42 protein-coding genes and 2 pseudogenes (2 of these 44 running past the window's edge) are annotated in these 57,671 nt (G+C 29.3%); 29 read left to right on the forward strand and 15 right to left on the reverse strand.

Going from position 1 to position 57,671, the window contains the following annotated elements:
* The 7 genes in view from pnp to bhDAH_RS04150 are tightly spaced (at most 18 nt apart) and all read left to right on the forward strand, a layout consistent with a single transcriptional unit that may run on beyond the window.
* Positions 1-233, forward strand: the 3' end of a protein-coding gene (gene pnp, locus bhDAH_RS04120) for a polyribonucleotide nucleotidyltransferase (RefSeq protein ID WP_043924534.1). It extends 1,921 nt beyond the left edge of the window; 233 of the gene's 2,154 nt are visible here — the last part of the coding sequence; the start codon falls outside the window, past its left edge; the stop codon is at positions 231-233.
* An 8-nt stretch (positions 234-241) separates the two neighbouring features.
* Positions 242-1,741: a hypothetical protein gene (locus bhDAH_RS04125; protein ID WP_012422553.1), complete on the forward strand. Its 1,500-nt coding sequence runs from the start codon at positions 242-244 to the stop codon at positions 1,739-1,741.
* The gene (locus bhDAH_RS04130; protein ID WP_012422554.1) at positions 1,716-3,005 is read left to right on the forward strand and encodes an LptF/LptG family permease; all 1,290 of its coding nucleotides are present in this window, start codon (positions 1,716-1,718) and stop codon (positions 3,003-3,005) included. Before bhDAH_RS04125 ends, bhDAH_RS04130 begins: the two co-directional genes overlap by 26 nt.
* Positions 3,002-4,069, forward strand: coding sequence for an LptF/LptG family permease (locus bhDAH_RS04135; protein ID WP_012422555.1), 1,068 nt, complete (start codon positions 3,002-3,004; stop codon positions 4,067-4,069). Before bhDAH_RS04130 ends, bhDAH_RS04135 begins: the two co-directional genes overlap by 4 nt.
* Positions 4,070-4,087: 18 nt before the next feature.
* Positions 4,088-5,215, forward strand: a complete 1,128-nt coding sequence (gene tgt / locus bhDAH_RS04140; protein ID WP_012422556.1) for a tRNA guanosine(34) transglycosylase Tgt — start codon at positions 4,088-4,090, stop codon at positions 5,213-5,215.
* Entirely contained in the window at positions 5,208-6,731 is a 1,524-nt protein-coding gene (gene murJ, locus bhDAH_RS04145; protein ID WP_043924535.1) for a murein biosynthesis integral membrane protein MurJ, read from the forward strand. Before tgt ends, murJ begins: the two co-directional genes overlap by 8 nt.
* Positions 6,728-8,152 carry a HEAT repeat domain-containing protein gene (locus tag bhDAH_RS04150; protein ID WP_012422558.1) on the forward strand — a complete coding sequence of 475 codons (1,425 nt, stop codon included), beginning with the start codon at positions 6,728-6,730 and terminating at the stop codon, positions 8,150-8,152. Before murJ ends, bhDAH_RS04150 begins: the two co-directional genes overlap by 4 nt.
* Here the strand turns inward: bhDAH_RS04150 and coaBC are convergent.
* A complete protein-coding gene (gene coaBC, locus bhDAH_RS04155) occupies positions 8,146-9,321 on the reverse strand; it encodes a bifunctional phosphopantothenoylcysteine decarboxylase/phosphopantothenate--cysteine ligase CoaBC (protein WP_043924502.1) in 1,176 nt (391 codons plus the stop codon). The genes bhDAH_RS04150 and coaBC overlap by 7 nt on opposite strands.
* A gap of 118 nt (positions 9,322-9,439) precedes the next feature.
* Between coaBC and bhDAH_RS04160 the strand changes: the two genes are divergently transcribed.
* From bhDAH_RS04160 to miaA, 9 genes are read left to right on the forward strand one after another with little or no spacing between them, the layout of a single operon-like run.
* Positions 9,440-9,574 carry a hypothetical protein gene (locus bhDAH_RS04160; protein WP_233417554.1) on the forward strand — a complete coding sequence of 45 codons (135 nt, stop codon included), beginning with the start codon at positions 9,440-9,442 and terminating at the stop codon, positions 9,572-9,574.
* Positions 9,567-10,988 (forward strand): sodium:solute symporter family transporter, encoded by a 1,422-nt coding sequence (locus bhDAH_RS04165; RefSeq protein WP_012422560.1) that lies wholly within the window; start codon positions 9,567-9,569, stop codon positions 10,986-10,988. The genes bhDAH_RS04160 and bhDAH_RS04165 overlap by 8 nt, the downstream gene beginning before the upstream one ends.
* Before the next feature lie 4 nt (positions 10,989-10,992).
* A complete protein-coding gene (locus bhDAH_RS04170; protein WP_012422561.1) occupies positions 10,993-11,955 on the forward strand; it encodes a pseudouridine synthase family protein in 963 nt (320 codons plus the stop codon).
* Positions 11,933-12,877 carry a hypothetical protein gene (locus bhDAH_RS04175; protein ID WP_043924503.1) on the forward strand — a complete coding sequence of 315 codons (945 nt, stop codon included), beginning with the start codon at positions 11,933-11,935 and terminating at the stop codon, positions 12,875-12,877. The genes bhDAH_RS04170 and bhDAH_RS04175 overlap by 23 nt, the downstream gene beginning before the upstream one ends.
* Positions 12,867-14,273 (forward strand): UDP-N-acetylmuramate--L-alanine ligase, encoded by a 1,407-nt coding sequence (gene murC / locus bhDAH_RS04180; RefSeq protein ID WP_043924537.1) that lies wholly within the window; start codon positions 12,867-12,869, stop codon positions 14,271-14,273. Before bhDAH_RS04175 ends, murC begins: the two co-directional genes overlap by 11 nt.
* Before the next feature lie 11 nt (positions 14,274-14,284).
* On the forward strand, positions 14,285-15,154 hold the full coding sequence (locus bhDAH_RS04185; protein WP_012422564.1) for a YicC/YloC family endoribonuclease: 870 nt from the start codon (positions 14,285-14,287) through the stop codon (positions 15,152-15,154).
* Entirely contained in the window at positions 15,151-15,690 is a 540-nt protein-coding gene (gene cmk, locus bhDAH_RS04190) for a (d)CMP kinase (protein WP_012422565.1), read from the forward strand. The genes bhDAH_RS04185 and cmk overlap by 4 nt, the downstream gene beginning before the upstream one ends.
* 24 nt (positions 15,691-15,714) lie before the next feature.
* Positions 15,715-15,912, forward strand: a complete 198-nt coding sequence (locus bhDAH_RS04195) for a DNA-directed RNA polymerase subunit omega (protein ID WP_012422566.1) — start codon at positions 15,715-15,717, stop codon at positions 15,910-15,912.
* Complete coding sequence (gene miaA, locus bhDAH_RS04200) at positions 15,899-16,801, forward strand: tRNA (adenosine(37)-N6)-dimethylallyltransferase MiaA (RefSeq protein WP_012422567.1); 903 nt, start codon at positions 15,899-15,901, stop codon at positions 16,799-16,801. Before bhDAH_RS04195 ends, miaA begins: the two co-directional genes overlap by 14 nt.
* A gap of 170 nt (positions 16,802-16,971) precedes the next feature.
* Here miaA and bhDAH_RS04205 read toward each other — a convergent pair whose 3' ends face one another.
* Positions 16,972-17,331 (reverse strand): hypothetical protein, encoded by a 360-nt coding sequence (locus bhDAH_RS04205; RefSeq protein ID WP_012422568.1) that lies wholly within the window; start codon positions 17,329-17,331, stop codon positions 16,972-16,974.
* Positions 17,332-17,409: 78 nt separating this feature from the next.
* Here bhDAH_RS04205 and bhDAH_RS04210 point away from each other — a divergent pair, with 78 nt between their 5' ends.
* Positions 17,410-17,958 (forward strand): TDE1717 family outer membrane beta-barrel protein, encoded by a 549-nt coding sequence (locus tag bhDAH_RS04210; RefSeq protein WP_012422569.1) that lies wholly within the window; start codon positions 17,410-17,412, stop codon positions 17,956-17,958.
* Here the strand turns inward: bhDAH_RS04210 and bhDAH_RS04215 are convergent.
* The 5 genes from bhDAH_RS04215 to topA form a co-directional block, all read right to left on the reverse strand.
* A complete protein-coding gene (locus bhDAH_RS04215) occupies positions 17,951-18,739 on the reverse strand; it encodes a phosphodiester glycosidase family protein (protein WP_012422570.1) in 789 nt (262 codons plus the stop codon). The two genes, bhDAH_RS04210 and bhDAH_RS04215, sit on opposite strands and share 8 nt — an antisense overlap.
* Entirely contained in the window at positions 18,732-19,244 is a 513-nt protein-coding gene (locus tag bhDAH_RS04220; protein ID WP_012422571.1) for a hypothetical protein, read from the reverse strand. Before bhDAH_RS04220 ends, bhDAH_RS04215 begins: the two co-directional genes overlap by 8 nt.
* Before the next feature lie 83 nt (positions 19,245-19,327).
* Complete coding sequence (locus tag bhDAH_RS04225; protein WP_012422572.1) at positions 19,328-20,779, reverse strand: PTS transporter subunit EIIC; 1,452 nt, start codon at positions 20,777-20,779, stop codon at positions 19,328-19,330.
* A 118-nt stretch (positions 20,780-20,897) separates the two neighbouring features.
* The gene (locus tag bhDAH_RS04230) at positions 20,898-23,384 is read right to left on the reverse strand and encodes a helicase-related protein (RefSeq protein ID WP_012422573.1); all 2,487 of its coding nucleotides are present in this window, start codon (positions 23,382-23,384) and stop codon (positions 20,898-20,900) included.
* A gap of 3 nt (positions 23,385-23,387) precedes the next feature.
* On the reverse strand, positions 23,388-25,925 hold the full coding sequence (gene topA / locus bhDAH_RS04235; RefSeq protein WP_012422574.1) for a type I DNA topoisomerase: 2,538 nt from the start codon (positions 25,923-25,925) through the stop codon (positions 23,388-23,390).
* A 74-nt stretch (positions 25,926-25,999) separates the two neighbouring features.
* Here topA and sbcD point away from each other — a divergent pair, with 74 nt between their 5' ends.
* From sbcD to bhDAH_RS04255, 4 genes are read left to right on the forward strand one after another with little or no spacing between them, the layout of a single operon-like run.
* Positions 26,000-27,232: an exonuclease subunit SbcD gene (sbcD, locus tag bhDAH_RS04240; RefSeq protein ID WP_012422575.1), complete on the forward strand. Its 1,233-nt coding sequence runs from the start codon at positions 26,000-26,002 to the stop codon at positions 27,230-27,232.
* On the forward strand, positions 27,219-30,068 hold the full coding sequence (locus tag bhDAH_RS04245) for an AAA family ATPase (RefSeq protein WP_043924538.1): 2,850 nt from the start codon (positions 27,219-27,221) through the stop codon (positions 30,066-30,068). Before sbcD ends, bhDAH_RS04245 begins: the two co-directional genes overlap by 14 nt.
* Before the next feature lie 47 nt (positions 30,069-30,115).
* Positions 30,116-31,054 (forward strand): ROK family protein, encoded by a 939-nt coding sequence (locus bhDAH_RS04250; protein ID WP_043924505.1) that lies wholly within the window; start codon positions 30,116-30,118, stop codon positions 31,052-31,054.
* Positions 31,055-31,681, forward strand: coding sequence for a copper homeostasis protein CutC (locus tag bhDAH_RS04255; protein ID WP_012422578.1), 627 nt, complete (start codon positions 31,055-31,057; stop codon positions 31,679-31,681).
* Between the two features lie 13 nt (positions 31,682-31,694).
* Here bhDAH_RS04255 and bhDAH_RS04260 read toward each other — a convergent pair whose 3' ends face one another.
* The 4 genes from bhDAH_RS04260 to bhDAH_RS04275 all read right to left on the reverse strand — a co-directional run bounded on the left by bhDAH_RS04260 (position 31,695) and on the right by bhDAH_RS04275 (position 39,619).
* Positions 31,695-32,552 carry a hypothetical protein gene (locus bhDAH_RS04260; protein ID WP_012422579.1) on the reverse strand — a complete coding sequence of 286 codons (858 nt, stop codon included), beginning with the start codon at positions 32,550-32,552 and terminating at the stop codon, positions 31,695-31,697.
* Positions 32,540-35,674, reverse strand: a complete 3,135-nt coding sequence (ileS, locus tag bhDAH_RS04265; protein ID WP_012422580.1) for an isoleucine--tRNA ligase — start codon at positions 35,672-35,674, stop codon at positions 32,540-32,542. The genes bhDAH_RS04260 and ileS overlap by 13 nt, the downstream gene beginning before the upstream one ends.
* A complete protein-coding gene (locus bhDAH_RS04270) occupies positions 35,659-37,830 on the reverse strand; it encodes an AAA family ATPase (RefSeq protein ID WP_012422581.1) in 2,172 nt (723 codons plus the stop codon). Before bhDAH_RS04270 ends, ileS begins: the two co-directional genes overlap by 16 nt.
* A 79-nt stretch (positions 37,831-37,909) precedes the next feature.
* Positions 37,910-39,619 (reverse strand): phospho-sugar mutase, encoded by a 1,710-nt coding sequence (locus tag bhDAH_RS04275; protein WP_043924506.1) that lies wholly within the window; start codon positions 39,617-39,619, stop codon positions 37,910-37,912.
* Between the two features lie 138 nt (positions 39,620-39,757).
* Here bhDAH_RS04275 and uvrB point away from each other — a divergent pair, with 138 nt between their 5' ends.
* From uvrB to bhDAH_RS04290, 3 genes are read left to right on the forward strand one after another with little or no spacing between them, the layout of a single operon-like run.
* Positions 39,758-41,722, forward strand: coding sequence for an excinuclease ABC subunit UvrB (gene uvrB / locus bhDAH_RS04280; RefSeq protein WP_012422583.1), 1,965 nt, complete (start codon positions 39,758-39,760; stop codon positions 41,720-41,722).
* Positions 41,723-41,748: 26 nt separating this feature from the next.
* Complete coding sequence (gene uvrA, locus bhDAH_RS04285; RefSeq protein ID WP_012422584.1) at positions 41,749-44,589, forward strand: excinuclease ABC subunit UvrA; 2,841 nt, start codon at positions 41,749-41,751, stop codon at positions 44,587-44,589.
* Positions 44,544-47,984, forward strand: coding sequence for an LPS-assembly protein LptD (locus bhDAH_RS04290; RefSeq protein ID WP_012422585.1), 3,441 nt, complete (start codon positions 44,544-44,546; stop codon positions 47,982-47,984). Before uvrA ends, bhDAH_RS04290 begins: the two co-directional genes overlap by 46 nt.
* 320 nt (positions 47,985-48,304) lie before the next feature.
* Here bhDAH_RS04290 and bhDAH_RS04295 read toward each other — a convergent pair whose 3' ends face one another.
* Both bhDAH_RS04295 and bhDAH_RS04300 read right to left on the reverse strand, forming a co-directional pair.
* Entirely contained in the window at positions 48,305-48,895 is a 591-nt protein-coding gene (locus tag bhDAH_RS04295; protein WP_012422586.1) for a ribonuclease H family protein, read from the reverse strand.
* 6 nt (positions 48,896-48,901) lie between these two features.
* Positions 48,902-50,467, reverse strand: coding sequence for a hypothetical protein (locus bhDAH_RS04300; RefSeq protein WP_012422587.1), 1,566 nt, complete (start codon positions 50,465-50,467; stop codon positions 48,902-48,904).
* A 187-nt stretch (positions 50,468-50,654) separates the two neighbouring features.
* Between bhDAH_RS04300 and arcA the strand changes: the two genes are divergently transcribed.
* The 5 genes and pseudogenes from arcA to bhDAH_RS04325 all read left to right on the forward strand — a co-directional run bounded on the left by arcA (position 50,655) and on the right by bhDAH_RS04325 (position 57,073).
* Positions 50,655-51,884, forward strand: coding sequence for an arginine deiminase (gene arcA / locus bhDAH_RS04305; RefSeq protein WP_043924507.1), 1,230 nt, complete (start codon positions 50,655-50,657; stop codon positions 51,882-51,884).
* Positions 51,885-51,903: 19 nt separating this feature from the next.
* Entirely contained in the window at positions 51,904-52,899 is a 996-nt protein-coding gene (argF, locus tag bhDAH_RS04310; protein WP_012422589.1) for an ornithine carbamoyltransferase, read from the forward strand.
* A gap of 52 nt (positions 52,900-52,951) precedes the next feature.
* Positions 52,952-54,367, forward strand: a complete 1,416-nt coding sequence (locus bhDAH_RS04315; RefSeq protein WP_043924508.1) for a YfcC family protein — start codon at positions 52,952-52,954, stop codon at positions 54,365-54,367.
* Between the two features lie 14 nt (positions 54,368-54,381).
* Positions 54,382-55,314 (forward strand): carbamate kinase, encoded by a 933-nt coding sequence (arcC, locus tag bhDAH_RS04320; protein ID WP_012422591.1) that lies wholly within the window; start codon positions 54,382-54,384, stop codon positions 55,312-55,314.
* A 253-nt stretch (positions 55,315-55,567) separates the two neighbouring features.
* Positions 55,568-57,073, forward strand: a pseudogene (locus bhDAH_RS04325) (peptide ABC transporter substrate-binding protein).
* A gap of 87 nt (positions 57,074-57,160) precedes the next feature.
* Here the strand turns inward: bhDAH_RS04325 and bhDAH_RS04330 are convergent.
* Together bhDAH_RS04330 and bhDAH_RS04335 are read right to left on the reverse strand one after the other, a co-directional pair.
* Positions 57,161-57,273 (reverse strand): annotated as a pseudogene (locus tag bhDAH_RS04330) (diadenylate cyclase CdaA); the annotation flags it as partial.
* Positions 57,274-57,306: 33 nt separating this feature from the next.
* A protein-coding gene (locus bhDAH_RS04335) for a phosphoglucomutase (protein WP_012421787.1) crosses the window boundary here: on the reverse strand, positions 57,307-57,671 show its final stretch. Its footprint extends 1,423 nt past the window's final position; the window shows 365 of its 1,788 coding nt (coding positions 1,424-1,788); its start codon lies off the right edge, out of view — the gene reads right to left on this strand; it ends in the stop codon at positions 57,307-57,309.

Below are 57,671 nucleotides of genomic sequence, written 5' to 3' on the forward strand. Positions count from 1 at the left end.
TTACTCCTATTAAGGAAGGCTTTTTAAGCAACCGAGCAAGATCGAGGGATGATAGATATGGTGATATGAGGCATTCTAGATATGGCAGTGGCCGGCATTCTAGATATGGTAGGGATAATAGGAATACATTTGGTATGAATCCTCCAAGATTAGAGGAGGGCCAAATTGTGAAGGTCAAAATATCTGATATCGATAAGTTTGGCAAGATTGAGCTTGAATTAGTTAGAGATTAATAAGTGTTATGAAATTTGTAAATTATATAAATAATATTTTTAAAAATAAGCTTGTTTTTATGAGCTTATTTTTCTTTTTCTCATGTCTGACTAGTAGAGATACTAATTTATCTATTGTTGTCGATGATGTTCAAAATTCAAATGTTGATGAATTAGATGTTAATGAGAGAAGTCGTTTATTAGGACTTAAAGATGATGAATCTTTTTTCTTAAGTGATGCCTTTTTAAAAGAGGATAATTTTTATTTTAAGAGTGCTAGGGAAAGTTATGCCCAAAAAAATTTTGGCATGACCACTTACTATTTAAATAAAATAGTAAGTGATGAGAAAAGTTATGGTAAAGAATTACTAGCTAAAGCCAATTTGTTTTTTGGTTATGTAAATTATAATATGGGTGTTTATGATCTCTCTGAATATAATTTTGATAATTTTTTAAAATATTATAAATATTCTCATGCTAGTCTTAGGGCTGCTGAACTTAAATATTTTGTTAAGGATAGAATAGGTGCAATCTCTGCATTAAGGGATATTGATAAAACTTCTCTTAATGCAGACTATGATCGAGGAATTTATAATTTTTTGAATGATAAATTTGGAATAAATTATTTAAATTTAGAAGCTTTAGGATTTTTAGATAATAGTATTTTTGATATGTTTATTTCAGGGAGTAATATTTTTATTTCAAATATATTTGGTGGTCTCTTAAGATATGATGTTAAGAGCAATGAATATAAAGTTTATATTAAAGACAAGAAAAGTATTGTTTTAAATGGACTTAAAGGATTTGCAGAGCATAAAGGAGTTATATACGTTGGTGGCTCTAATGCTCTTTATTATATTGATGATTTGGAAGGTTCTATCAAGCAAGTTAAAATACCTTTAAAGGTTAACTTAAATAGTATACAAGTTTTGCTGGGCGCTAAAGATGGAATTTTTGTTGGTACTCTAGATTCTGGACTATGGTTTTATTCTGATGTAGGTGAGTGGACTTATATTAAAGTTGGTTCTAATAGGATCTCATCACTGTATTTAGATGAACAAAAAAATTTATTATTGATAGGAACAATGGATAAATCTATTTATAGCATTGATCTAGCTGATTTTAACAACGTTAAACATTTGAATTTTTTTAGCAAGGTAGAGAGTGAGAGCAATATTAATTTTATAAAGAAGCATGATGGTGGTTATTACGTTGGAACTTATGGAGGTGGTCTTTTTAAGTTAAATTTAGATAATCATACATATGTAAAATGTGACGTTAACAATGATCCTAGCATTGGGTATTTTCTTGATATGGAGATTAGGGATAATAAGTTATTATTTGCAACTTTTGAGCATGGTTTATTAATTTACGATACAGTAAACGCTAGTTGGGATTATCTAGGTCCTGGTGATGGGCTTATTAGTTTAAATTTAGTTAAAATTTTAAATTTTGATGATTATGTTATACTTGGAACTTTAAATAATGGTTTGGTTTTTGTAAATGAGAGTATTAAGAAACAATTATGAATCTTACATAATTACTGAATTTTGTAAGTATTTCTTAATTACTTTTTTATTTTTTTTCTTTGTTTTTTTCATAAACCAAATACTTTTTTTTATGAGAATACTTCTTCAAAACTATGTTCCTTTTTTCAAGGCTTTTATTTTTGTTATATATTCGCTTCCTATGGTAATTGCCCTTTCTCCTCCCTTTGCAGCTTTACTCTCAGTAATACTTACCATTTATAGGTTTAAACTTAATAATGAAATATTGGCTTTTAGATCAATTGGAATATCTATTTTTGATTTGTTAGTTCCATTTTTTAAATTAGGTGTGGTTATTGCATTAATTGCGTTTATTTTAAATGATTTTTTGCTGCCACTTGGTTCTATTGGTAGGTTAAAAATTTTTAATGAAATCAAAGAAGAAATACCTCATTTGATATTAAAACCCTATTCAAGCAAACAGTATGGAGATTTAATATTTGTATCAGGAGAGAAATCTGATACAGGATATAGAAATGTTACTTTTTTTGATAATACTAGACTTAAAGGCTATGACAGAATATTTATGGCAAGGGAACTTAATATTCAGAAAGAAAATTATCAGGTATATTTTATTTTGAACGATGTTTTATCAATTGCTTTAACAGAAGATGAGAGTGGATTTTATGACTATTTTTATGCTGATCGAATGAAATATTCAATTGATCAAGTCACATTTAGTGATAGTTGGCTGTTAAGTAATGTAACACCATCTCAGATGAGTATGAGAGATGTTATTAAACTTATTGTTAAGCAAGATAAGCTAGTTAAAGAGTTAGATATGAGAAATGATTTAGAAGAAGATCTTTTGCATTTAAATTTTTCAAATACTTATTTAAATTATTTGTATGCTACAAATAGCATTGTAGATGAGAATTATTTTCTTGAAAACTTAAATTATATGTATAATTTAAGTTTAAATTATAGTCCTTATGAGGATCTACTTGCTAAGAGAAGTTATGCTCTTTTTTATTTGGAATTTTATCAAAAAATAAGTTTACCATTGTCTGTTTTATTTTTCATCTTTTTAGCTTTCGGTATGGGTATGTACTCAAATAAAAAATATTCTATTATTCTTGAACTTGTGATTTCAATTCTTATTTGTGTTTTCTATTGGGTAATGTTTATTGGTGGAAAAGTTTATACTGTTCAGTATGCCCCAAATCCTTTTCTTGTTACTGTTTTGCCAAATGTGGCTTTAATTTTTGCAGGTTTAATACTTTTTTTGAGACTTTTAAAAAAATGAAAGTAGATAAGCTTTTTGTAAATAATATATCATTAACTTTTTTGTTTATGAATTTTCTCTTTGTGATTTTAATTGTGCTTTTTGATTTATTTACAAATCTTTTTACTTATCTTGATCATAATCTTAGTATTAGTGATATCATTTATATTTATTATCTTTATTTGCCGAAATGTTTTTCAGATGGTTTAGCTTTGTCTTTTCTTTTTGCCGTTTCTAATCTTATTGGCAATCTTTCTATGAGAAATGAAATAATAGGACTCTTTAGTTGTGGTATTTCTATTTCTAGAATATTAAGATCGATAATTATGCTTAGTGTTTTTATTTCAGTATTACTCTTTTTTTTTGACAATTATTTGGTTATAGATACTGTTACTAAAAGGGATGCTTTTCTTAAAAATAGTATTGGCAGTAAAGGTGCAAATGATAGGAATATAATCATTAAAGATTTTGCAAGAGAAATTTATAATATTAGGCATTATGATATCGAGAATGATATTATTGCTAACTTGATGATTATTTTAAAAGATCAAAATGATAATTTTAAAAAAAGGTATGATATAAGTAAGGCTGAATGGACCAATTCCAGGTGGCGGCTTTATGGTGTAAGAGAATTTTCTAAGGTAGAACGAGATGTGATAGAGAAATTTCATGAGGTTCTTGATGGTGGGGGGATTGTTAATTTAGAGCCTGAATATATTAAAATCATTATGCTTTCTTCAAAAACGTTGAATTTTTCAAAGCTTATTAGCTGGATTGGTGCCCTTAGAAGAGAAAATTTGGATTCTTCTGAAGCTTTATTTGATTTTTTCAGCAGAATATTTTTTTCATTTAGATTAATACTTCTTAGTTTTACTGTGGGTTTTGTAAGTTTTGCTTTGAAAAAAAATATTTTTATATGGAGTTTGTTAAATAGTATTGCATTTGCAGTTGTGTATGTTATTTCAATTATGGTTTTTAGTTTTTTAGCAGATCTTGGATATTTGCCCATATTTGTTGCAAGTTCATTGCCAACTATTTTATTTATTATTATTAATTTTGTCGTTTATAATCTTGTATGTAAGTAGTAGGTTTTTGGGAATTTTATGTTTAATATTATTAAAAATGATAAGAATTCTAATGCACGAATTGGTGTGCTTGAACTGCCTCATGGGAAGGTAACAACTCCATGTTTCATGCCAGTTGGTACCTTGGGCGTAATGAAAGCTTTAAAGCATGATGTGCTTGAGAAATTGGGATGTAATTTGATGCTTGCAAATACTTATCATCTTTATTTAAGACCTGGCATTGATGTAATAAAAGAATATGGAAGTTTGCATAATTTTACAACTTGGAATAAAAATTTTTTAACAGATTCTGGGGGATTTCAAGTATTCTCTTTGTCTAATTTTAGAAAGATTGAAACTGAGGGAGTAGATTTTAAGTCTCATATTGATGGCTCTAGGCACTATTTTACACCTGAGAGTGTATTTAAGATGCAAGAAATTTTTGAAAGTGATATTATTATGGCACTTGATATTTGTAGTTCTTATGGTATTGATTACAGTGAGGCGAGTTTATATGCAAATATTACAACCTCTTGGGCTCGTCGTACATTGCGTGCTTATGAGAATAGAAAAGAAGGATATGATGGTTTTTTATTCTTAATAACGCAAGGTAATTTTTTTAAAGATTTGAGGAAAAGAAGTACTGAAGCAATTTTAGAATTAAATAGTCCTGGTATTGCAATTGGTGGAATTTCTGTTGGAGAACCAAGAGATAAATATTTAGAAATTCTTGAATATAATTCTTCATTAATACCTAAAGATAAGCCAAAGTACGTAATGGGAATTGGTACGCCGCACTATATATTGGATGCAATATATTATGGTATTGATATCTTTGATTGTGTTAATCCTACAAGAATTGCTAGACATGGTTCACTTTTAACTGATAATGGAATATTGCGCATTAAGAGGGCCGGGTTTAATGTTGATACTTCTCCTATTGAGCAAGATTGTTCTTGCACTTTATGTACAAGGTATTCAAGAGGATATTTAAGACATTTAATCAAATCAGGAGAAACCCTTGGAGTTATGTTAGCTAGTGAGCATAACATTCATTATATGTTTAGACTTATTCAAAAGGCTCGAAATGCAATTATGAATGATGATTTTACACAATTTAGAAAGCTTTATTTAAGCAAGTATGATGAAGGCAATTTTAATGAATAGAGATATTATTTCAACAATTATTGTTATGGTTTCGATCTTTTTTTCACGTATTATGGGTTTTATTAAGATAAAGGTATTTTCTTACTATTTTGGCGCAAATCTTGAAGCAGATATTTTTAATTATGTTTTTAATATTCCGAATAATTTAAGAAAGATTCTTTCAGAAGGTGCAATGACTTCAGCTTTTATGCCTGAATTTGCGCATGAGATGAAGAAATCTAATACACATGCTCTTAATTTTTTAAGACGAGTTATTACTTTTAATGTTATAAGTATTAGTCTTGTTATTTGCATTATGATTCTTTTTTCTAAGCAAATTATGTATTTTGTATCTTCTTATAGAGGTAATAATTTGGAGTTGGCTAGTTATATATTTAACTACTTAATACTCTACGTGTTACTTATAAGCTTAGCATCGATATTTGCATCGGTGCTAAATTCTTATAAGGTTTTTTTTATTCCATCTTTTTCTCCTGTTATGCTCTCTTCTAGTATTATATTAAGCATATATTTATTCTATAGACAATATGGAATATATAGTGCTGTTATTGGAGTAATTGTTGGTGGAATTTTGCAGTTTTTAATTCAGATGATAAATTGTATTTATATTGGTCTTACATATAGACCAATGTTTAACTTCAATGATCCTTCATTTTTAAGATTTTTAAAGAGATGGGCAAATATGATTTTATCAGCTTTAGCGGCAATTGCTACTCAGCAAATTTCATTTGCTTTAGCATCAACCCTGGATATTGGCAGTGTTTCTGTTTTAAGTAATGCAATTGTTTATTATCAGCTTCCTGTTGGAATATTTTATGTTTCAATTGCAACAGTTATTTTTCCTAAGATGGCTGAATATGCTTCTTTGGGCAATAAGAAAGGATTAGATTTGATTTTGAATCAGGGAATTGATATTTTGATTTTTCTTTTAGTTCCAATGTCATTTTTAATGTATATTTGGGCTGATCCTATTCTAAATTTATTGCTTACAGGCGGTAAATTTTCTGTTTATGATACTCAAAAAACCGTTAGCGTACTGCAATATTTTTTGATTGGATTATTATTTTCTTCAATTTTTGGACTGTTTCAAAAATATTATTTTTCAATACGTAATTCAAAAATTCCGCTTTACTTTAATCTTCTTTTTGCTGCCGTTGATATCGTGATTTCAGTTTTGGGTATTAAGTTTTATAAAATTGTAAACGTTTTGCCTATTGCACAATCAATTTCTTTTGCTTTATGTGTGGTTATCTTTTATTTTGTTGGATTTAAGTGTGGAATTAAGCTTGAACTTCTTAGATCCTCAATAGCTCTTATTAAGGCATTTATTTCCCTTATTCCTTTATATTTATTTTATACTTTCTTTAATAATTTTAAATGGGATGTAGGATTTAGTTTAAATAATTTTTACTTGTTAAGTGTTGCAGGTATAATTAATATTATTATTTTAATATTATGTTATTATTTGCTTGGTGTTAGTAAGATTTTTAAGTTTATTAGTAGGGAGATTGCATGAGAGAGTTTATTCTTTTATTTTGTATTGTGCTTGATCTTTTTGCTATTAAGGAGTTAACATTATCAACTAAATCTTTAGTTACGACCCAGGAGTCTGAGACTAGTACTGATAAGGATATGAAGGAAAATAATGTTGAGAGGGATGTTACTAGTGAGTCTGAGTTTAAAAGTGTTAACTTAGATGTGAAGCAGGTAAATGATGTTATTTCTTATGGACTTGATACTCAAGTTATTGAAATTATTGGCAGTCTTAAAAAATCAGGTGATGGTGAATACAATGCTTTGCTTGAAAAGAGATTGCAGAAAACTTTTAATATTGATCTTAAACGAGCAATTCTTGAGTTGTTTTTATCACTTAAATATGCAGGTGGTGTTGATGCTGCTAATTATATTCTAGATAGTTATGAGAGTAATAGATATCCTAACAATTTGATTAATTTAGCAATTTCATATCTTAAGGAATTTGGTGAAAAGGATGCTTTAAAAAAAACTCTTATTGGTATTCTTGAAAATAAGGAAGGGAATATCGTAGCTACTGCTGCTTATTATCTTGGTGAGCTTTCTTCTCCTGAATATTCAAAAGATATGATGGATGTTTATGATAAATATTCTGCTAATGATGGAGCTAAGTCGGCGATACTTATTGCTCTTGGCAAATCTAATGCTGTTGATTATGTAGATAGATTTTATGAAATTTCTGTTGATAGTTATGAAAATCCATCAATTAAGGCTTCAGCTATTAGAGCATTATCATATCTTATGCCTGAGAAAATAACAGAGAATGCCAATTTATATCTTCAGAATAATAATAACAATTATAATATTAAGATTGCCATTGTAAGGGCACTCTCAAAGGATATATCTCTAAAATCAAAAGAGATTTTGCATGATTTTTTAAGAGATTCTGATGCTAGCATTAGGATTGGTGCTATTGAGGCTATTAAAGAGCATAATGATATTGCTTCAAAAGAGGTATTAATTTATAAGTTAAAAAGCGATCCTTCCTTAAAGGTCAGGGAATCATCTGGTAAGGCTTTAGTAGATATGGGGTCTGGATATGAAGAGATACAAAACATAATGCTTGATTCTAGTATTGAAAATAACTTTAAACTTACTATATTTAGTTATCTTTTAGATAAAGATGTAAATTCTGCACGTTTGATTGCTTTAAATCTCTTAGAAAAGGAAAATATTAATAAACCTTCAAAGTTGCTTACAAATATTTCTATGCTTCTTTCAGTTAGGAAGGGTAATTTTGATGATTTTTATTCTAGGATTATTGAGAGTAAAAATGTTGATTTAATGAATCTTGCAATTAGGGGAGCTGTTTATAATAAATCCCCATCACTCTCGGGCAAACTTAAAGAGATCAAAAGAACAACTAGTTCAGGGTATTTAAGGAAACTTTTGACAAATTATTGATATAAAATTTTCAAAATCTCTGTTGCCGTTTCTTTTTTTGACATTTCAGGGAGTTCTTTAACGCTGTCTTTATTTATTATGTAAATTTTGTTTAAGCTTGAGCCCAAATATTTTAAGTCATTTGCAATAATATAGTCTAAATTTTTTGTCTTTAGTTTTTCTTTGGCTTTTTCTATTAAGATTTCATCTTTTTGAGCACAAAATCCAATAACAACTTGGTTTTTAGTTTTATTTTTACCTATATGTTTTATTATGTCTGGATTTTTGATGAACTTAATATGAAGCTCTTCCATTGTATTTTTTTTAATTTTAGTTTTATAAGTCTTGTCGGGTCTAAAGTCTGCAACAGCAGCAGCACCAATTATTATATCGAATTCTTGGTATATGCTTATTGCTTCTTTGTACATTTCTGCTGCTGTTTTTATTTTAATAATGTTTATTCCATAGGGTTTTTTTTCATTGCTGGGGCCTGTAATTATTGTAACATCAGCTCCAAGGTTTTGTGCCTCAATCCCTAAATTGAAACCCATTTGTCCTGTTGATTTATTTGATAAGTAACGAATTGGATCTAATGCTTCTTCAGTTCTAGAAGCGGTTATTAGTATCTTTTTGTTTTTTAAGGGTAATTTTGGTGCTAATGCGTTTAATATTATTTTTAAAATATCATTTTCATTCTTAAGTCGTCCAATGGCATTTAAAGAACATGCCAGAAATCCTTCATCAGGTTCAATAAATTTATAATTATATTTTTTTAATTTTTCAATGTTTTCTTTTAAAATGGGGTTTTGATACATTATGTTATTCATTGCTATTGCGAAATAAGTTGGAGCTGTACTTGCAGATATGATTGTACTTAGAGCATCATCAGCAATCCCTGATGCAATCTTGGAAATGATATTGTATGTTGCTGGAATAATTAATATTAAATTTGCCCATCTTGCTAGGTTTATGTGTTCTACTTCCTCATGTGTTGTGTTCCACAGACTTTTAATCACTCTGTTTTTAGAGACAGTCTCTAGTGTTAGAGGAGTAATGAATTTAGTGGCATTTTCTGTCATTATAACTTTGACGTTATATCCCATCTTTATTAGACTTGAGACAATACAGGCTGACTTGTAGGCCGCAATTCCTCCGCATATTCCGATCAATATATTTTTGTGTTTTTTCATGTTAATTTTATACAATATTATTATATAATTGTATTTAATTTTTTTAAAAGGGTTTTAATTGATAAATAAAGTATTTTTTGCAAGTATAATATATTTATTTCTATTTATTTGGTGGCTTTTGTCAGCTTGTTTATCTTACTTTTCTATTACTATTTTTAATATTCCTCTTTGGTTTTTTTTATCATGTATCTTTTTCTCTATTTTCAGTTTGTTATTAGTATGTATTTTTGTGATTTTTTTTAAAAATGACTAGAGGATTTTTTGTATTTTTTATCTTTTTGATTTTATATTGCGCTTTTGGTTTTTTTGCTAGAAAAAAAAGGGCGAGATCGTTATTTTTACATAATTATTTTCTTGCAAATCAGGGTCTAAATTTTGTCGTAATGGCATTAGTAGTTGCTTCTAGCTATATTAGTGCTAGTAGTTTTATTTCAGGGCCTTCAGCTGTTTATAGATATGGATTATCTTTCATATTCTTAGCAGTTATTCAAATTCCTACAAGTTTAATTTCATTTGTCATTGTTGGTGAGAAATTAAATTTGGAAGCAAAAAAAATTAATGCAATTAATATTATTGATTATATTGGATATAGATATCTCAGTCGCTCTTTAGTTCTAGTTAGTAGTTTTATAATCATTTTTTTTTCTTTGTTTTTAATCTCAGCTCAGCTTATGGGAGGTGCTAAACTTTTAGAAGTTTTTTTTCAAATCGGTTATACTGATGCTCTTATTTTTTTCTCTCTATTTGTTTTTTTATATGTTTGTTTGGGTGGGTTTAAGATGATAGCATATATGGATTTCATTCAAGGCATTTTGATGATCGTAGCGTCTGTACTATTATTTTCAAGACTAGTTGATTTGGGAGGTGGAATTAGTAATCTCTTTAATATGGCTCGGTTGAATCTTAAAGATGATTTATTTTTGCCATCAAACTTAGATTTGAAAATTGGATATATAATTTCTTTTTGGATATTAATAGGAATTGGAGTATTGGGGCTGCCACAATTTGTTAATAATTTTATAGCATTTAAAGATGTGAAATCTATGAGATTTTCTCTTCCCATTGTTACTTTTGTAATAGGGTTTTTAGTTGTTATTATGCATTTAATAGGTTTTTTTTCCCTTGTTATTTTTTCCAAATTTGAACCAAATGATAAATTTATTTTAAATGTAGCATTAGAGGTATTAAATCCTAAAATATTTATATTATTTTTTGTAGGACTCTTATCAGCGATAATGTCTACAATAGATTCAGGTCTTCTATTGCTGTCTTCTATTTGGGTAAAAGCAATAATGTCTTTAAATAAGAGTCTTGTTGGTAAGATTGGAATTAATAGAATTACTATTATTTCTAATGTTTGTTTTATGTCAATAATCGTTTTTTTATCTTTAAATCCACCTGATTTTTTGTTTTTTTTAAATATTTTTGCAATTGGGGCCTTGGAAGTTTCATTCTTTTCTATTATTGTTTTTGGGCTTTATTTTAATTTTGTAAGTAAAATATCAGCTTTTATTTCTCAGTTTTTGGGACTTTTAAGTTATTTGATCATAATTTTTTATGGTGAAGTAAGTAGTTATTATTTTCATCCTATTGTTCCTTCACTTTTTATATCTATATCTTCATTTTTGATAGTTAATCTTTTTTGTCAAAGATGTAGTAAAATTTAGTTGTATGTTGTCTTTAAATGATAAGAGTGTTGGTAAATATAGAGTTATCGATGTTCTAAAGAATGACAATGGTAAAAGACTTGATGCAGTGTTAATAAAGTTTTTAAAATTTCCTAAATCTAAAATAATGAGACATATTAGAAATGGAGATATTCTTTTAAATAATTTAAAGGTTACTTTTTCTCATAGAGTTTTTAAGGATGATCAAATTTATTTATATAAACCTTTACTTCAAGGTTTAAGTTTAAGCAAGATGACAGTCAAAGATGAGGATGCTATATTAAGAGATGTAAAGAGAAGGATAGTATATGAGGATGAGGATTTGCTTGTAATTAACAAGAGAAGAGGAGCTTTGGTTCATGGAGACAAGTATTCACTTGGTGCTTTAATTAATTCTTATCTTTTAGATGAAAATCTTGAGTCTCTTAGTTTTAAACCTTCATCTGTGCATAGATTAGATAGGAATACCTCAGGGCTCATTATTTTTGCAAAAAATATAGATTCTGCAAGAATTTTAAGTAGGGCATTTAGTAGTGGTATTGTTACTAAAAAGTATTTGGCTTTGCTTGATGGTGAGATTAAAAAACCTTTGACTTATAGGAACTTTTTATATCGTGATAGGATTGCAAGAAAAACCTTCGTTGTTAATGATGAGGGCAGATGTAATGCCATAACTGATGTTAAACCAATTTTAGTCTCTAAATCTTCAACGCTTGCTGAGGTGTCAATTAGGACGGGGTTTACACATCAAATAAGAGCACAATGTGCTTTTAATAAACATGCCTTGATTAACGATAAGAAATATGATTCTAAATTTAAAAAAAACAATTACTTTTTACATTCTTTTTTGATAAAATTTAACCAGTCTTTATTTTTAAGAAATGAATTTTTTGTTGAACCTAGTTCAGATTTTTTAAAACAGATAAGTAATATTTTTGGTGTATATGATTTTAAAGGATTTATTTAATAAGTTCACATTTAAGAATGCCTTAGGTGCAGTAAAAGATATTTCAATTGCTATGAAACATAAGTTTGTAAAGATTAAGGTTTATTCTTTAGTAGGTGTTGCTGGTACTGGAAAAAGTTTTAGATCTCATTTAATAGCAGATAAATATTCTATTCCTTTGATCATTGATGATGGTGTTTTAATAAAAAATATGAAGATTATTGCTGGGAGTTCTGCTAAGTTTGAGAATAATGTGTTTGATGCAATAAGGCGTTCTATTTTTGAAGATGATGCGCATAGAAATGAAATTGTTGAAGCTCTTCGCAAAGAAAATTTTAATAAAATATTGATATTGGGAACAAGTATTCGCATGATAGATAAAATAACAGCTCGACTTTTATTGCCTAGTTCTTCCAAAATTATTTATATAACAGATATTTCTACTAAAAAGGAAATAGAGAAAGCAAGAATTTCAAGAGAGATGGGCGAACATGTTGTTCCAGCAGCTGCCTTTGAGATAACATCTATTAAGCCAAGTTTATTATTAGATTCGATTCGAGTTTTTTTTAAAAGCAAAGGGTTTTTATCAAAAAAACGGAACTATATTCGTTCTATTGTAAAGCCTCATTTTCATGAAGAGGGGGGAATTTTATCTGTTTCTAAAAATGCTGTAAGACAAATTATTGAACATTGTGTTTCTGAATATAATAGAGATTATATTGTCTATGATTTGAAAATTAAAAAGAGTCAGGGCAGTTATTATTTTAAGCTCTTTTTAGATATTCCACTTAAGAATGATTTACTTAATGGTGCGGAAATGCTTAGGAATTATATTATTGAAAACGTACTAAAATATACGGTAATTAATATATCTGGTATTGATGTTATCATACATAGATTTTATGATCAAAAATGTAATTTGGAAAAAAAAGATGAATGTTGACTTGGATAATATAAGTAATGTCTTTTTGGTAGGCATTAAGGGCTCTGGACTTTGTTCACTTGCGTGTTTTTTAAATGATAAGGGGTATTTTGTAGAAGGGGTCGATGTTCCTTTAAAATTTCATACGGAAGATATATTAAAGAGTAATAATATAACTTATTATGAGAATATTGATGAATTTTCACTCAAAGTTCATAATAAATCTTATGATGTTTTAATATATTCACCAGCTTATGATAAGGATAATTTATCTGTTTTGCTAGAAGCATGTGAACTTGGAATTCCTATTTTATCTTATCCTGAGGTTCTTGGTAAGATTTCTAAAAAATATTATAGTATCGGAGTTGCAGGCTCTCATGGCAAAACTACCACAGCGGCATTCTTAGGTATGCTATTTAATAGTCTAGGATTGCAGCCTAATGTAATATTAGGTGCTAGTGTTAAAGATTTTAAAAATAAATCTAGTCTTGTCGGTCAGGGTAATATATTTATTGCAGAGACTTGTGAGTATAGGAATCACTTTTTACATTTTTCTCCGGATATGATTGTTTTAAGTAATATTGATTATGAACATGTTGATTTTTTTGAAAATTATGAAGCAGTTTTAAATGTTTTCTTAAAGTATATTAATAATTTAAAGCAAAATGGGATATTAATAATAAATGCTGATGAAGTTAATTTGCTTAAAATTACAAATAAAATCTTAAGAAAAGATATTAAAGTCTTTAGTGTTGGATTTAATTCTCTGGCTGATTTTAAAATTGAACATTTTGAGGTGATAGACGAGTTTTTAAAGTTTGATTTTTTAGGGGGTATTGATATTAGACTGAGGACCCCTTTGATTCATAATGTTTTAAATTTTGCATCAGCACTTTTAGCTTTAAAGCTATTTTTAGAGGAACATAAAAAATTAGTTTGGAGTTTTGATGAGAGAATAAAGATAGTAGCCAAAGAGTATATGGGCATTAAAAGAAGGATGGAATTTATCATGGAAAAAGATGGAGTTATATATCTTGATGACTATGCTCATCATCCAAAGGAAATTGAAAGTACTCTTTTGGGACTTAAGAATTTTTATAAGGATAGGCGTATTATTTTAGATTTTATGCCACATACCTTTACAAGGACACAAGTTCTTTTTGATGAGTTTGTTAAAGTTTTAAGCAATGTTGATGTATTGATTTTGCATAATATATATCTTTCAGTTAGAGAAAATTTTGATCCGAATAAACTCTCTAGAGAATTGTTTTTAGCTCTTAAAGATTTAAATCAGAATGTTTATTTTTTTAAAGAAGTAGTTGATTCTGTTGATTTTATAAGGGGTTTATTAAAGAGAAATGATTTATTTGTTACAATGGGAGCTGGTAATAATTTTATTTTACATGATTTTTTATAAAGGTATTTTGAATGAAAAGTATGACTGGATTTTTTCACTTGGAAAAAGTTATTTCAAATTATATGTTTAGTGTTAATTTGAAGTCTTATAATGGTAGATTTTTAGAATTTAAATTTAAATTACCTGAAATTTTATATGCTTATGAGCTTGAAATAAGAAATTTTATTTCAAATTATGTTAAAAGGGGAAATGTTTTCTTAAATGTAGGATATAAGGAAATAGTTCCAAATATTAATTTTAATGTAAATCCCCATTATGTTGAGGCTATTGCTCGTCTTAGAGATAGTTTATTGCATAGTAGTTTACACATTAAGGATGAATTAAGCCTTGGTGATTTCTTATCTTTAAGAGGGGCTTTAATTATTGTTGATGAGAATGATGTTAATCAGGAAATGATTTTTAATGCTTTTAAGGAAGTTTTGGAAGAAACTTTATTAAATTATGATAAGAGTAGAACCTTTGAGGGTGAGAATACTAAACAAGATATAATTTCAATTCTTATGTTAATACGGAAGGATTTAGGACTGTTAAAGAATTCTCAGAGCAGTATAAATGATAAGCTTTTCTTAAGTCTTAAGGAAAATTTATTAAAATTAATGGATGATTTTAGTGATGTTAATGTTGCAGAAGAGGCTGCTAAGATGTCAATTCGGTTAGATATTAATGAGGAAATAGTAAGATTATATTCACATATAGATAATTTTTATAAAAATCTTGAAAATGAGGTGTGTGGCAAGATTTTAGAGTTTATTGCTCAGGAAATGCATAGAGAGGTTACAACAATGAGCAATAAAGCAATTGATCTTGATATTAGAAATTTAGTTTTAAATATGAAGTTAAATTTAGAGAAAATAAAAGAACATCTAAGGAATATTGAATGAGGATAGCTGTTTCTGGTAAGAGTGGTTGTGGTAATACAACTATTAGTGGGATGCTTGCAAAGTATTATGGTCTAAAGCTTGTTAATTATACTTTTCATGATATTGCTAGAGAGAAAAATATGCCCTTTGATATGTTTTATGAGAAAGAAATAATTGGTAGAAATGATCATTATTGGGATGAATATCTTGATGGTAAATTATTGGAGCTTTCAAAAGAGGATAATACAGTTCTTGCGTCTCGGCTTGCAATTTGGCTTTCAAAAAATGCTGATTTAAAGATATATCTTTATGCTAAGATAGAAATTCGAGCAGAGAGAATAATAAACAGAGAAGGTGGTATGTATTCCGATATTTTAAGGAGTACTTTTAATAGAGATTCTAATGATTCAAAGAGGTATTTATCTGTCTATAATATAGATATTGATAATTATTTAGATGTAGCTGATTTTATAGTTGATACGACCGATAGATCTGCAAATAAAGTTTTTGAATTGATAAAGGATGAGATAGAAAAGAGGAAATTATATATTAAGTAAATAAGTTAAGGAGGTTTAAAAGGAATGAGAATACCTTTAAAAGAGATACAAGATTTTGATGGCAATTATTATGAACTTGTTATGGCAGTGATAATTCGTACAGATCAAATTATTGATCAAATTTCTTTAGCAGAGCATACTATTTCTGATGAGAGAGTAGTAAGCCAAGCTTTTAATGATATTTTAACAGATCGATTTACGTATTCAATTGAAGAGAAATAAAATAGTTTTTATATTTGGTCCTACGGCTGTAGGTAAGAGTGAGCTTTTACTCAATTTTCCAAAAGGTGTAGCTGAAATAATTAATGTCGATTCTGTTCAAGTTTATAAGGAGTTCGATATTGCGTCTTGTAAGCCCAGCATTGAATTGAGAGCCCATGTAAAACATCATTTAGTTGATTTTTTAGAACCGATTGAAGAGTATAATCTTGGAATATTTTATAAGGAAGCATGCGAAATAATAGAGAATTTAAGAGTGCAAAAGAAGCTTCCTGTATTTGTAGGTGGGTCGGCTTTTTATTTTAAGCATTTAAAGTATGGATTGCCCAGTACACCGCCTGTTTCTTCTGAAATAAGACTTCATATAAATAGTCTTTTTACTACAAGGGGGAAGAATTATCTCTTAGAGGAACTTAAGAGAGTAGACTTTGAAAGATATGAGTCAATTAGTAAAAATGATATTTATAGGATTAAAAGATCGCTTGAAGTTTATTATCAAACAGGTATTCCAATTAGTCAATTTTTAAAAAGAGGGCAGATGCTTGCAAATGTTTTAGCTATTGGCTTGAGAAGGCCTATGGAAGAAATGAGGTCTAGGATAATATCTAGGGTCAAGAATATGATTGATTGTGGATTGCTTGAAGAGATTAAGAGCTTATTAGGGAAAGGATACAATGAGACAACCCCAGCTTTTAAAGGAATAGGGTATCGTGAATTTTTGTTGTGGAAGAGTAGACCTTATTCTATGTTAAATGATATAATAAATTTAATAGTTAAGAATTCATTTTTATATGTAAAAAGGCAGATGACTTTTTTTGATAAAATTCCTAATGTTTTGTGGTTTCATCCAGATGATGACTTAAAAGACATTTTGGACTTAATTTTTGTTTAATAAGGAGATATGAGGCGTGCCTTGTGGAAGAAAAAGAAAATTACAAAAAATATCTACTCATAAGCGAAAGAAAAAGAGAAGAAAGAATAGACATAAAAAGAAGAATAAATAATCGAAATGTTAGTTGGTTTTTTGCTAGCTAACATTTTTGTGTTGTCATATTATTTCGTTTATTCAATAATTATATTATCTATTATATTTATGTCTTTGCTAAAGATATATCCTTTTTTTCCTTTATAGGTTGCTAATATCCATTTACCTTTAATTCCATGTTTTTCGGCGTTTTGCATTATTTTTTCTATTTTTACTATTTCGTCTTTTCTAATGATTGTTAGATAATCATAATTGGTATTATCCGTTTTAGTTCCATTGTTTAAGATAGCATAATTTTTTGTTATGATTCCTACTTTTCTTGAAAATCCTAAGACACTACTTTTGGGTAATTTGAATTCTTTGGTTAGGGGAATTTCTAATTTCTTGTTGCATGTTAAAAATATCATAGAGATTAAGCATAGCAATTTTATTTTCATAGTTTTATTATATATGTTACTTGATATACAGTTATATATAATAATATAATATTTTTTTAGAAAGTTTAAGGATTATCAATGAAAAAATATGTTTTTTTATTATTTCTATTTTTTCCTTCGAGTGCTTTAATATTTGCATATCCATTATCTTTTGGAGGAGGATTTTCTTATCAGTTTACTAATTATACCGGCAAAAGTGATATAAATAGGTCTGTAAAAAATTATAGTAGAGTAGACAATGGAATAAATTTAAATTTGTTTTTTGATGCTAATTATGTTATTTTGGATATTTCTTATAAGGATGCTTTTTTGTCTAGTCATCATGGTAGATATTTTGCTTTTGGGCTTTATGGAATTTATCCGATTGTTTTTAAGGAGTATGTTAGAACATTATTTCCCCTTCTTGGGATTAAATATACGATTGATTTAAGTACCAAGAGGCAAGATCTGGTGTTTTTGTCTTTAGGATTTGCTACAGATTTGTTCATTCCTGAAGTTAAAGGACTCTATATTAGACCTTTATTTATGCTTTCAATTTCGCCTACTTCTCTTTCTGTAAAGAATTATTCTTCTTTAACAACTGAGATTACTCTTGGAATTAATATTGGTTGGAAGTTTCTCAATTAGGCAGTTTTATTCCTAAGTGAAAAGGAACCATTCTCTCTTGCCCAAAAAGATTAGATGTAACATTGAGTTTATGAGGAAGGTTGTTAACTTTTGTTACAAGTGTGCTTGAACCACCTCCATCTAGATTAATAGAGTTGGTAATAGCATAATTTAGTGATAGATCTATTGCTTCATTTAATGAGATTCCTTTGCTATTATTAGTACCTCTTCCTTCCACTGTTATTAGATATAGGTGTTTGTTTTCTTTATCGGTGCCTATTATTGTTCTTGGATGTTTATTCTCTTTAAAATTTTTAGTGTAATTTCCATTTGTAATTAAAGGAAAGAATCCGCTAAAACCATAATCAGAATTTTTGATCTCGTCTTGCTTAGGATTTAATATTATTTGATTGTTCTTAATTATAATTATCCCCTGAGCTTTTTTTGCATTGGATATTATTTTTTTATCATATATATATAAACCATTAGGATAAAACATATTTTCTTTAATCTCATATGGGCTAGTGTTAATGGCAATATCTACTTTGTTAGAAAGTAAAAATTGGCTTGTTGTTTGGCCTTTAAAGTAATAATTATTCATTTTTTGATCATAAATAGGCTTTGGTATTATGAACTTTAAATTTTTGTTTTTAATCTTGACAATGACGTAATTGCTTTCTTTAAAAGAACTTTTAATTATTTCATATTGCATGCCCACGTCTTCTGAATTGAGTGATTTTTGTGCTGATAAGACGCTTAATGACACAGTTAATATTATTATGCCTAAGATTTTTTTATTCATTTCTTTTTATTTTATAAGAATAAATACTTTTAGGATAGTTTTTTAAGATTATATTTTTTATCTTTAAAGACATTTTGTAATCTTTTATTATTGCAATATTATATAACTGGTAGATTATTTTTATATCTAACTTTTTATTTTTTTGTAAAATGTCATTGATTTCCTCCTCGCTTATGCTCTTTTCATTGATTCTGAGTTTTAGTAACAAAATTTCATTTTTTATGTTTTCATCTTTAGGTGCTTTCATTTTTGTTAAAAAATTATTAGCTTCTTCGTATTTTTTTATTTTAAGTAAATATTTGATCATAAGTAAATGATAATACTCCAAGTTTAGATTTTTGATTGCATTTATTGTTTCGAGTTCTTTCGGTAAATTGTTATTTAAGTCATATAGCATGTATAGTTTATTTAATTTTTCAAACTTTTCTTTGTCTGTACCGTATGTTAGAGTAAGAGGGATTATTAATAACAAGAGCAGTGATGTTTTAAATGGTATGAGATCCATGTGATTTTATTTTAAGTATTATATACTTTTTTAATGAGAATAAGAAGAAATGAATAAATTTTTTTCTTCTTATTCGTTATGATTTAAATTTTGGATTTTATGTAGTTTGAAATTTGTTCGGATTTTGCTCCGAATATTACTTGAGTTTGATTTCCTGATGTAATGATTGTTCCAGTAGCTCCAAGTTTGTTCATTAAATCTTTATTTACTAATGAAGTAGACTTCACATCTACTCTGAGTCGTGTGAAGCATGAATCAACATTTGTTATATTATCAAGTCCCCCAAGAGCTTGAATGACTGCCTCAAAATCCCCATCTTGAGATAGCTTAGAAGTATTATTAGATATTGTTGGCTGTTTAGTATCATCTTCACGACCAGGTGTTTTGATTTTAAATGTTTTAATTAGTGCTGTGAAAATGGTAAAGTAGACAGCTCCAGTTACAAGTCCTATTGGGAGTATTAGCAGAGCGTTTGTTGATTTTGGAAACATTAAGAAGTAATCTATTATTCCTGCTGAGAGTGCAAATGCTATGCGTATTTCAAATATATTAGTAATGATTAATGCTATTCCAGTTAGAATAGCATGTATTAGATAAAGTAGAGGCGCTACTAACATGAATGTATATTCTATTGGTTCTGTAATGCCTGTTAGAAATGATGTGAGTGCTGCTGAGAATAAAATACCACCTACTTCTTTTCTTCTTTCCTTTTTGGATGTTAAGTACATTGCAAGAGCAGCACCCGGTAGTCCAAAGAGCATAATTGGATACATTCCTGATGTGAATGCACCAGCGGTTGGATCCCCATTTAAATATCTTGTAATTTCTCCTTGGATTATGTTTCCGTCCTTTGTAGTGTATTCTCCGAATACAAAATATACTAAAGTGTTTAAAAGCTGATGTAGGCCTGTTATTATGAGTAATCTATTTAGGAATCCAAATACAAATACTCCCAGATGGCCGGCCTCTATCATCCAGATTCCAATTTGATTGATAGTTATTTGTAGTGGTGCCCATAGGAAACCAAATATTATGGCAAGTATTGCAGACAGCATTCCATTAGCTATTGGCACTAGTCTTTGTCCTGAAAAGAAACCTAAAAATTGTGGTATTTTATAGTTTATTACTTTGTCGCTAAGCATGGCTGAACTTGCGCCTGTAATAATACCTCCCAAGACTGACATATTAACAGGTTCTGATTTCCCGTTGATTATTATTGTAAATGTAGATAATCCTGCATTTAAAATTAGGTATCCCACAGCCCCCCCTAGTGCTGCAGATGCCTTATTATTTTTAGATAGCCCCATGCCAGTTCCGATTGCAAATAGTATTGGTAAGTTTCCAAGAATGGCACTGCCTGATTGTTCCATTAATTTACCAATTTGTCTAAGCATGTCAGAAGGTTCTGTAATTTCTATTATGAGATATCCAAATCCAAGTAAAAGTCCAGCAATTGGCAAAATGGCCGCAGGAGTTTGTAAGGCTTTTCCAAGATTTTGCATATTTTTCATCAAATTATTCATATTTACCCCCATTGATTAATATTGTTTATTAACTTTTAATAAGATTCTAGTTTAAGTAATGTTCATTATATTTTTTAATATTTGTTTTGGCAACCTTAAGTGTGATTTATGAATTTTTTATTTAAAAAAATTAAAAAAAGAAGTTTAATTTTTTGTAAACTTTATTTAATGTTTTTTTAATAGGGGCAAGTTTTTTAATACTGTCTTGATTGTCAATCAGGCTTTTGATGCTGTCCATTGATTCTTCGATTGCTATGATAAAGCTTTTTTGAGGTTTTAGCCAAAAATTGCCAGAGTAGTCACTTCTGAGTGATAGGAAAAGTGCTGATTTTTTATTGGGATGTTTAATGAAATTCATAGTGCATTCTAAAATATTTTTTATCTTATCAACTTCATTAATGTTGACATTTGCGTTTTCATATGTTTGGATAAGCGTCCAGTCTGATTCCATACCATTTACTATACGCATTATTTCTATTAATTTCTTATTTTTAAATATTATTAAATTTTCATGTGTTAATGTTGCAAGGATATTTCTTATTGTTTTTTCTTCTTCGTTTTTTAGTCTTCTTAAAATTAATTCCTTAACTTCTTTTAAGCTAAGTGTTAATTGATTTTTATATTCATTTTGAGTTTTAAATTTTTTTCCCCCAATAGTTATTTCATTTTCTAATATAGGTTTTTTATCTTTTTTTGTTATAGTTTTCTGTACGTTATTTAATTTCTTATTCTCTTTTTGGGTATTTTTATGTTCATTTTCTTCAAATTGAATGTCATTGATCCATTCTTTTTTAAGGACCCCAATTGATCTGGCATATCTTTTACTTGTCTCAATTATTTCTCCTGCAACGAAATATTTTACAGAATCTGTGTTAATAAGTGAGCCAGGATGAATTACTACATTTTGGGCTTTTATTGTTTTATATTTATTTTTTAAGCTTTTAAAGCAAATATAATCTTTCATGCCTCTCATTATAGATTTTAAGTAGCCTTCTTGATCAATTTCATGTGTGTGTACTATTGGTATGTTGAAGCTACTTACAATATTTTCAAGTTGTCTTTGTACATTAGTAATCTCTTCAAGACCTTGTAAGTCTAGGTAGTTTTCTTTAGCAAAGTCTTCTTTGTTAATTGCTTTTTTGTAATCTTCAAATATATTAATAAATCCTATTAAATCACCTAGTGGATTTTTGTATTTCAGATGAGCTTGTCTAGCCTCTATTTCTTCGTTTTGAGGTAGTAAGAAAACCCCACTTGTAGATAGAAATGATAGTCCAATTGTGGTTGGATATATTGCTTTTTGATAGTTTATCATTGCTTCAACTAAAGCCCTTGAATGTATTGGTATTAGAGGAAATATTATCATATATTTTCCAATTTCCGTAAGCTCATTTTTTTCATTTATTGCATCTAGGGATTTTAATATGTCACTTGCTGTTTGAATAGATTTAATTGATGGTTTGGAAATGAAGTCAAATTTTGTAAAATTTCTAATTCCGATATCTGCCATTCTTAATATTACTTCCGAGAGATCTGTTCTGTATATTTCTTCCTTTTGATATTCGTCTCTTAATTGATATTCATCTCTTTTATATAGTCTGTAACATGTTCCCTTTGAAAGTCTTCCTGCTCTTCCTGCTCTTTGTGTTGCAGATGATTTTGAAATTGGTACTTCTTGAAGTGAGTAAGTGTGTGTTTTCATCTGGAATTTATTTGTTTTAACTTTCCCGCTATCAATTACTATCTTAATATTTTCAATTGTAATTGAAGTTTCTGCAATATTTGTTGATACTATAATTTTTCTTTTGTTCTTTGGGGTAGGCATAAATATTTGTTCTTGTGCTTCTTTTGCCATTCGACCATATAGAGGCAAGATTACTAAATCTTGTTTGGAGTTTAGTTCATAAATTGCTTTTATTGTTTCTTTTATTTCCTTCTCTCCAGATAGGAATATAAGGATATCACCTTCTTTTTTTTCTTTAATTATGCCGCTAATTATTTCTTTTATTTTTAATATCATTGACTTTGATGTGTTAAGTAGTGGTGGATTATAGATTATTTGTACAGGATAAGTAATTGTTTCTATATTAAGTATTGGAGCATTATTAAAGTATTTTGAAAATACTTTTGTATTTATTGTGGCAGATGAGATTATGACTTTAAAATCGTTTCTTTTTTTTAAGATATCTTTAATAAGTCCTAGTATGAAATCTATGTTTAAACTTCTCTCATGAGCTTCATCTATTATTATTACGTCATATTCATAAAGTAGAGTGTCTTTTTTGAGTTCTTGTAATAAAACCCCGTCGGTCATTAATTTAATTTTGGTTTTGGGACTTGTAATCTCTTGGAATCTTATTTTGTAACCCACCTCTTCTCCAAGGTTTACTCCAATGTGTTTTGCAATGTATTCTGCTATTGATATCGTAGCTATTCTTCTTGGTTGTGTTACACCAATTTTCCCAAGTTTTGCTAGTCCTGCTTCATATATTATTCTTGGTATTTGTGTGGTTTTTCCACTTCCTGTTGGACTCTCTACGATTAAAACATTATTTGTTCTTAACTTTTTAATTAATTCATCTTTATATTTATAAATGGGAAGACAAAAATCATTCATATCCTACATTAGTCCGCACACATAAGCTGCATCTATTTGATCAAGGTCAATATTAGTAGGCAAATCAACCTTTTTCCTCTTAATTTTAGCATATAATTTATCATTTTGTCTGTAAACATAGATTTTATTTCCAACTTTATTTTTTGATAGTGGTATTGTTTTTACGATAATACCATTTTTTTCTAATTTCGCGTCTAGTAGTTTAATTGATTCTTCTAGTGTTATGTCGTATGCTTTCATATCTTTTTTTAGTGGGCATATTATGCTATTGTTTTCAGTTTTAATATAATCTCCAAAAATTCCTGTTGTAGCAATTATTTTTTCATGAGTTTGTGGATATTCTCCTATTACTTTTGGAAGTGAGAGTAACTTAAGAGCAAGCTCTAAGGTTAGATTTTCATATTCTATGTTTTTTGTTGAAACTTTTTTAGCTTTTATTATTTTAGGTTTTTTGGGCTTACCTGTTTTTGTAAATTCTTGTGGCGCATAAACATCCTCTCCAAGTTGGACAATTCCTCCATATTTTGAATTTTTGTATATTACATTAAGCCCCGTTACAGGATCAACTCCTAATATATTGGGTTGTATTTCTTTTTCTGCTATTATTTTTTTTATTTCATCTTCTTTATATAAGTTTTCTAATGGTGTTGTTACATTAATTGAGTAATTATTTCCATTAAAAATTAAATAAGGCCCAAACTTGCCAATGTTGATTTTATAATTAAACTTCTCGTCATTATTGTATTCATGGACTATTCTAAATTCTTCAGGGCTAATAATGGGTTCTATTTTATTTACTGTATTCTTAAGGCCTTCTTCTCCATTATAAAATTTATTTAGATATTTTATTTTGTCTAGTGTGCCTATTGCGATTTTGTCTAAGTTTTCTTCCATGTGGGATGTGAATTTTAGTTCAATTAGTACTGGGAAATATTTTTTTAAAAGATTTGTTACAGCAGCTCCTTTTATTGTTGGTATTAGCGTATTATTTTGTTTAAATATATATTCTCTTTCAAAGAGTGTTGAGATAATAGTTGAATAAGTTGAAGGACGTCCTATGCCTTCTTTTTCAAGCTTTTGTACAAGTGATGCTTCTGTATATCTAAGTGGGGGTTTTGTTTCATGTTCTTCTGGTTTTATATCTAGTATGATAAATTTATCACCTTCTTTTATGAGGGAAAAATCCATGATATTGTTTTCATAAGATTCTTTATTATTTTTAAGAAACCCATCAAAAATAAGGTTTGTGAAACTTGCTTTAAAAGTTAAATTTTCATATTTCAATGTTATTTTAATAACTTTTTTTATTGCGTCTTTCATGACGGATTCAATAGTTCTATCCCATATTATTTTATATATTTCTCTGGCAGTTTCGCTTTCTATTTGTATTTGTTCAGGAGGGGTGAACATTTCAGAAGGTCTTATGGATTCATGTGCATCTTGAGCCATTTTTACTTTAACATATACTCTGTCATTTGTTTCTATATATTCTTCACCGTATTTTTGTTTTATAATATTTTTTATTTTTTCTCTTGCGGTTTTTGCAATGTTATAAGAATCTGTTCTCATATAAGTTATGTAACCACGTTCATATAATTTTTGTGCATAATTCATAATTTGTTTGGTTCCTATTTTTAATCGTCTGTTTACTTCTTGTTGAAGGGAAGATGTAATGAATGGTTTAGGAGGAGCTTGTTTTGTTTCTTTTGTTTCAATTGAAATCACCTCGATCTCTTTTGTCTTTTTTAACTCCTTTGTAAGCACATTCATTAATGTTTTGTCTATTGCAATTGTCTTATCAGGATTGTGTAAAACCCCTGTATCGTTTACAAAGTCTTTGCTCTCAGCTACATTTTTATTTTCAATCTTTTCTAATGTTGTTTTAATCTGTATATCATTTTTGTTATGTTTGCATTCAAGTGTAATGGAATAATAATTGGCTTTCTTGAAATTTATTCTTGCCATTTCTTTTTCTATAATTAATTGAAGACCAACGGATTGTACTCTGCCAGCAGAAAGTCCGTAAGCAATTTTTTTCCAAAGTAGAGGAGAGATAGTATATCCATAAAGTCTATCTATTATTCTTCTTGTCTCGCCAGCATTAACGAGATTCATATTAATCTCTCTTGTATTGTTTAGTGAATCGATTATTGCACTTTTTGTAATTTCATGAAATACCATTCTTTTATAATTTTTAATTTGTAATACTTCTTTTAAATGGAAAGCTATTGTTTCGCCTTCTCTATCTTGGTCAGTTGCAAGGTAAATTTCATCTTGCTCTTTTATGAGATTTTTTAGTTTTTCAATTACTGTTTTTTTGTTGCTTGGAATAATGTAGAGTGGTTTAAAGTCATTTTGATAATCTATAGAGAGGTTTGCCCATTCAAATTTTTTATATTCATCAGGTATTTCTTTAGCACTGTTTGGTAAATCTCTTATATGTCCTATGCAAGCTTCTACTGAAAATGAGTTATCAAGATATTTCTTTATTGTTGTTGCTTTTGTTGGTGATTCTACTATTATTAATTTTCTTTGTTGCATAAAACCCTTATCATATATAATATAACATAATGTGTAAATTGTTATAATTTTTCAATAAAAATAGTGCGGTATTTATGAGTACTTATAGGGTTTTACATACATCTGATTGGCATATTGGTAAAAAAATTGGGAATTTTTCTAGAATTAGTGAGCAACAAAGCTTTTTAAGTTTTTTATTGGAATTTATTAAAAATGAAAAGATTGATCTTTTGCTTATTGCTGGTGATGTTTATGATTCAAAGAGACCTGGACTTGAGGAACAAAAATTAATAAATGATTTTTTTTACGAATTGTCTTTTACGTCTTGTAAATGGTGTGTGGTTATTACTGGAAACCATGATAAGAAAGATTATTTTAAGATTAATAAAAAGATACTTTCAAAGTTTAATTTTTTTTTAATTACTGAAGATGAACTTGCCAATCAAGTGGTGTTTTTAGAAGATCGTGGTGATATTAAATTTATTATTGTCTGCGTGCCTTACATTAATGAAAGACTTATTGTGGATCAAGATTGTAAGAATATAGAGCTACATAATGATGTTTTTCTTAAAAACCTTGAAAAAGCTTATAAAGATCAAATATCAAAGATTATTGGAACTCTTGATGAACAGTATCTTAATATTCCTAAAATATTGATTGCACATTCTTTTTTCTCTAGTAGTAGCGTAGTTGGTAATATTGGAAATAGTCCTATTTTGCCTGTTAGTGTTTTTGGCAATAATTTTTCTTATGTTGCGCTTGGACATATTCATAATTTTAAAAAATTAAAAGATAATATAGTTTATTCAGGTTCACCAATTCAATATTCATTTGATGAGGATATTAAGAAATATGTGAATGTATTGTTTTTCAGTAATGGTAAATTAGTTGAGCAAAATAAGATTTTACTTCCTGTGTTTGGTAAATTGCATTTTTTACAAGGTTCTTTTAATGAGATTATGAGTGATTTGCAGAAGATTAAGAATGAAATTTCTTATCTTTGTTACTTAAAAATTGAACTTAATGAGAGAGTGGATGCGGAATTTGAGGAGCAGATTTATGATTTGGCAAAATCAAGTTTAATCAATATATTTGATATTTATCATAATTTAGTAGATTCAGGAGAGGAGTCTTTAAGAGAAGGGAGAAGGTTGCTTAGTAGGGATGAAGTACTAAATAGAGATGAAAAGTATTTTTTTCAAGAAAAATTAAAAAGAGATATTATGAATGGTTTTAGGAGAGGAAATAAATTTAAAGAAGAAGAACTTATTGCTCTTTTTGAAGAAGTATTACTTAAGGGAAGAGCAGGCGAATATGAGAATAAATAAGCTAGTATTTAAAAATATTGCTTCTTATAAGGGCGAATATGAGATAAATTTTGATGTTTCTGTTTTAAAAAGATCTGGTATTTTTTTAATTTCTGGAAATACTGGAGCTGGCAAGAGTACAATTTTGGATTGTATTACTCTTGCTCTTTATGCACGAATTTATAGGCTTGATAAAAATATTGCAGATTCAATTTCTAAGGGTTTTAATAGTGCTTATGTTAAACTTACTTTTACTGTTTCTGAAAAAGTTTATGAGTCATTTATTGAACTTAACATAAGACAAAAGGAAACGCCAAAAAATATGATACTTAGCTGTCTTAGTGATGGGAGTTTGATTGAGAATAAAGATGATGTTTTAGCTTATATAAAAAGTCTTTGTAGGTTGGATTTTGAACAGTTTTGTCAAACTGTTATTTTGCCCCAAGGTAATTTTCAGGAATTTTTAACTTCAAAGCCAAAAAGTAAGACAGCAATAATTGACAATATTTTTAATTTAAAAAAATACGATGATATAGAAATTTTTTTAAAAAGAGAATTAGAACTTACAAAATTCAATAAAGAAAAATTAGAGTTCTTAGATATGGAGGAAAAAAATAGAGTTAGCAGTAATAAAAAAAAATTAAATGAATTGACTGATTTTTTGGGTTTAGTTGATATAGAAGCTTTAAAAAAAAATCTTGACAGTGTTTATAAGTTAATAGGTATTTGTGAAAAAATAATAAAATTCAATCAAAATTATTTAGGTATTCAATATAGGATAGAGAATTTAGAGTTAGAATTATCTTCTAAGGTTAAGAGTAAAGAAAAGTTAAGTCATGAATATCTTTCGCAAGAAAAGATTAAATCAGAATTAGATGAAAAGCTTAAATTTTATAATTCTAATGAATTTTTGGATTTAAAAAATTTTGTTAAAAGGCAGAGCGAGCTGCTAAATGATAAGAATCGGTTTTCGTTGGAATTTTCAAGTATTCAAAAGGATTTAGAAGAATTAAAATATCTGGATTTAGATAATTTTAATTTTGATTATGTAAAAGAATTGTATTATGAGAATGTTCTTTTCTGTGGGATAGATTTTGATGAGAAGACTTATGATAGATTGATTGTAAAAGAGAGGCAATTGGAAGCGCAAAGAAAAAAATTATTACTAGAACAGAAAAGAAAAAATGTCGAAATTAAAAGTATTACTTCACAAGAAACAACATTTAATTTTGATAAATATGTTTATTATGAGGCATTAAAGTTATTAAAGGGCTTTTATGAAGAATTAATATTAAAATATAAAAATGGATTAGAGCTGTTGTTAAAGTCAAATAATAGCGGTTCATCTCAAACTATTGTCATGAATATTAGAATTGGTTTGTATAAAAAATTTTTAGAACATCTTGATAGTAATAAACAGTCTGTTGCAAAAGATATTGATAATCTTAAACATCTTGAAGATGCATATAAGGTATATCAAGGAAAAGAAAAATTAAAAATTAGTAGTTTAAATGAGCTTTTAGCGTTAAACTCAAAGCTTCAAATTTTGCAATCTGAGTTGGATGCTCTTAAGCTGGATATCTTGAATAATAAAGAAAGTAAAATTAAATGGGAGAGTTGCGTATTAAATTTTAAGAAAAATAATGCAGAAATTTTAAAAAGAATCGGCCAGAATTTATTTCATAAATATATAGATTATTCTAATAGAGATAAGATTTTGGTTCTTGAAGGTAAGCTTAAGGAAGTTGCGGATTTAAAAAGAATGCTTAATGATTTGAATTCCAAAATTTCTTTAAAGGAAGTGGAAATTAAAGAAAATTTAGATAAGATAAGAAGTTTATTGCCTGATATTAATTTAAAGGTAAATTTAAATGATTCTGCTTTACTTGAGCGGGAGTTTAAAAAAATTTTAAGGTCTAAAAGGGATATAGAGAATGATCATGCTAAATTGAACTTGTCTCTTGAGAATATAAATAACTCAAAACTTAAGCTTGCAAGTCAAATTGAGTTTATGAAACAAACCATATTAGGTTTTAAAATGGAGCTTAAAGATGAACTGGCTAAGTTCACTTCTAGTTTTTTAGATTTCAAAAGAGCAAGAAAAAATGGGTTTTATGTTAAGGATTCTATTTTTTCACTTGATTCTTTAAAGCCTAGTAAGAATAGTTTAGAGCATTTTTTGAAGTTAAAATCTAATTTTATGTCTCAAATTGAGATTTCCTCCAAGGATATTAGTAAATATGAGGCAAATTTTTCAAGCTTACAGACTCTTAAAGCAGAACTTAGTGCGCAAGAGATTAATTTAGAAAATATTAAGAATGAGTTAATCAGTGTGAATGAGCGTAATGATAAATTAGAAATTTTAAAGAAAGTTGTTACTACTTCTCCTAGTTTAAAGTATTATGTTCAGAGTTTTTTAATTGATGAAATTTTAAGTATATCGAATAAAAAATATTTAAGTATTATTCTTCCTGATTTTGAGCTTGAAATTAATACAGATAGTAAAGATTTTAATTTTTTAGTTAAAAGCAAAAGAGATGGGAATATGACTCGTAGTGTTAAGACCCTATCTGGTGGTGAGAGATTTCTTGTATCTTTATCCCTTTCCCTTGCTCTCTCAGACATGATAAGAGATAGTGAGCTTAAGATAGAAGCATTTTTTCTTGATGAGGGATTTGGAAGTCTTGATGAGGATACTTTAAAAATGGTTATTCCAAAGATTTCTGAGTTGCAACGTGTTGATGGGCGTCAAATCGGTATAATCTCTCATGTTTCTTATTTAAAGGAAGAGATTAAGACGCAGATAGTTGTAAGTAAAATTTCAACAGTTTCTAATATTACTATAGAGAGTTTTTAATTTTTTATTGTATAATTATTTGGATATTTTAGAATATGGAGATTTGTATGGAACGTTATGTTTCAATTGATGTTGGAGGTACTAATACTAAATATTCTCTTGCAGATAGTAGCGGTAATTTCCTTGATAAGCATGAAGTTAAATCAGGGACTACTCCTGATGAGCAAGTTGGTATTTTAGTCGATATAATTAATTCTTACAAAAGGGAAGAAAATATTAAAGGTGTTGCAATTTGCATGCCTGGATTTGTTGATCCTAAGGGAATTGTGATTAGAGTAAATGCTATTAAAGGATTTACGAATTATCCTTTAAAGGAAAAACTTGAGACTTTAACAGGGATTAATGTTGAGATTGAAAATGATGCTAATTGTGTGGCTTTAGCAGAAAAATTTAAAGGTAATGCTATTCATTATAATGATTTTATTGCTTTAACTCTTGGAACAGGAATTGGTGCTGGGATATTTATGAATGGAAAACTTTTAAGGGGCTGTTCTTTTATGTCCGGTGAGATTGGATTTATGATTATTAGAGGACTTAGCAATAATATTCCTTTTAATTGTAGATGGGAATCTATAGCTTCTGTTGCGGCTTTGAGGAAGAGAGTTGCTCAGCGTTTGGAAATGGAGTTTGATAAGGTTTCTGGAGAATATGTTTTTGAGCTTGCCGATAGTGGTAATGTGCACGCTAGGAATGAAATTGAGCATTTTTTTGAGACTTTGTCATTTGGAATTTTTAATTTAACTTTTATTTTAAATCCTGCAAAAATCTTAATTGGAGGCGGCATAAGTTCAAGACCTGATTTAATAAGTAGAATATATGATAAATTGGAGAATTTATGGTCTTTAGAATTGGCTCATATTTATAATAATGACATCAAGAAACTTGTTGAACTTGAGACAACTAAATTTAATAATGATTCTGGAAAACTTGGAGCATTATATCATTATTTTATTGAAAATAATGTGTTATGTAATTTAGGTGTTTAGGTGATAAGAGAAGCATGTGTTTTTAACGTATTAGAGGCTTTAAATGCTTTTAAGCTTGGTGCTAATAGAATTGAGCTTTGTGAAAATACGACTTGTGGGGGAACTACACCTTCTTATGGCTCCATAAAAGTTTTGAAGGAAGCTTTGGATATTCCTATTGTTGTAATGATTAGGCCAAGGTGTGGTGGTTTTGTGTATTCTAATTTAGAATTTCAAGTCATGAAGGAAGATATTAAGCTTTGTAAGAGTCTTGGAGTGGAGGGTGTAGTGTTTGGCATTTTAAGGAATGATCATGAAATTGACATAGATAGAACTAAAGAGTTGTTAAGTTTATCTTATCCTTTAAAAGTTACTTTTCATAAAGCAGTTGATGAGACTTCTGATATTAGGGCTTCTGTAGCTAATCTTTTAGATATTGGCGTTAATAGAATATTAACTTCAGGGGGAGGGCTTAAAGCAGAAGATTCACTTATGATACTTCAAGACTTAATATTAATGGCTGGAGAGAAATTAGAAATTATTGTTGCAGGTAAAGTTAGTAAGGATAATATTGAGGGCATTGATACTATTTTGGGTGCTAAAGCTTATCATGGGAGACTTATTGTTGGTGATTTAAATTTATCTTAGGTTTATTGTTGTGTTAATTTAAGTTCAAGTCAATATTTAATGCAGATGTTTGAGGTTCTTCATCTTTGGCTAAGATTAAACTTGTTATGAATTTTTTAATGCTCATTTTGTTAACATTAAATTTAAGTTCCACGGTATTTTGATCTTGTATTTTAGATTTTATAGGACTTGAAATTATTATTTTTGTTGTGCTTTTTAACAGGATTGGTATTAATTTCCTTGATAAAATAGATAGTATTGCTGGGTTATTAGTGTGTAAGTATGCTTTGAAATTATAATCATTGTCACTTTCACTATTTGCAATAAGTATTCCTTTATTAAAAGGAATCAGATTTGTTTTTATGTTATCTGGTATTAATTTAGTGATATCCTTTATCCAAATAAATATTTCATTTTGATTAAGTGTATCAATATATTTTGTTGTTAGTATGTTTTCGCTTTTATGAGTTATTTCTTTTTGATTTATTAGAAATCCTTTTTTATCTTTAGTGGGAGTTACATATATATTTGAATTTTTTATCTTCCATTTTGGATTTGTAAATATATTGCCATGAGATTCAAAATTTGGGTTGTTGTGTATTCCCCAAAAGATATTTTTGGGAAAATTTCCTGTTATTATTGATGAAAAAGTTTCTGGATTTTTTGTGTAACTTAAATATAGGTTGCCAATAGTATTAAGTCCGAGTTTGTATTTTAATTTGAATTCATTGTAGATGAATCTGTTTTTAGATAGATCTATGTAAGCGTATACGTCTGATGATGGGTCTAACAACATAATTGAAGACCTTTTATCTTTAGGTGGAGAGTAAGTTAAAGTTGAACATCCTATAAAAAAAATAGTTATAAAAATGTTGATAATTAATTTGACCATTTTTCAATACCTATTTTTATTAATATTTCATCGTCAAGTTCTACTTTTGTTAGTGCCTTTTCGTTATTAATCTCTATTTTTAGTGTTAAGGTTTCATTTTTAATGTAACTTTCAAATTGACTTATTATTTTTTTAAGTATCTCATTGTTGTCTATGTATAGTATTATTCTGTCACTAACATTGAAGTTATTTTCTTTTCTTAAATTTTGTACTTTTCTTATAAGTTCTCTTGAGAGTCCTTTTAAGTATAATTCTTCTGTTATTAGTGCATCTAATCCAATTGTAACAGAATCTTCATTTATTACTTTTAAATTTTCTTTCTCGTGTCTTTCTAAGATTATATCTTTGAGTGTTATATCATATGTATTGTCTTTGATTTTAATTGTATGTTTATTACCATTTATTATTTTTAATATATCTTCGTTGTTCAGTTTCATGATTTCTAATGCTACTGCTTTCATATTTGTGCCGAGCTTACTTCCAAGTTCTCTAAAGTTTGCTTTTGCTTTGTAAGTTACAAGTTCTTCTTCATTGGATTTTATTTTTATTTCTTCTGAATTAATTTCCTCGAGTATTATTTCTTTCATTTCACTTAGTATTTGTTGTTCTTTTTGATCTTTGGTTACAATATAGATTGTGCTGATGGGTTTTCGTATTTTGATGTTATGTGATGCTCTTAGTGCTCTTGCAATTGAAACCACTTTTCTTATAAAGTTCATCTTCTCTTCAAGATCTATGTTAATAAGTTCTTTGATCTCTTGTGGATATTCGTTTAGATGGATTGATTCTTTTTCATCTTTTGTTTTCAGATTTTGATAAATTTCTTCTGTTAAGAATGGAATAAATGGTGCAAGCATCAACATTAAGTTCTTTAGTGCATAGTATAGCGTTTCATAGGCATCAATCTTATCATTATCATTCTCAGATTTCCAGAACCTTCTTCTTGATCTTCTGATGTACCAATTATTTAGCTTATCTATAAATGCAAGAAGTTCTTCTATTGATTTTGTTAAATTATATTTATCTATTTCTTCATTTAATGTTTTTTTCAGACTTTCAATTTCGCTAATTATCCATTTATCAAGGATATTAGTTTTGTATAGAACTATGTTACTGTTAGGTTCAAATTTATCAATTATTGCGTAGGTTATGAAAAATGAATAAGCATTCCAGATAGGGATTATAATATTCTTTAAAACATCTTTAACCCCATCATCGCTGTATTTTAAGTCATCAGCTCTTACTACGGGACTCATTACTAGATAGAGTCTTAAAGCATCAGCCCCAAATGTGTTTATTACTTCCATTGGATCTGTATAATTTCTAAGTGATTTTGACATTTTTCTTCCATCACTAGATAGTACTAGTCCATTAACTATTACATTTTTAAATGCTGTCTGTTCGAAAAGAGCAGTGCCTAGGATTGTTAATGTATAAAACCATCCTCTTGTTTGATCTAAACCCTCTGCAATAAAATCAGCAGGGAAAATATCATGGAATTTATCTTTATCTTTAAATGGATAATGCTTACTTGCGTAAGGCATAGAACCAGATTCAAACCAGCAGTCTAGAACCTCACTTGTGCGAACATATGTACCGCCGTATTGACTTGGCCAAGTGATTTTATCAATTTTATCTTTATGTAAGTCATTCACCTTTTGTCCTGAGAGTCTTTCAAGTTCTTCTTTAGAGCCTATACATATTTTGTTTCCTGTTTTTGAACATATCCATACTGGTATTGGATTCCCCCAAAATCTGTTTCTACTTATTGCCCAATCTCGTGCATTTTCTAACCATTTACCAAATCGTCCTTTTTTTAGGTGTGAAGGTATCCAGTTTATTTGCTCATTTGATTTTATGAGTTTTTCTTTTATTGCTTCAATATTTACAAACCATGAGCTTATGGGTCTGTAAATTAGAGGTGAATTTGTTCTGTAGCAAAATGGATATCTGTGTAAAAAGTTTTCCCGTTTGAATAAAAGATTCATTGATTTTAATTTTTCTATTATTTTATTATCTGCATCTTTAACAAATAGTCCTTCAAAATCTTTTACTTCGTTTGTAAATCTGCATTCGGCATCTATAGGTGTTATCATATCAGTTTTTGTATTTTTTTTGAGTATGTTATAGTCTTCTTCTCCAAAGGGTGCGATATGTACTATTCCTGTTCCATCATCAGTTGTGACATATTCTGCTGTATGAATCCTGAAAGCCCCTTTATTCCTTTGACTTAAAAAATAGTCAAATACGGGTTCATATTCTATTCCTTTAATATGCTCACCTTTAAATTGTTCTATTACTGTATATGTTTTGTCATCTTTATAATAGTGATTTAATCTTTTTGTGCCTATTATGAATGTTTCGTTTTTTTCTTTATCGAATATTTTAGAGTAATCTATGTCTCTACCAACAGCAATTCCAAGATTTGTAGGTAATGTCCAAGGAGTTGTCGTCCATGCGAGCAAGTATTCATTTTTATCTTTGATTTTAAATTTTATAGTTAGTGATGGGTCATGAACTTCTTTATACTCGCCAAGATTAACCTCAAAGTTTGAAAGAGGAGTTGCAAGTTTCGGAGAATATGGTAATACATAGTAACTTTCATAAATTAAACCCTTATTGTAAAGTGTTTGAAATACCCACCATACAGATTCCATGAAGGTTGTATCCATTGTTTTGTAATTATGTTCAAAATCTACCCATCTACCTAATCTTGAAATTGTTTTTTGCCATTCTTTTGTGTATCTAAGAACTATATTTTTGCATTCCTCATTAAATTTATCAACCCCATATTTTTCTATTTCGTATCTTCCAGAGATTTGTAAAGATTTCTCTACTTCATACTCTACGGGTAAACCATGAGTATCCCATCCAAAATATCTCTTAACATGTTTTCCTTTCATTGTTTTATATCTTGGGATTATATCTTTAATTGTATTTGGAACAAAATGCCCAAAATGTGGAAGTCCTGTTGCAAATGGTGGACCATCATAAAATGTAAATTCTTCACAACCTTCTCTTTGTTGCATTGATTTTTCGAAGATTTTATTATCATTCCAAAATTTTAATACTTTTTCTTCTATCTTCGGAAAGTTTACTTTGCTTTCTACTTTCTTGAACATAAGATTTCCTTTTGTTTGATTTTTATATTATTTTGGTCTAAATATATTTTTATTAGATTAATATTGGGATTTTTAAATATTTGATTGATAATTTTTTCTTCTATTTGTTCTTTTATTGCATTTAAAACACTTCTTGCACCAGAATTTTTATCATAATATTTTTCAATTATATGGTTCTGGAGAGCTTCATCAATTTCTATTTTAATGTTTTTGAGGCTAAATTTTTTAGTGAGTTCTTTGCAATAGTTACTATAAATTAGGATAAGATCTTCTTCTTTTAAGACATTAAGGATTATTTTTTTTTGTATTTTATCTAGTAGTGATGATTTGAATCTTGTTTTAAGCTCATTGTTGATTTCGCTTTTGATATTTATATTATTGTCTGTCTTGTTAAATCCAATACTTCCTTTTCCAAGTAGTGTTTTAGCGCCAATAGATGTACTTAAAACAATAATGGCATTTTTAAAAGATATTTTATCTTCTTTACTACTAATTAACTCCCCATTTTCAAGTATTTGTTCTATTATAGTAAGTACGCAATTATGCGCATGTTCGATATTTTCAAGTATAATAAAGGCCCTAGGATTATGTTTTAATCTGTTTATTAAAATACCACCATCAGCATAGCCTGCATATCCTGGATTTGTTCCTATTAGCTTTGATATGGAAGTTTCTTCTCTATAGTCTGACATGTCTAGCTTTAATATTGAGTTTTGATCTTCAATAATGATGTTTGATATTGTTTTTGCTATCATTGTCTTTCCACATCCGCTTGAACCTATGAGTAATATTGATGTTAAAGGTTGCATATTGTTATTGATGCCAAGTTTTGTTTTGACCATTTCTATAATTATTTCATTTATAGCACATTCTTGCCCAATTATTTTTTCTTTTATGTGTATTGCTTCTGCTTTAAGAGTGTCAATTTCTTCTGTGATGTTAGATTTTATCTTAATATTTAATAGTTCATCTGTTGCGCTTTTAATATCCTCTACATTAATTATCTTTTTATCAATTTCCTTTTGTTTTTTCTGTGCCCCGGCAATGTCAATTAGATCAATTGCTTTATCGGGAAATCTTTTGTTAATTAGATATTGTGATGATAGCTTGATGACATTTTCTATGGCTTCCTTTTCATAAGTGACACCGTGATAGTCTTCAAAGTTTTTTATTATGTTGTTGATTATGTTAAGGGTTTCTTGTTCATCGGGTTCTTTGATTGATATTGTTTGAAATCTTCTAGTAAATGCTTTGTCTTGAGAAATATGTTTTCTATATTCATCATAAGTTGTTGCGCCTATGATTTGTATTGCAGAGCGGGATAAAACAGGTTTTAAAATATTTGCTGCATCAATAGAACCTTCAGAGTTTCCAGCCCCTATTAGAGTATGTATTTCATCAATAAATATTATTATGTCTTTATTGTTTTTGATGGATTTAATTATGTTATTTAATCTTTCTTCGAATTCACCTCTATATTTTGTTCCTGAGACTAGATCAGAAGTGTCAATTTGTAGTATTACTTTATTTTGTAATTGGCTTTTTATTTCTTTATTCGCAATTTTGATGGCAAGTCCTTCAACAATTGCCGTTTTACCAACTCCAGGTTCTCCTATTAGGATTGTGCTATTTTTATTTCGTCGTTCAAGTATGTTTATTAATGCTTGGATTTCTTTCTCACGACCGACTAGAGGATCAAGTTTTTTTTCCTTTGCAAGTGTTGTTAAGTTTTTAACATATCTGTCAATTTCAAAGTAGTCATTTGTAAGTCTTATTTCATCTTCGAATTCTTTATATGTTTCAATTAACCTTATCTTGTCTATGCTTGTTATCATATTCTCTTCATTAAAGTTGAAGCTTAATTTATTGAGTTTATATTTCTTTAAAAGTTTTTTCGTTTTTAGAATTTGATAAAAAATCTCTTTTATTCCTATTGAAGATTTAGACTTAAATTCTTTTTTGGTTTGTTCAATAAGAATGAAAATTTCTCTGTTTATCTTTGGAATTATAATTTCCTCAGCACCGATTAAAACTTTTTCTAACTTTTCTATTTCACATAATGTATCTTGTTTGATATTTTTTAAAGTTTTTGTATCTATATTTTTTATTTCAGATTTCTTAGGGCAGACTAGTATAGACATTAATAGATGCCACATTGAAACTTCTCTATTTTTATTTTTTCTAGCAACTTCTCTCGCGGATACTTCGACTAGGTTTATTAAGTTTTCTGCTATATTAATACTTTTCTATCTCCATCTTTATATTATTCATTATATCAAAAATATTATTTTTTTTTTCGTATCTTGAATATATGGATACATAAAATTTAATTTTTGACTCTGTTCCAGATGGTCTAATGGTTATTTCTATTCCGTTTTCTAATAAAAATTTTATTGCATTTGTAGTATGTTTGTATTCCTTTATTTTATGTACATTTCCATTTATATCGGTTTCTTTTAATGTTTTGTAGTCTAACTTTTTGATTATATTAATTCCTGCAAATTTTTTCTTAACTTCATTTCTAAATTTTGATATTAAGTCTTCTTTTAAAAAGTCACCATTACTTTCTTGAAAACTTTTATTAATTATAAAGTCTTCGTAATATCCAAGTTCTTTGTACATTTCTTGAAGATATGTTCCTATTGTTATTTGGTTCTTTTTTAGTGTAAACATTAAGTCGCAAAATCCTTTAATGGCTGAAAATGCATCTTTATCTCTAGTTCCAGTTCCGATTAGGTATCCATGACTTTCTTCACATCCAAAAATAAATTTTTTGTTTGGTTCTTTTGTTTTCATCTCATCTATTAAGTGTCCTATCCATTTAAATCCCGTATATGTTCTAAATAATGTTGAGTTATATTTTTGTGATATCTTATCTAACATTGGCGTTGTAACGAAAGAAGCTATTGTAAATACATTGTTGGGATTTTCTTCTATAGATAATAAGTAATGCATTAAAATGCATGCAATTTGGTTACCATTTAGAATTTTCCATTCTTTACCTTCATTGAAAGCTATGCCCATTCTATCAGCATCTGGGTCGGTTGCAAATGCAATATCACAATTTTTTCTTTTTGCAAGTTCTATTACTCTGGACATGGCTACATGTTCTTCGGGATTAGGATAGTTAACTGTAGGAAATTCTGGATCAGGGTTTATTTGACTTGGTTCAGTTAGAAGTTCTACTTGACTGCCTTTAAATAAATTCTTTATCATTGTTCCGCCTGTCCCATGCAAAGGAGTATATGCTACTCTTAAGTTTATGTTTTTGCTTTTTTTGTTAAAATTAGGGAATTCTTCATTTACTTTTTCTATGTACATCATATCAAGCTCATCATTAATTTCAGTTATTGCTTGCGTATTTATGCCTTCTTCCTTTGTAAGTGTATTTTTAATTTTAGATACTTTTTTAATTTCCGATATTATTCGTGTGTCATGAGGGGGTATTACCTGAGCTCCCCCTTTCCAATACACTTTATATCCATTGTATTCTTTTGCATTATGACTTGCTGTTATCATTATTCCAAGATCGCAATCTAATTTTCTAACTGTATATGATAATTGGGGTGTTGACCTTAGATGTTTGTATATGTAAACTTTAAGGCCATTTGATGCAAAAATTTCAGCAGCGTTATATGCAAATTCTTTTGAGAAGTATCTTGAATCATAACTTATTGCAACTTTAGGATTTTGTGTTATTTCAAGGATATAATTAGCAATTCCTTGACTTGCTTTTGCAATATTATAGGTGTTGATATAATATGTTCCAGCTCCAATAATGCCTCTCATTCCAGCAGTTCCAAATTCTAGCTCTTTATAAAATCTATTGTATATTTTTCCCTCATTATTTTCATTGAGTAATCTTATTGCTTCATCTTTAAAGTATTTGTTTTTTTCAAGTTGAATATATTTTTCTAATTTTTTTTTAAGTTTGTTATTTTCCATGCTATTTTCCTTTATTTTCTTATTCAAGAATTTATAATTAAATTATAAAATAATGATATATGAGTATAATATATAAGTATAGAATATATGGAATTAGTTGTTATCTTTTGATCTATAATCTTTTTATTTGAGGTTTTCATGCGATTTTGTTTAAAGTCTGATTATTCTCCTGCTGGTGATCAACCAAAAGCAATAAGAGAAATTAAGGAATCTATTCTACTTGATAATAAATATCAGACTTTAAAGGGTGTTACAGGTAGTGGTAAAACTTTTACAATAGCTAATATTATTAGAGATTTAGAGCGACCTTCTTTGATAATTAGTCATAATAAAACTTTGGCCGCACAACTTTATAGGGAATTTAAGGACTTTTTTCCAGATAATGCAGTTGAGTATTTCGTTTCTTATTATGATTATTATCAGCCTGAATCTTATGTCCCATCAAAAGATTTATATATAGAAAAGGAAGCCACTATTAATGAGGATATTGAAATAAAGAGGATAAGGACAGTTACATCTCTTTCTAGAAGACGAGATGTTATTGTTGTTGCTACAGTTTCTTCAATTTATGCACTAGGTTCCCCAGAATTTTTTAAGAGTGCTGCTTATGCTTTTTTTGTAGGGCAAAAGATTTCTATTAAGGAGATAGCAGATATTTTTGTTAAGCTTCAGTATGAGAGAACTCTTATGAATCTTGAACATGATAAGTTTTCTATTAAAGGTGATCTCATTGAGATATGGCCTAGTAATGAGCATGGTGATTTTGCATATAGAATTTATTTGGATTTTGATAATATTATTAGGATAAACAGAATTAGTCCACTTACAAAAAAGATTTTAGGAATTACTGATGAATTTACTCTTTTTGCTAAGTCTTATTTTGTTATTCCTTATGAAAACATATTGAATGCTCTTCCTAAAATACAGGCGGATTTAGAAATGCAATATCTTTATTTTAAGGAAAGTGGTAAGCTTGTTGAGGCTGAGAGACTTAGGCAAAGAGTGGAATATGATATTGAAATGTTAAGAGAAACTGGGTCTTGTCAGGGTATAGAGAATTATTCTAAATACTTTGGTGATAGTGAAATGAATAGACCCTATTGTCTTTTTGATTTTTTTCCTAAGGATTATTTGCTCTTTATTGATGAATCTCATGTTACTTTGCCTCAGTTTAGAGGAATGTATAATGGCGATTATTCAAGAAAATTAAATCTTGTAAATTTTGGATTTAGACTTCCATCAGCACTTGAGAATAGACCCCTTAAATATCATGAGTTTGAAGCTTTAATGAATCAGGCTGTTTTTGTTTCAGCAACTCCTGGTCTTGAAGAGCGTGAAAAGAGCAGTGTTATTGTTGAGCAGATAATACGTCCAACAGGTCTTGTTGATCCAGAAATTATTATTAGAGTTTCAGACGGGCAGATGGAAGATCTTTATAATGAAGTTCAAAAAAGAATAGCTTTAAATGAAAAGGTTTTAATTACAACTCTGACTAAAAAAATGGCTGAGGATTTAACAGATTATTTACTTACTCTTGATATAAAGGCTAGATATTTGCATGCAGAGTTTAATGCTATTGAGAGAGTAGATATTATTACATCTCTTAGAAGATCAGAAATCGATGTTATTGTGGGAATTAATTTGTTAAGGGAAGGTTTAGATATCCCTGAGGTTTCTCTTGTTATTATACTAGATGCTGACAAGGTAGGATTTTTAAGATCGACCGCTTCGCTGATTCAAATGATTGGTAGAGCTGCTAGAAACTCAAATGGGTGTGTTATAATGTACTATGATCAAGTAAGTTCTGCAATGCAAGAAGCTATTGAGGAAACCAATAGAAGACGGGATATTCAGATTGAATACAATAAAAAAAATAATATTGTTCCAAAAACTATTATTAAAAAAGTACAAAATATTTTAGAAAAAGAATTAAAAAATGAAACTGTTGATTATAACATTAAAAGAATTATTTCCGATGACAAATTATCTAAAAAGGATCTTATCATTAAGCTTAAGTTTAAACTTGAAGAAGCAGTTAGTGATGAGAGATTTGAGGATGCTATCTTTTTACGAGATAAAATAAAAGAACTTGTAAAGGGATGATATTTTTTTGAAAGGAGTTTATATTTTTGAAGGAAAAAATTACTGTCAGGGGTGCCAAGGAGCATAATTTAAAAAATATTAATGTTGATATTCCAAGAAATAGTTTGGTAGTGATATCTGGGAAGAGTGGTTCTGGTAAGTCGTCTTTGGCTTTTGATACAATTTTTGCAGAAGGTCAGAGAAGATATATGGAATCTGTGTCGTCTTATGCAAGACAATTTTTGGGAATAATGAAGAAACCCAACGTTGAATATATAGGAGGACTCTCTCCTGCTATTTCAATTGAACAGAGGACAATAAGCAGTAATCCAAGGTCAACTGTTGGTACAATTACTGAAATTTATGATTATTATAGATTGTTATTTGCAAAAATTGGTAAGCCATATTGTCCAAAAGATGGAAGTTTGATTGAGGAGCAATCTTTAGATAATATGATTAATACTGTTTTAAGCTATGCTGAGGGATCTAAGGTTGTATTATTTGCTCCTATTGTTAGGGGTGCTAAGGGTACTCATAAAAAAGAGCTTGAAAGGATATTAAATCAAGGGTTTAATAGAGTAAGAGTGGACTTTCAAGATTATTTGATAGAAGATGCTGTTAATTTGAGTTTAGATAAAAATAAGAAACATAATATTGAAATTATAGTAGACCGAATAAAATTGAGTAGTGATGTAAGAATTAGGCTTTCAGAATCTATTGAGACTGCTTTATCGGTTTCTAATGGGTATTTACGTGTGGAGATTGAAAATGATTTTGAAAAAATAGATAAAATCTTTACAGAGCATAATAGTTGTCCTTTGTGTGGGTTTTCTCTTCCTGCAATAGAACCGAGGCTTTTTTCATTTAATAGTCCATTTGGAGCTTGTAATGAATGTTCTGGCCTTGGTGTTACACTTGACTTTGATTTTGAAAAAATTTGTCCTAATTTGAAGCTTTCTTTTAATGATGATGCATTTATTACCTTTAAACCCAGTTCATCTTGGGCTTTAGCTATTTTTAAGGGACTTGCTAAGCATTATGGTTTCAGTTTAGATACTCCTATAGAAGATATTCCTGAAGATATTCTTAGAAAGATTTTATATGGCGCTAATGAAAAGATAGATTTTATCTATAAGCCTAAGGAAATGGGTAGTAAAGATATAGATGGTGGTTTTTATTATGCTAAAGAATTTGAGGGCCTTATTCCTCTTTTAAAGAGGCGTTATCTTGCAACTGAATCTGAGAGTGCTAGATTCTTTTATGAGGGTTTAATGTCTCGCAGAATTTGTAATTCTTGCAAAGGTAAGCGGTTAAGCCTTGGAGCTTTATCTGTTAAATTGGGCGGCAAAGATATTCAAGAACTTAGTAATCTTTCTGTTATAGATTCTTATTCGTTTTTTGAGAAGATTGAACTTGATGAGCTTAGGACAAAAATTTCTAAAGAAATTTTAAAAGAAATTAAGAGCAGGCTGAAATTTTTAATTGATGTTGGACTTTCTTATTTATATTTAGATAGAATGTCTGGAACCCTTTCAGGAGGAGAGGCTCAACGAATTAGACTTGCTACTCAAATAGGTTCAGCTCTTGCTGGGGTTCTTTATGTACTTGATGAGCCTAGTATTGGATTGCACCAAAGAGATAATGAGAAATTAATAAGTACACTTGTTAATTTGAAAGAACTTGGCAATACGGTAATTGTTGTGGAGCATGATGAGCAAACTTTACGCACCGCTGACTATATTATCGATGTTGGGCCTGGAGCTGGGATTTATGGTGGAGAGATAGTTGCTAAGGGAACCTTATCTGATATTTTAAGTAATGAGAATAGTTTGACTGGTAAGTATTTAAGCGGTCAACTTAAAATAGAAGTTCCAAAAACAAGACGTAAGGCAGGAAAAGCTGAAATTGTACTCTTGAATGCTAATAAAAATAATTTAAAGAATATTAATGTGCGCATTCCTTTGGGAGTTTTTACTGTAATAACGGGAGTTTCTGGTAGTGGAAAGAGTACCCTTCTTAATGAGGTATTATATCCTGCTCTTGATAGTAGGTTAAAATCCAATACAAGTTATTTTGATGGCTTTGAGGATATCATTGGGTATGATCAAATTGATAAGGTTATTCAGATAAACCAAAAACCAATAGGCAAGACCCCAAGATCAAATCCTGCAACTTATGTTGGATTTTTTACAGAGATTAGAGAACTATTTGCAAAGCTTCCAGAGTCTAGAGCAAGGGGATTTAAGGCCGGTAGATTTTCTTTTAATGTTAAGGGTGGGCGTTGTGAAAAGTGTCAGGGTGATGGGTATTTAAATATTCAGATGCATTTTTTGCCCGATGTTTTTGTTCCTTGTGATTTGTGTAAGGGTAAAAAATTTAATGAAGAAACCTTGGAGATTAGGTATAAGGGGAAAAATATTTATGATGTTTTGGAAATGAGTGTTATTGAAGCTAAAGATTTTTTTGAAAATATTCCAAGAGTTAATCATTATTTAAACATTTTAAAAGAAGTGGGACTTGAATATATTAAATTAGGTCAAGCATCGACAACCCTTTCAGGAGGAGAGGCTCAGCGGATCAAATTGGCTTTTGAGCTTGGTAAGAGGAGTACAGGAAAGACTTTTTATATTATTGATGAACCAACAACAGGTTTGCATTTTGATGATATAAGAAAATTGTTAGAGGTATTGCAATTGCTTGTTCAAAATGGAAATACCGTAGTTCTTATAGAACATAATTTAGATGTGATTAAACAGGCGGATTATATAATAGACTTAGGTCCTGAGGGTGGAGTATCTGGAGGAAATATTGTTGTATCTGGAACTCCTGAAGAGGTTTCAAAATGCAAGAGTTCCTATACGGGAATGTTTTTAAAAACTCTTTTGTAATATTATTTTTAGTAAGTATTTTTAATTACTTGATTTTATTTGCTCAAGATGTTAATGATAAGAAAAATCTTGACGCTAAGAAAACTTTAACTTTAATGCAAAAAGCTAATTTAAAAGAACTTGAGCTTTCTAGTGATGAAGATTTGCAAAAATGGGCGCTAAAAGAAGGTATTCAAGAGAAAGATGTCTCTAGGATAAAGGCATTACTTTTGGAAAAATTTGGTATATCTCCTGATCTTTTTTCAAAAGATGTCAAAGATGTAGGCAGATATAAAATAATTATTGAGAGTACGGATAATCTTGAAAATTTTACTTATGAGATTACTGGGGATGAAACTATCATATTTAAAGGTAGGGTTAGTCTTGTTATTGAAGATATTAAAGATAATAAAAAGCATAACATTAAGGGTGATAAAATTATTTTTAATAAAAAGACTAAGAAGCTTTTTTCTAGTGGGAATGTCGATTATAAGTTTGATTTAAGTGCCAGTGAAAAGTTATATTTTTATGGCAGTGAATTATTTATTGATTTCGATTCTCAGAATTTTATTCTCAAAAATGGAATTGTTCAAAAGAAAATGCATAGAAATTTAGTTGATCATATTGTTTCATTTGGGGGAAAAGTTTTAAGAAGATTGGATAATGATGCAAATATATTAGAAAAAGCTTTTATTACAAGTAGTAAAATTCCAGAACCTTATTATTCTATTAGAGCTTCTAAGATATGGATTTTGCCATCTGGGGATTTTGGTATTCTAAATGCTGTGTTTTATATAGGAAGAGTTCCTATATTTTATATTCCATTCTTTTTTAAACCAGGTGATAGTTTATTTTTTAATCCGTCTTTGGGATATTCTTCAAGGAAAGGTCTTACTCTTTTTAATACTGTTTATTTACTTGGAAAAAAGTCTGTTGATATTGATAAGGTTTCTTTTTTAGATTTTGACTTTCATTCAATATATAATGCGGATAAGAAATCTTATATTAGAAATGGTTATTTAACTTATTTCTTTGCAGAAGATGTTGTCTCTAGGGTTAATAAAGACTATGTTAAATTGATCTTTGATATTTATTCTAATTTGGGATTTTATTCAGGCATTGATTTTGATGTAGGTAGTACTTTAGATTTTTTTAAAACTTTTAAAGGTAGTTTTGGCATAGGTTTGACAAGGACTTTATATAAACATCTCTCTGGTGTCTACCGCCCTTTTAAGAATAATAGTATCAATTACTCTCTTTTTAGTTTTGATAATATAAATAAGGGTGACATATTTGGATTTGAGGTTCCCTTTAGATATTTGTTTACATACAAGTCTGAATTTTCAATCAGTGATGCACTTTTTTCAGTGGTTTTTGAGCATTATTCAGATCCTTATGTGATTATTGACTTTAAAGATAGATTAGAGAGTGCTACATTTTTTTCCGTTTTGAGTCCCCAAAAGGAGTTATCAGAAACAGAAAAGATGATAAAGACATTTGATTGGAATTTATCTTCTTTTTATAATCGGACTTTTGATAATAATTTTCTTGTTGATTATAGATTAAATAATCTTGGATTTACTTTTAAATTGGCAAATTATGATAATATTTTTGGTAAAACTCCCAAAAGTATTCAGGATCCAACTAGGAAATGGTTTTATTTGGAGAGAATTTACCTGCCTTATATCGATTTAAATTTTAAAAGAGATCTTTATAATAACAGTTGGACTTCGTTTTCTGATTCTAAGGATAAAGAAATAATTATGGTGCCTAAGATCAAAAATGTTGAGGATGATGTTGAGGATGGCAAAGGCAAAAGTAATACCAAAAAACTTGAAGAACAAAAAGATTTGACTAAAGATTTATATTTATCCCCTAAGCCAATTGTCTTTAATGATCTTAATAGGCCAGATTCTTTTTATGTAAGATTTGGCATTAATCCTTATTTTAAAAATAGTATATTTTTTGATGATTTTAAATTTAAGTCTCCTCAAGAGTTTAAATATGATGTCAAGACTTATTTGTTTGATATTAAAAATAAAATGAATTTAAACTTGCATGCTGATTTTTATAATCGACTTATTACTTTTGAAGATGTTTTGTATCTTAATACTGTTGAATATAATCCTTTAGACAAAGATTATAATCTAGTCGATAAAGACAAGAAGAGCGAGTATTCAGTTATTAATAAAATTAATTTAGATTTGTTGCCTTTCATGATGTATCCTGCTTTTTCTCGGAGTAGTATTAAGTTTGAGAATAAAATTACTCTTTATTCATTTGACAAAAAGTATGATAGAGATTCTAAAATGTTAAATGGCAAGAGTAATACCGTTTTTTGGAAAAGTCCTGAAACTTTTTATCAAGAAGTTAATTTCGGCTTGATTTATGACTATAGATTTTTTACTACTAGTCTTTCAAGTATACTGAGGAGTACTTTTGAGAGTATATATGCTTCTTCTGAGCTTAAGTTTGCAGTGGAATTTCCTTATTTATTACAAGAAGTAGGTGTTGGAATTAAATATGATAAAAAATTTAAGGAAGAAGAGCAGAAGTCTTTTTTTAAAAAGACAGCTATTAATTTAGAACCTTTAAAACCTATGTCTCCTTATAAAAATCTGGAGATGAATCCTGCTTTGTATTATAAGATAGAGCCTAGATATTTAGATTATTTAAAATTTGTCTTTCTAGCAGCTTATGACCCTTTAATTAATAGGGTGTCTGAACTTTCGTTTAAGGTTAATGCTTATGACTTTAAATTTGAATTTGCGATGAAAAATGATTTTGAGTATAACTATGATAAGCTGATTGGCGATTTTGCGAAGGTAGGATCTACAACTAAGCTTATTCCGTATTCTTTAAGTGCTCAGTATAAAAAAGATTTATATGAATTTAAATTTTCTGATGAAAAATTTTCAATTGGACTAGGAATGGATTCTGGGTGGAGAATGAATTTACAAAAATTTGTCGATAATGAACTTTGGGCTGAATTTACTTTTAAAGTTAGATATACTAAATTTTTTGAATTGAACTTTTCAACTCGTTCTATTAATACAAAAACTTTTAGATACTTTGGAGGATACATGGAGCAGCTTGATCTTGAAACGGTTAATTTTTTCGCGGATCTGTTTAAATCATTTAATTTCTTTAATATTCAGGATAGAAAGGACTCATTATTTAAAATTAAGAAAATTAGTACGAGCTTTAAATTTAATTTTTATGATTGGAAATTTGTCGGAGAGTATAGTTTAAGTCCAGATATTTTAAAGGATAATAGTGGTAGGTATTCTTCTATTTGGAGAAATAATTTTTCAATTTTTATTTCTTGGAATTTCTTCGAACCTATTAAGTCATCATTTGAAAGTAATGCAAGTACTAAGTATGAACTTTTAGTTAACCGTAAATCTGAGAAATAATAAAAAATTTTCTAGATTTAATGGTACTGGCTAAATGTATATTAGAAGAAGTTATCTTGATGGATTTAAACTTTGTTACATTTTTGGGATTCTTGATATCAAGATGTCAATGTGTTGTCAGTTTATTTTGATGATTTCGTTACTGATATTTGTGTATTTAATACAAATGTATTCGTCTGTTGCCTTAATATTGTCTACAATGTATTGAGTATGGAATTTTATTATCTTAAAGCTTATTTTGTATTCATTTGTAAGATTTTGTAGTACAAAAGCTTATGGCTATTTATGCATAATATGTTTTGTTTTAAAGAAGTGTCATTTCACCTTTTATGGAAGCCAAGATCAGCAATATTATTGTCTCCTGATATCAATGATATTTGTCCTCCTTTTTCTTCAAAAACATGTCTTAATTTGGTCACATCTTGAATTAATTTAATAGTATTTTTGTTTAATTTTTTATTGTAAAATCCTTTGGACCAATAATCAATTACGAGTTTGCTATCTCCAAATATGCTTTTTGTGTCTTCTTGTAATGCTATTTTGAGTGCAATATATAATCCCAAAAGTTCGCCATAATTGTTGCTAATTCCGTCAAAGTCTTTGACATAGTAATTATTGTAATCATTAATTAGACTTTGGTCTATTATCTTGTTTAGTATAGATATTCCCTTTTCATTAACAACTCTAATTTCTACTCCTTTGCCCCTTCCAGTTCCAGAGTCGAAGTATATTCCCGTTGGGTAGATATCCGCCTTTCCATTTCTTGAGAGCCAATTTTTTGCTTCTTCTCTTGTTTTAAAGCTTTTTATTTTATTGTTTTGTCCTATGATTTTATTTTTGCATTCTTCCCAAGATGTAAAGATAAATTTTTCATTTTTATTGTTTAGTATGCATGCATAGTATTTTTTCATGTTGAATTAACTCCCTAAGCACCACGCATTAATTATATTGCAAGGTCTGCCAAATCTTTTTTCGTTTGAGCTTTTTATTTCTATTGAATCTTTTATTTCTCTATTATACCCGATAAATTTTTCTCTAAGAGTTGGTTTAATAACTCTTTTTGGTAACATGCTGGGAAATATTCCTGATATTGTATATGACATATAAAAATCGTAAGCAGCTGCGTTTATCTCTCCAGGAGTCACTACGCCGGATACTTCATAGTTTCTTGAGACATCAAGACCAGCTATTCTGTATGCCCGATCAACTACTAATGAACAGTAAGTTTTATGGTGAATCTCTTCAAGATTAATTGAATCACTCCACATGTTAGATGATAACAGAGGCACTATATACCCGAAATTATTGTCAACATATCTGTTTCTGGCAAAATTTATTGCTTTTTGAATGGTTCTTTTATCTGTTATGGGTGAGAATATTTTTAGTATTCTTGATTGTACATAAGTTGTGAGTTTTTCATAGCCTGAGCCTTGAACAGATGCTGTGTCAAATTTGATTTGATTACTTGTGATGACTGATTTTATATCGAAACTGTCTTCTCCTTTAAATACAATTTTTTTTGTATTGTCATATTTTTCAGCATCAAATATTCCTGTGTGTTGCCAAAAATAGAAAAAGTCAATCCAATCTATTTTTGGTTTTATTAATAGTATGTCTCCATGTGATAAGATGGATCTTAGTTTTTGCGGTGTTATTTCTATTCCTGTTTCTGGATCTATGATATTGGGAATTAAGCTGTAGTTATTTTTTGAATAATATAAATCATTGTATTCATCAGCAATTGTTTGTTTTTGTAGTATTTCTGTTATTTTGTTATTTTCAATTTGTAGATGAAGCATGAATTTTTTGAAGTATTGTTTATTTTTAATTTTTAATAATTGATTTGCTATTATGTGAGGAGATATGTATTCTATTCCGTTTATTATATCTTTATTGATAGCATGATTGGTTATGCTTTCTTGGGGGAAAAAAGAATTAGTGTTTTCAAAAGGTATATATCCCATATTTTTTTCATAAAATATTTGTTCTAATGATGCTAAGATTTCTTTTTCTAAATGCATTTGTGATTCTGATAACTCTGTAAAACTTTTATTAACCGAATTTGGTTGAATTTTATCAGATTTTTTTCTAAAACTTGTATCAACTTTAATGATTAAATATCCATTTACATTGCTTTGTTCAAGAAATTTGTGCCATTCTTGTAAATCGTTTAGATGATTTTGATAAGCTAATAGATAGTTTTTTATTTCTTCTATTTTTTGAGGGCTTATTTTTAAATCTATTGCTAGTGTTTTTAATAAATGGGGAGATCCTGTGTGTTCTAATATTGTGTTTATTAGATGTGAGGGTATGTGATATTTGATATATGTCATATTGGTTACGAGGGCATGATTGGGTGGATAATGATGGGTTAAAAAAATAGTATTGGAACCGTTACTTTTGTGATCGCTCTTACCAAATAAAGAGCAGGAACATATTAGGTAGAAGCCTATTAGATTAAATATATGTGCAAGATGTTGCATGTCAATATTTTATCATACTTATAATGCTCTTATGTTCGTTTGTTTTTATAGGTTTTAATTATGTTGATTTTTTGTCATTTAAGTTTTAGTATATTAATTGAATATGAATTAAATTAGAATTTAACTAAATTTGAAACTAAATTTGAAATTTTTTAAACTTTTTTATAAAAAAAAGGGGGTGTTTGTTATGCAGTATTTAAAACCAATAAATGTATTTTCAGAAATAGGTCGTTTAAAAAAAGTGTTGCTACATAGGCCAGGGGAAGAATTGGAAAATCTGACCCCGTCAATAATGAAAAGGTTGTTGTTCGATGATATTCCTTATCTTGAGGTGGCAATACAAGAACACGATGCTTTTGCAGATATTTTAAGAAGTAATGGAGTTGAGGTTGTTTATATTGAGGATTTAATTAGTGAAACTATTGCTAAATGCGATAGTGTTAAAGAAAAATTTATATCTCAATTTATTCTTGAAGCAGGGATTAGGACCGAAAATAAGACTAAAGCTTTGAAAGATTATTTTTATAATATGTCTATTAAGGACATGATTTCAAAGATGATAGCTGGGGTTACAAGGGATGATCTTAAAAATTATAAATCTGATTCTCTAAACTATTTAGTAAATAGTGAATATCCTTTAATTGTTGATCCTATGCCCAATATACTCTTTACAAGGGATCCTTTTGCGAGTGTGGGTAATGGTGTAACAATAAATAGGATGCAAACTAAGACTAGACGTAGGGAAACAATATTTGCAGAATATATTTTTAAATATCATCCTATTTACAAAGACAATGTTCCCATATGGTATACTAGAGATGAAGATACTACGCTGGAAGGTGGAGATGAATTAGTTTTAAGTCGGGATGTTTTAGCAATTGGTGTTTCTGAGAGAACTGAGGCCGAATCTGTTGAAAAAATAGCTCGCAAACTTTTTGAACAAAAAACATCTTTTGGTACTATTTTAGCTTTTCAAATTCCACAAAGTAGGGCTTATATGCATCTAGATACGGTTTTTACTCAAATAGATCATACTACTTTTACAAGTTTTACCAGTGACGATATGAAATTTACAATTTATGCTTTAACTTATGATTTGGCTTCTGGGAGTATTAAAGTTAAAAGCGAAAAAGCTAAACTGGAGGATATTTTAGGCTTCTACCTTGGATGTAAGATTAGTATAATAAGATGTGCTGGAGGGGATTTGATTCACGGCGCGAGAGAACAGTGGAATGATGGTGCTAACACTTTAGCAATAGCGCCTGGAGAAGTAATAGTTTATTCTAGAAATCATGTAACTAATAAATTACTTGAAGAATTTGGAATTAAAGTTTATAGAATGCCTTCTAGTGAGCTTTCACGAGGAAGAGGAGGGCCAAGATGTATGTCCATGCCTTTAATAAGGGAAGATATTTAGTTTAACGGAGGATATATTTATGTATAATTTACAAGACGATTTACGAAACAAAAGTTTTTTAAGGCTTTTAGATTTTACCCAAAAGGATATTAGATATTTACTTGATTTGTCTTATAGCTTAAAAAAAGCTAAGTATTCAGGAATCGAAGAACAAAAACTTAAGGGAAAAAATATAGTTATAATTTTTGAGAAGGATTCAACAAGAACAAGATGTTCGTTTGAGGTTGCTGCTTATGATCAAGGAGCTCATGTTACTTATTTGGGACCAACGGGTAATCAGATAGGTAAGAAGGAATCAATAGCTGATACTGCAAGGGTATTAGGAAGAATGTATGATGCTATTGAATTTAGAGGATTTTCTCAAGAAGCAGTTGAGGATTTGGCTAAGTATTCTAATGTTCCTGTTTATAATGGATTAACAGATGTTGCTCATCCAACACAAGTACTTGCTGATTTTATGACTATTGAAGAGCATAAGGGATGTTTGGCAAATTTGAAGATGGTATTTTGTGGAGATGGTAGAAATAATGTTGCTAATTCTTTAATGGAAGGATGTGCTATTATGGGCATGGATTTTAGAATATTTGCTCCAAGAGAACTTTTCCCAGACCCAGAATTGGTAACCAAGGCAAGAGCGATAGCTGATAAGAGTGGAGGCAGTATTACTATTTCTAGTTCTATTGAGGAAACAGTTAGGGATGCTGATGTGATTTATACTGATGTTTGGGTATCCATGGGTGAGACTAATTGGGATGAAAGAATCAAACTGTTAAGACCATATCAAGTTAATAGTAAACTTATGAAATTGGCAAAGGAGGATGCAATATTTATGCATTGTTTACCGGCTTTTCATGATTTAAATACGGCGCTTGGTAAGGAAATATTTGATAAGTATGGGCTTGAAGGTGTTGAGGTTACACATGATGTTTTTGAAAGTGATCGATCTGTTGTATTTGATGAGGCTGAGAATAGATTGCACACTATTAAGGCTGTAATGGTTGGGACTTTGGGATAATTAGTTATAAATTTTAGATTGAGAAAATGAAGGATGGACTAGGAGAGATATGATGGTTAAGAAGAATAAAATGCCAAGTAGTTTTACAATAATATTTTCTTTAGTAGTGTTTATGACCATATTGACTTATGTAATTCCTGCTGGTGAATTTTCTAAAGAGATGAGAGAAGTTAATGGGAATTTACGAGAAGTTGTTGTGGCTGGAACTTATCATGTAGTAGAAAGACCTTCTCGGGGGTTTTTAGATGGTATTTTTACTGTTTTAACAGCAATGGCTAAAGGGATGGAGCATGCTGTTGAGGTTATTGTATTTGTTTTAATTGTTGGTGGAGCTTATGGTGTAATTTTAGGAACCGGTGCGGTTGATGCAGGGATAGCTGCAGCAATTAAGAAAATGGGAAATAAGGATAAACTTTTGATACCATTAATGATGTTTATTTTCTCCATAGGAGGAACTACAACAGGTATGTATGAAGAGACACTTCCATTTTATCTTATTATGATTCCACTAGTAATAGCCTTAGGATATGATAGTGTTGTGGCTGTTGCAATTATTGGATTGGGTGCTGGTGTGGGAACTATGGCATCTACTATTAATCCATTTTCTACGGGGATAGCAGCAGCGATAGCTGGCATTGAAATAAAGGAAGGTTTTTATTTTCGTCTTATTTTATATATAGTTTCTATGTTTGTAGCTATAGTGTATGTATTGATATATGCGATTAGGGTTAAGGATGATCCTAAGAGATCTATAGTGTATGGGCAAAGGGAAGAACATTATAATGTATTTGTTAAAGGTAGGATGGGAGATAAGGGCGATAGTATGCCGGAATTTACGAATAGGCGAAAGATAGTGTTGCTGTTATATGGAGTAATGCTTGTATTTTTAATATATAGTATTTTGGAGCTTGGTTGGTGGATGCAAGAGATGACTATGTTATATCTTGGTACAGCAATGTTGTCAGCGTTTATATGTAAGATGAGTGAGTTACAGATGTGGGAAACATTTGTAGAGGGAGCTAAAGATATGATGACAGCAGCGCTTATTATAGGTATGGCTCGGGGTGTGATGATAGTAGCTGATGAGGGAATGATTACAGGGACGATGTTAAATGCAGCATCAGAATTTTTGTATGGCGTACCTAAAGGTATGTTCGTAATATTAAACGAGCTTGTACAGATGTGTATAGGGGTTGTTGTGCCCTCATCATCAGGACATGCAAGTTTAACTATGTCAATGATGGCACCATTGGCTGACTTTTTAGATATGCCAAGGTCGTCAGTTGTATTAGGTATGCAAACAGCATCAGGTCTAGTTAATTTATTGACCCCAACCAGTGGAGTTATAATGGCTGTATTGGGTATAGCAAGGATCAGTTATGGTAGTTGGTTTAAATTTGTAATGCCAATATTTGTGATTGAGTGTGTAATATGTATTTTAGTGATAATGGCAAATGTGTATTTATAATTTAGGAGATATGTATGAGTAAAAGAATTGTAGTCAGTCTTGGGGGGAATGCGTTAGAAGGTGGGGAAGGTGCATTTTGTGAGCAGTTAATAAAGATAGAGGGTAGTGTGTGTGAGATAGTAGATCTGATAGAGTATGGTTATGAAGTAATTATCACTCATGGTAATGGCCCGCAAGTAGGTAGGATTTTGCTAGAGAATGAGATGTGCCAAGAGACACCATTAGCACCGCTTGATGTATGTGTTGGTATGAGTCAAGGGATGATAGGGTATTATATTGAGCAAGCACTTAGAAATGAGATGTATAAGCGAGGAATTAGACGGGGAGTAGCAGTAGTGCTGACGCAAGTTTTGGTAGATAAGGAAGATGAGTGTTTTAGAAAACCTAGCAAACCTATTGGACCATTTTATGATAAGGTAAGGGCAGAGGAGCTTGAGAATAAGGGGTATACTTTAAAAGAGGATAGTGGGAGAGGATATAGGCGAGTGGTAGCATCACCAAGGCCAATCGAGATTATAGAAATTAAAGAGATAAGTGAGTTAATGAACAGAGGATGTATAGTTATTGCGTGTGGAGGAGGAGGTATACCTGTTATAAGAGATGAGAAAGGAGTTATTAAAGGAGTAAGTGGAGTCATTGATAAGGATTTTGCATCATCTAGATTAGGACAAGATATAGGGGCAGATAAGTTATTGATAATTACTGCTGTTGATCGGGTAGCGTTAAATTTTGGAAGGAGAGATGAAATTTTACTTGAGAAGGTAGGTATTGTTGATTTAGAGAGATATATAGGAGAAGGACATTTTGCAGCAGGATCTATGTTGCCTAAAATAGAGGCAAGTATTGAATTTGTAAAGTCCGGAGAAGGTAGGGAGGCAATTATTACATCGCTGGGTAAAGTTATTAAAGGAGTCAATGGGATGGAAGGAACAATGATAACTGGATAGGGAATTATAATAGCTAGATCAATTGAGAAGTACTTGTACTTACGTAGAGAAGATAGACTAGATTAGTAATTGGGATATTGAATTTAATAGAGGCAAAAGGAAAATACCTACTAATAGTAGATGTAAAAGTATATTTGTATTATTTCTTTATGATTGTGCTTATTTGTTAATGCTATCATGTTTTGTTAAGTGTTAAATGGGGTTTCAAATGAAGAAAGATAGTATTTTAAGTTATATGATTAAAGTTTTTTCTATGTTGGTATATGGGAAACACATATTTATTATATTTTTTATTATGGTTTTATCATGCAGTAAGGAGAGTCGTAAAGAACTTATGTCATTTAAAATCTGCTTGGGGTGCAGAACCTAAATCAATAGATCCTCAATTTGCCGAAGATGTGCTCGGATTTAATATCATTGTTCAGATGTTTAGTGGCATAATGGATGTTGATGCACAAACTGGGGGATATAAGGCAGGATTAGCTAAATCTTGGGACATATCTGCAGATGGACTTGTGTACACATTTCACTTAACGGAAGGGCTGGTTTGGAGCGATGGTGTTAGTATTACAGCTGAGGGAATTAGGAAATCTTACCTTAGAATCTTAGATAAAGAAACGTTTGCTCATTTTGTTAGCATGCTTAAGTCCACAATAAAGAATGCGGATGCTTACTTTGAGGGTAAAGGTATCCGAAACCGAACTTGGTATTAGAGTTATAGATACCAAGACGCTAGAGATAACTTTGAGTAATCCAAAACCTTATTTCCTTGATATGCTAGTACGCCAATCATTTAGACCAGTCCCAGTGCATACTATTGAAAAGTATGGACAAGTCCTGAAAACATGGTTGTCAGTGGTGCGTTTAAATTATATAAAAGAGTGTCAAATGATAAACTAGTACTTGTAAAACGATAAGTACTATGATGCTGTTCAGGTTGAACTAGATGAACTATTATTTACTGTATTTTATACAGTAAATAATAGTTCATCTTCTTATCGCATGTATGAAAATGATGAAATTGATATGCTTACAGCTGGAGCGATTCCACCTGAAGCAATAAAGGAGATTAAATTTAGAAGCGATTATTATACATTTCCTCTTATGGCTCTTTATTACCTGACATTTAACACTACCCTTAAACCGTTAGATAATGTTAAAGTTAGAGAATCCTTAACGCTTGCTATTGACAGAAAAACATTAACAAGTAAGGTTGTAGACAATGGGAGCATTGCTACAAGAAAAGTCAGTCCTACTTTTAACATGATCCCCACAGGGCAAAAAAATTACTAGCTGAAGCTGGTTATCCTGGTGGTGTGGGTTTCCCTACTCTTAAATTAAAATACAATACAAGCGAAAGCCATAAAAAAATCTGTGAATTTATTCAACATCAGTGGCCAAAGGTTTTAAATATTAATGTGGAACTTGAATAATGAAGAATGGACAACCTACTTAGCAAGTAAAGGAATCGGAAAGTATGAGATTGCAAGAGCCAGTTGGGGAGGACATTATGCAGATTCATTAGCTTTTTTGAGTTTTTTTCAAAAAGAGTTTTCACATTTTAGTTCGTATAAATACTTTAATGAAGTATATGATAATCTTATTGCTCAATCTGATCTTGAACAAGATCCAATTAAGAGACAAGATATTTTAAGAAAAGCCGAAGAAATAATCATAGAGAAAGACTTCCCTATTGCTCCAAATATATAGATATGCAGGAAATTATCTATTTAGAAATGATAAATGGACCGGATGGTAACCCAATGCTACAGAAAGATTTGTTTTCTATAATCTTAGAAGAATTAAATAACAAAAACTAGCAATGAGATCCCGTGCCTTATAATTATTTTTTTATTTCTTGATTAAATAGTATAAGCATTGCAATAGGCAGTATGTTTGCGATGTAATTTAATAGCCAATTTATTGTGTATAAGTAAAATAGTAACTAATTATGGTAATATAGGTTGTGTTTGAGTTTCGTCATAATTTATATTATGCTAGTGAGTTGGCAGTGTGTATTAAATGTTTGTGAAAATCTAAGAGAGGATATAGTAAGGCATTATGTTCAGATTTGACCTCACTTAGTACTCTAAATATTGGTTCTGTTTTTGAGCCCCGCATCCATAAACTTGCAATTATTTCCTGTTTGTTATTTTTAAATAAAACTTTAAGACCTCCTGAGGAGTCACCTGTTCTAGAGATGTTTTGATTGATACCTTCATAATTGATAATTTCATAATTATGGATTGGTAATTTGTGTAAGACTGTATTATTGTTGAACTCTTTTTTTAATAATTTTTCGTAGTTGGATTTAAGTATTTCTTGATTTTCTACATTTATTTTAAGCATGGCTTTTT

This window comes from Borrelia hermsii DAH (assembly GCF_023035675.1).
Lineage (GTDB): Bacteria > Spirochaetota > Spirochaetia > Borreliales > Borreliaceae > Borrelia > Borrelia hermsii.

Bases quoted from the DNA above. Each gene is read 5' to 3' on its own strand.
- bhDAH_RS04270 (WP_012422581.1), bottom strand. From the start codon at position 37,830: ATGTGGCATCTATTAATGTCTATACTAGTCTGCCCTAAGAAATCTGAA.
- bhDAH_RS04165 (WP_012422560.1), top strand. From the start codon at position 9,567: ATGACTAGAGGATTTTTTGTATTTTTTATCTTTTTGATTTTATATTGC.
- bhDAH_RS04185 (WP_012422564.1), top strand. From the start codon at position 14,285: ATGAAAAGTATGACTGGATTTTTTCACTTGGAAAAAGTTATTTCAAAT.
- bhDAH_RS04300 (WP_012422587.1), bottom strand. From the start codon at position 50,467: ATGCAACATCTTGCACATATATTTAATCTAATAGGCTTCTACCTAATA.
- tgt (WP_012422556.1), top strand. From the start codon at position 4,088: ATGTTTAATATTATTAAAAATGATAAGAATTCTAATGCACGAATTGGT.
- murJ (WP_043924535.1), top strand. From the start codon at position 5,208: ATGAATAGAGATATTATTTCAACAATTATTGTTATGGTTTCGATCTTT.
- uvrB (WP_012422583.1), top strand. From the start codon at position 39,758: ATGCGATTTTGTTTAAAGTCTGATTATTCTCCTGCTGGTGATCAACCA.
- bhDAH_RS04215 (WP_012422570.1), bottom strand. From the start codon at position 18,739: ATGAATAAAAAAATCTTAGGCATAATAATATTAACTGTGTCATTAAGC.
- bhDAH_RS04260 (WP_012422579.1), bottom strand. From the start codon at position 32,552: ATGGTCAAATTAATTATCAACATTTTTATAACTATTTTTTTTATAGGA.
- argF (WP_012422589.1), top strand. From the start codon at position 51,904: ATGTATAATTTACAAGACGATTTACGAAACAAAAGTTTTTTAAGGCTT.
- bhDAH_RS04295 (WP_012422586.1), bottom strand. From the start codon at position 48,895: ATGAAAAAATACTATGCATGCATACTAAACAATAAAAATGAAAAATTT.
- bhDAH_RS04150 (WP_012422558.1), top strand. From the start codon at position 6,728: ATGAGAGAGTTTATTCTTTTATTTTGTATTGTGCTTGATCTTTTTGCT.
- bhDAH_RS04220 (WP_012422571.1), bottom strand. From the start codon at position 19,244: ATGGATCTCATACCATTTAAAACATCACTGCTCTTGTTATTAATAATC.
- bhDAH_RS04250 (WP_043924505.1), top strand. From the start codon at position 30,116: ATGGAACGTTATGTTTCAATTGATGTTGGAGGTACTAATACTAAATAT.
- bhDAH_RS04245 (WP_043924538.1), top strand. From the start codon at position 27,219: ATGAGAATAAATAAGCTAGTATTTAAAAATATTGCTTCTTATAAGGGC.
- bhDAH_RS04170 (WP_012422561.1), top strand. From the start codon at position 10,993: ATGTTGTCTTTAAATGATAAGAGTGTTGGTAAATATAGAGTTATCGAT.
- bhDAH_RS04175 (WP_043924503.1), top strand. From the start codon at position 11,933: ATGATTTTAAAGGATTTATTTAATAAGTTCACATTTAAGAATGCCTTA.
- murC (WP_043924537.1), top strand. From the start codon at position 12,867: ATGAATGTTGACTTGGATAATATAAGTAATGTCTTTTTGGTAGGCATT.
- bhDAH_RS04225 (WP_012422572.1), bottom strand. From the start codon at position 20,779: ATGGGGGTAAATATGAATAATTTGATGAAAAATATGCAAAATCTTGGA.
- coaBC (WP_043924502.1), bottom strand. From the start codon at position 9,321: ATGAAAAAACACAAAAATATATTGATCGGAATATGCGGAGGAATTGCG.
- bhDAH_RS04315 (WP_043924508.1), top strand. From the start codon at position 52,952: ATGGTTAAGAAGAATAAAATGCCAAGTAGTTTTACAATAATATTTTCT.
- arcA (WP_043924507.1), top strand. From the start codon at position 50,655: ATGCAGTATTTAAAACCAATAAATGTATTTTCAGAAATAGGTCGTTTA.
- bhDAH_RS04290 (WP_012422585.1), top strand. From the start codon at position 44,544: ATGCAAGAGTTCCTATACGGGAATGTTTTTAAAAACTCTTTTGTAATA.
- bhDAH_RS04130 (WP_012422554.1), top strand. From the start codon at position 1,716: ATGAGAGTATTAAGAAACAATTATGAATCTTACATAATTACTGAATTT.
- bhDAH_RS04205 (WP_012422568.1), bottom strand. From the start codon at position 17,331: ATGAAAATAAAATTGCTATGCTTAATCTCTATGATATTTTTAACATGC.
- bhDAH_RS04230 (WP_012422573.1), bottom strand. From the start codon at position 23,384: ATGAATGATTTTTGTCTTCCCATTTATAAATATAAAGATGAATTAATT.
- topA (WP_012422574.1), bottom strand. From the start codon at position 25,925: ATGCAACAAAGAAAATTAATAATAGTAGAATCACCAACAAAAGCAACA.
- bhDAH_RS04135 (WP_012422555.1), top strand. From the start codon at position 3,002: ATGAAAGTAGATAAGCTTTTTGTAAATAATATATCATTAACTTTTTTG.
- bhDAH_RS04210 (WP_012422569.1), top strand. From the start codon at position 17,410: ATGAAAAAATATGTTTTTTTATTATTTCTATTTTTTCCTTCGAGTGCT.
- cmk (WP_012422565.1), top strand. From the start codon at position 15,151: ATGAGGATAGCTGTTTCTGGTAAGAGTGGTTGTGGTAATACAACTATT.
- sbcD (WP_012422575.1), top strand. From the start codon at position 26,000: ATGAGTACTTATAGGGTTTTACATACATCTGATTGGCATATTGGTAAA.
- arcC (WP_012422591.1), top strand. From the start codon at position 54,382: ATGAGTAAAAGAATTGTAGTCAGTCTTGGGGGGAATGCGTTAGAAGGT.
- bhDAH_RS04195 (WP_012422566.1), top strand. From the start codon at position 15,715: ATGAGAATACCTTTAAAAGAGATACAAGATTTTGATGGCAATTATTAT.
- bhDAH_RS04275 (WP_043924506.1), bottom strand. From the start codon at position 39,619: ATGGAAAATAACAAACTTAAAAAAAAATTAGAAAAATATATTCAACTT.
- bhDAH_RS04125 (WP_012422553.1), top strand. From the start codon at position 242: ATGAAATTTGTAAATTATATAAATAATATTTTTAAAAATAAGCTTGTT.
- ileS (WP_012422580.1), bottom strand. From the start codon at position 35,674: ATGTTCAAGAAAGTAGAAAGCAAAGTAAACTTTCCGAAGATAGAAGAA.